58 protein-coding genes (2 of these 58 running past the window's edge) are annotated in these 53,490 nt (G+C 66.3%); 27 read left to right on the top strand and 31 right to left on the bottom strand.

Features of this window, described 5'->3' with window-relative positions; genetic code table 11:
* Both fliE and C8K14_RS13450 read right to left on the bottom strand, forming a co-directional pair.
* Nucleotides 1–218: the 5' portion of a flagellar hook-basal body complex protein FliE gene (gene fliE / locus C8K14_RS13455; protein ID WP_022675422.1), read on the bottom strand. The gene continues 145 nt to the left of window position 1, outside the view; the window shows 218 of its 363 coding nt (coding positions 1–218); it begins with the start codon at nt 216–218; the stop codon falls past the left edge of the window.
* Complete coding sequence (locus C8K14_RS13450; RefSeq protein ID WP_022675423.1) at nt 215–1,516, bottom strand: sigma-54-dependent Fis family transcriptional regulator; 1,302 nt, start codon at nt 1,514–1,516, stop codon at nt 215–217. Before C8K14_RS13450 ends, fliE begins: the two co-directional genes overlap by 4 nt.
* Before the next feature lie 220 nt (nt 1,517–1,736).
* Here C8K14_RS13450 and C8K14_RS13445 point away from each other — a divergent pair, with 220 nt between their 5' ends.
* On the top strand, nt 1,737–2,618 hold the full coding sequence (locus C8K14_RS13445; protein ID WP_062787656.1) for a flagellin: 882 nt from the start codon (nt 1,737–1,739) through the stop codon (nt 2,616–2,618).
* Between the two features lie 78 nt (nt 2,619–2,696).
* Here the strand turns inward: C8K14_RS13445 and C8K14_RS13440 are convergent, their stop codons facing one another.
* Entirely contained in the window at nt 2,697–3,359 is a 663-nt protein-coding gene (locus C8K14_RS13440) for a TetR/AcrR family transcriptional regulator (RefSeq protein WP_107717021.1), read from the bottom strand.
* 103 nt (nt 3,360–3,462) lie between these two features.
* Between C8K14_RS13440 and C8K14_RS13435 the strand changes: the two genes are divergently transcribed.
* The 4 genes from C8K14_RS13435 (at nt 3,463) to C8K14_RS13420 (ending at nt 8,658) form a co-directional block, all read left to right on the top strand.
* Nucleotides 3,463–4,974, top strand: coding sequence for an efflux transporter outer membrane subunit (locus C8K14_RS13435; protein WP_199223730.1), 1,512 nt, complete (start codon nt 3,463–3,465; stop codon nt 4,972–4,974).
* Nucleotides 4,975–5,037: 63 nt separating this feature from the next.
* Nucleotides 5,038–6,216, top strand: coding sequence for an HlyD family efflux transporter periplasmic adaptor subunit (locus C8K14_RS13430; protein ID WP_107717020.1), 1,179 nt, complete (start codon nt 5,038–5,040; stop codon nt 6,214–6,216).
* 1 nt (nt 6,217) lies between these two features.
* The gene (locus C8K14_RS13425) at nt 6,218–7,729 is read left to right on the top strand and encodes a DHA2 family efflux MFS transporter permease subunit (protein ID WP_043609628.1); all 1,512 of its coding nucleotides are present in this window, start codon (nt 6,218–6,220) and stop codon (nt 7,727–7,729) included.
* Between the two features lie 377 nt (nt 7,730–8,106).
* Nucleotides 8,107–8,658 carry a VOC family protein gene (locus tag C8K14_RS13420; RefSeq protein ID WP_107717019.1) on the top strand — a complete coding sequence of 184 codons (552 nt, stop codon included), beginning with the start codon at nt 8,107–8,109 and terminating at the stop codon, nt 8,656–8,658.
* Nucleotides 8,659–9,069: 411 nt separating this feature from the next.
* On the opposite strand, the gene C8K14_RS13415 is transcribed toward C8K14_RS13420, so the two are convergent.
* The 13 genes from C8K14_RS13415 to flgB all read right to left on the bottom strand — a co-directional run bounded on the left by C8K14_RS13415 (nt 9,070) and on the right by flgB (nt 19,133).
* Nucleotides 9,070–9,906, bottom strand: a complete 837-nt coding sequence (locus C8K14_RS13415) for a flagellar motor protein MotB (RefSeq protein ID WP_054132421.1) — start codon at nt 9,904–9,906, stop codon at nt 9,070–9,072.
* A 15-nt stretch (nt 9,907–9,921) separates the two neighbouring features.
* On the bottom strand, nt 9,922–10,785 hold the full coding sequence (gene motA / locus C8K14_RS13410) for a flagellar motor stator protein MotA (RefSeq protein ID WP_054132420.1): 864 nt from the start codon (nt 10,783–10,785) through the stop codon (nt 9,922–9,924).
* 88 nt (nt 10,786–10,873) lie between these two features.
* Nucleotides 10,874–11,800, bottom strand: coding sequence for a flagellar biosynthesis protein FlgL (locus C8K14_RS13405; RefSeq protein ID WP_107717018.1), 927 nt, complete (start codon nt 11,798–11,800; stop codon nt 10,874–10,876).
* A 7-nt stretch (nt 11,801–11,807) separates the two neighbouring features.
* On the bottom strand, nt 11,808–13,145 hold the full coding sequence (flgK, locus tag C8K14_RS13400) for a flagellar hook-associated protein FlgK (RefSeq protein WP_107717017.1): 1,338 nt from the start codon (nt 13,143–13,145) through the stop codon (nt 11,808–11,810).
* A 5-nt stretch (nt 13,146–13,150) separates the two neighbouring features.
* The gene (locus tag C8K14_RS13395) at nt 13,151–13,495 is read right to left on the bottom strand and encodes a rod-binding protein (RefSeq protein ID WP_107717016.1); all 345 of its coding nucleotides are present in this window, start codon (nt 13,493–13,495) and stop codon (nt 13,151–13,153) included.
* Nucleotides 13,495–14,580: a flagellar basal body P-ring protein FlgI gene (locus tag C8K14_RS13390; protein ID WP_043609634.1), complete on the bottom strand. Its 1,086-nt coding sequence runs from the start codon at nt 14,578–14,580 to the stop codon at nt 13,495–13,497. The genes C8K14_RS13395 and C8K14_RS13390 overlap by 1 nt, the downstream gene beginning before the upstream one ends.
* 127 nt (nt 14,581–14,707) lie before the next feature.
* Nucleotides 14,708–15,490, bottom strand: a complete 783-nt coding sequence (locus C8K14_RS13385) for a flagellar basal body L-ring protein FlgH (protein WP_233251077.1) — start codon at nt 15,488–15,490, stop codon at nt 14,708–14,710.
* A 22-nt stretch (nt 15,491–15,512) separates the two neighbouring features.
* Entirely contained in the window at nt 15,513–16,301 is a 789-nt protein-coding gene (flgG, locus tag C8K14_RS13380; RefSeq protein ID WP_022676878.1) for a flagellar basal-body rod protein FlgG, read from the bottom strand.
* Nucleotides 16,302–16,326: 25 nt separating this feature from the next.
* Nucleotides 16,327–17,082 (bottom strand): flagellar basal body rod protein FlgF, encoded by a 756-nt coding sequence (locus C8K14_RS13375; RefSeq protein WP_022676877.1) that lies wholly within the window; start codon nt 17,080–17,082, stop codon nt 16,327–16,329.
* A 22-nt stretch (nt 17,083–17,104) separates the two neighbouring features.
* A complete protein-coding gene (locus C8K14_RS13370) occupies nt 17,105–17,917 on the bottom strand; it encodes a flagellar hook-basal body protein (protein ID WP_022676876.1) in 813 nt (270 codons plus the stop codon).
* A gap of 31 nt (nt 17,918–17,948) precedes the next feature.
* The gene (locus C8K14_RS13365; protein ID WP_022676875.1) at nt 17,949–18,350 is read right to left on the bottom strand and encodes a flagellar hook assembly protein FlgD; all 402 of its coding nucleotides are present in this window, start codon (nt 18,348–18,350) and stop codon (nt 17,949–17,951) included.
* 1 nt (nt 18,351) lies between these two features.
* Entirely contained in the window at nt 18,352–18,774 is a 423-nt protein-coding gene (gene flgC / locus C8K14_RS13360; RefSeq protein WP_022676874.1) for a flagellar basal body rod protein FlgC, read from the bottom strand.
* Nucleotides 18,771–19,133: a flagellar basal body rod protein FlgB gene (gene flgB / locus C8K14_RS13355; protein WP_107717015.1), complete on the bottom strand. Its 363-nt coding sequence runs from the start codon at nt 19,131–19,133 to the stop codon at nt 18,771–18,773. Before flgB ends, flgC begins: the two co-directional genes overlap by 4 nt.
* A 223-nt stretch (nt 19,134–19,356) precedes the next feature.
* Between flgB and C8K14_RS13350 the strand changes: the two genes are divergently transcribed.
* From C8K14_RS13350 to C8K14_RS13315, 8 genes are all read left to right on the top strand, one after another.
* The gene (locus C8K14_RS13350; RefSeq protein WP_107717014.1) at nt 19,357–20,100 is read left to right on the top strand and encodes a MotA/TolQ/ExbB proton channel family protein; all 744 of its coding nucleotides are present in this window, start codon (nt 19,357–19,359) and stop codon (nt 20,098–20,100) included.
* Nucleotides 20,097–20,552, top strand: coding sequence for a hypothetical protein (locus C8K14_RS13345; RefSeq protein WP_107717013.1), 456 nt, complete (start codon nt 20,097–20,099; stop codon nt 20,550–20,552). The genes C8K14_RS13350 and C8K14_RS13345 overlap by 4 nt, the downstream gene beginning before the upstream one ends.
* A gap of 56 nt (nt 20,553–20,608) precedes the next feature.
* On the top strand, nt 20,609–21,178 hold the full coding sequence (locus C8K14_RS13340) for a flagella basal body P-ring formation protein FlgA (protein WP_107717012.1): 570 nt from the start codon (nt 20,609–20,611) through the stop codon (nt 21,176–21,178).
* A gap of 120 nt (nt 21,179–21,298) precedes the next feature.
* Complete coding sequence (flgM, locus tag C8K14_RS13335; RefSeq protein ID WP_082350217.1) at nt 21,299–21,619, top strand: flagellar biosynthesis anti-sigma factor FlgM; 321 nt, start codon at nt 21,299–21,301, stop codon at nt 21,617–21,619.
* Nucleotides 21,616–21,984 carry a hypothetical protein gene (locus C8K14_RS13330; RefSeq protein ID WP_022677654.1) on the top strand — a complete coding sequence of 123 codons (369 nt, stop codon included), beginning with the start codon at nt 21,616–21,618 and terminating at the stop codon, nt 21,982–21,984. Before flgM ends, C8K14_RS13330 begins: the two co-directional genes overlap by 4 nt.
* Nucleotides 21,985–22,192: 208 nt before the next feature.
* Entirely contained in the window at nt 22,193–23,137 is a 945-nt protein-coding gene (locus C8K14_RS13325) for a lytic transglycosylase domain-containing protein (protein WP_233251076.1), read from the top strand.
* Nucleotides 23,138–23,143: 6 nt separating this feature from the next.
* Nucleotides 23,144–25,252 (top strand): flagellar biosynthesis protein FlhA, encoded by a 2,109-nt coding sequence (locus C8K14_RS13320; RefSeq protein WP_107717011.1) that lies wholly within the window; start codon nt 23,144–23,146, stop codon nt 25,250–25,252.
* A gap of 54 nt (nt 25,253–25,306) precedes the next feature.
* The gene (locus C8K14_RS13315) at nt 25,307–26,038 is read left to right on the top strand and encodes a sigma-70 family RNA polymerase sigma factor (RefSeq protein WP_107717010.1); all 732 of its coding nucleotides are present in this window, start codon (nt 25,307–25,309) and stop codon (nt 26,036–26,038) included.
* A 378-nt stretch (nt 26,039–26,416) separates the two neighbouring features.
* Here the strand turns inward: C8K14_RS13315 and C8K14_RS13310 are convergent, their stop codons facing one another.
* Together C8K14_RS13310 and C8K14_RS13305 are read right to left on the bottom strand one after the other, a co-directional pair.
* Nucleotides 26,417–26,626, bottom strand: a complete 210-nt coding sequence (locus C8K14_RS13310) for a hypothetical protein (RefSeq protein ID WP_107717009.1) — start codon at nt 26,624–26,626, stop codon at nt 26,417–26,419.
* Between the two features lie 59 nt (nt 26,627–26,685).
* Nucleotides 26,686–27,465: a L,D-transpeptidase family protein gene (locus tag C8K14_RS13305; RefSeq protein WP_107717008.1), complete on the bottom strand. Its 780-nt coding sequence runs from the start codon at nt 27,463–27,465 to the stop codon at nt 26,686–26,688.
* Nucleotides 27,466–27,657: 192 nt separating this feature from the next.
* Between C8K14_RS13305 and C8K14_RS13300 the strand changes: the two genes are divergently transcribed.
* The gene (locus C8K14_RS13300) at nt 27,658–28,305 is read left to right on the top strand and encodes a TIGR02281 family clan AA aspartic protease (protein WP_133726815.1); all 648 of its coding nucleotides are present in this window, start codon (nt 27,658–27,660) and stop codon (nt 28,303–28,305) included.
* Here the strand turns inward: C8K14_RS13300 and C8K14_RS13295 are convergent.
* Nucleotides 28,277–29,542: a DUF418 domain-containing protein gene (locus C8K14_RS13295; RefSeq protein ID WP_107717006.1), complete on the bottom strand. Its 1,266-nt coding sequence runs from the start codon at nt 29,540–29,542 to the stop codon at nt 28,277–28,279. The two genes, C8K14_RS13300 and C8K14_RS13295, sit on opposite strands and share 29 nt — an antisense overlap.
* Nucleotides 29,543–29,587: 45 nt before the next feature.
* Nucleotides 29,588–30,772, bottom strand: coding sequence for an SPOR domain-containing protein (locus C8K14_RS13290; RefSeq protein ID WP_107717005.1), 1,185 nt, complete (start codon nt 30,770–30,772; stop codon nt 29,588–29,590).
* Nucleotides 30,773–31,024: 252 nt separating this feature from the next.
* On the opposite strand from C8K14_RS13290, the gene C8K14_RS13285 reads away from it, so the two are divergent.
* From C8K14_RS13285 to C8K14_RS13275, 3 genes are read left to right on the top strand one after another with little or no spacing between them, the layout of a single operon-like run.
* Entirely contained in the window at nt 31,025–31,768 is a 744-nt protein-coding gene (locus tag C8K14_RS13285; protein WP_062787618.1) for a ParA family protein, read from the top strand.
* Nucleotides 31,769–31,785: 17 nt separating this feature from the next.
* Nucleotides 31,786–32,307, top strand: coding sequence for a hypothetical protein (locus C8K14_RS13280; protein WP_107717004.1), 522 nt, complete (start codon nt 31,786–31,788; stop codon nt 32,305–32,307).
* Between the two features lie 20 nt (nt 32,308–32,327).
* Nucleotides 32,328–33,782, top strand: a complete 1,455-nt coding sequence (locus tag C8K14_RS13275) for an SPOR domain-containing protein (RefSeq protein WP_133726814.1) — start codon at nt 32,328–32,330, stop codon at nt 33,780–33,782.
* Between the two features lie 83 nt (nt 33,783–33,865).
* On the opposite strand, the gene C8K14_RS13270 is transcribed toward C8K14_RS13275, so the two are convergent.
* The gene (locus C8K14_RS13270; protein ID WP_107717003.1) at nt 33,866–35,353 is read right to left on the bottom strand and encodes a L,D-transpeptidase family protein; all 1,488 of its coding nucleotides are present in this window, start codon (nt 35,351–35,353) and stop codon (nt 33,866–33,868) included.
* Nucleotides 35,354–35,575: 222 nt separating this feature from the next.
* Between C8K14_RS13270 and C8K14_RS13265 the strand changes: the two genes are divergently transcribed.
* The 5 genes from C8K14_RS13265 (at nt 35,576) to acnA (ending at nt 41,469) form a co-directional block, all read left to right on the top strand.
* Nucleotides 35,576–36,472 carry a DMT family transporter gene (locus C8K14_RS13265; protein WP_028657750.1) on the top strand — a complete coding sequence of 299 codons (897 nt, stop codon included), beginning with the start codon at nt 35,576–35,578 and terminating at the stop codon, nt 36,470–36,472.
* Nucleotides 36,473–36,566: 94 nt separating this feature from the next.
* A complete protein-coding gene (locus tag C8K14_RS13260; protein WP_054132407.1) occupies nt 36,567–36,800 on the top strand; it encodes a type II toxin-antitoxin system Phd/YefM family antitoxin in 234 nt (77 codons plus the stop codon).
* Nucleotides 36,797–37,183, top strand: a complete 387-nt coding sequence (locus C8K14_RS13255) for a type II toxin-antitoxin system VapC family toxin (protein ID WP_107717002.1) — start codon at nt 36,797–36,799, stop codon at nt 37,181–37,183. Before C8K14_RS13260 ends, C8K14_RS13255 begins: the two co-directional genes overlap by 4 nt.
* Nucleotides 37,184–37,310: 127 nt before the next feature.
* Nucleotides 37,311–38,051, top strand: a complete 741-nt coding sequence (locus tag C8K14_RS22395) for a hypothetical protein (RefSeq protein WP_133726813.1) — start codon at nt 37,311–37,313, stop codon at nt 38,049–38,051.
* A 748-nt stretch (nt 38,052–38,799) separates the two neighbouring features.
* Nucleotides 38,800–41,469, top strand: a complete 2,670-nt coding sequence (gene acnA, locus C8K14_RS13250; RefSeq protein ID WP_107717001.1) for an aconitate hydratase AcnA — start codon at nt 38,800–38,802, stop codon at nt 41,467–41,469.
* Nucleotides 41,470–41,752: 283 nt separating this feature from the next.
* Here the strand turns inward: acnA and C8K14_RS13245 are convergent, their stop codons facing one another.
* The gene (locus C8K14_RS13245) at nt 41,753–42,709 is read right to left on the bottom strand and encodes a PEP-CTERM sorting domain-containing protein (protein ID WP_233251075.1); all 957 of its coding nucleotides are present in this window, start codon (nt 42,707–42,709) and stop codon (nt 41,753–41,755) included.
* A 248-nt stretch (nt 42,710–42,957) separates the two neighbouring features.
* Nucleotides 42,958–44,016, bottom strand: coding sequence for a Holliday junction branch migration DNA helicase RuvB (gene ruvB / locus C8K14_RS13240; RefSeq protein WP_107716999.1), 1,059 nt, complete (start codon nt 44,014–44,016; stop codon nt 42,958–42,960).
* Between the two features lie 74 nt (nt 44,017–44,090).
* Here ruvB and C8K14_RS13235 point away from each other — a divergent pair, with 74 nt between their 5' ends.
* Nucleotides 44,091–44,426: a GIY-YIG nuclease family protein gene (locus tag C8K14_RS13235; protein ID WP_107716998.1), complete on the top strand. Its 336-nt coding sequence runs from the start codon at nt 44,091–44,093 to the stop codon at nt 44,424–44,426.
* A 110-nt stretch (nt 44,427–44,536) separates the two neighbouring features.
* Here C8K14_RS13235 and ruvA read toward each other — a convergent pair whose 3' ends face one another.
* From ruvA to C8K14_RS13215, 4 genes are all read right to left on the bottom strand, one after another.
* Nucleotides 44,537–45,154: a Holliday junction branch migration protein RuvA gene (ruvA, locus tag C8K14_RS13230; protein ID WP_022675858.1), complete on the bottom strand. Its 618-nt coding sequence runs from the start codon at nt 45,152–45,154 to the stop codon at nt 44,537–44,539.
* A gap of 45 nt (nt 45,155–45,199) precedes the next feature.
* Nucleotides 45,200–45,700 carry a nucleoside deaminase gene (locus tag C8K14_RS13225; RefSeq protein WP_233251074.1) on the bottom strand — a complete coding sequence of 167 codons (501 nt, stop codon included), beginning with the start codon at nt 45,698–45,700 and terminating at the stop codon, nt 45,200–45,202.
* Between the two features lie 49 nt (nt 45,701–45,749).
* The gene (ruvC, locus tag C8K14_RS13220; protein WP_022675856.1) at nt 45,750–46,226 is read right to left on the bottom strand and encodes a crossover junction endodeoxyribonuclease RuvC; all 477 of its coding nucleotides are present in this window, start codon (nt 46,224–46,226) and stop codon (nt 45,750–45,752) included.
* A gap of 151 nt (nt 46,227–46,377) precedes the next feature.
* Nucleotides 46,378–47,121 carry a YebC/PmpR family DNA-binding transcriptional regulator gene (locus C8K14_RS13215; protein ID WP_022675855.1) on the bottom strand — a complete coding sequence of 248 codons (744 nt, stop codon included), beginning with the start codon at nt 47,119–47,121 and terminating at the stop codon, nt 46,378–46,380.
* A gap of 175 nt (nt 47,122–47,296) precedes the next feature.
* On the opposite strand from C8K14_RS13215, the gene C8K14_RS13210 reads away from it, so the two are divergent.
* Nucleotides 47,297–47,992 carry a type II CAAX prenyl endopeptidase Rce1 family protein gene (locus C8K14_RS13210; RefSeq protein ID WP_158271913.1) on the top strand — a complete coding sequence of 232 codons (696 nt, stop codon included), beginning with the start codon at nt 47,297–47,299 and terminating at the stop codon, nt 47,990–47,992.
* A 39-nt stretch (nt 47,993–48,031) separates the two neighbouring features.
* On the opposite strand, the gene C8K14_RS13205 is transcribed toward C8K14_RS13210, so the two are convergent.
* A complete protein-coding gene (locus tag C8K14_RS13205) occupies nt 48,032–48,268 on the bottom strand; it encodes a DUF2312 domain-containing protein (RefSeq protein ID WP_022675853.1) in 237 nt (78 codons plus the stop codon).
* Nucleotides 48,269–48,419: 151 nt separating this feature from the next.
* On the bottom strand, nt 48,420–48,758 hold the full coding sequence (locus C8K14_RS13200) for a DUF1244 domain-containing protein (RefSeq protein ID WP_107716996.1): 339 nt from the start codon (nt 48,756–48,758) through the stop codon (nt 48,420–48,422).
* Nucleotides 48,759–48,853: 95 nt separating this feature from the next.
* Here C8K14_RS13200 and pyk point away from each other — a divergent pair, with 95 nt between their 5' ends.
* Nucleotides 48,854–50,311 (top strand): pyruvate kinase, encoded by a 1,458-nt coding sequence (gene pyk, locus C8K14_RS13195; protein WP_022675851.1) that lies wholly within the window; start codon nt 48,854–48,856, stop codon nt 50,309–50,311.
* 25 nt (nt 50,312–50,336) lie between these two features.
* Here pyk and C8K14_RS13190 read toward each other — a convergent pair whose 3' ends face one another.
* Both C8K14_RS13190 and C8K14_RS13185 read right to left on the bottom strand, forming a co-directional pair.
* Nucleotides 50,337–51,659, bottom strand: coding sequence for a diguanylate cyclase (locus C8K14_RS13190; protein ID WP_108338589.1), 1,323 nt, complete (start codon nt 51,657–51,659; stop codon nt 50,337–50,339).
* Between the two features lie 144 nt (nt 51,660–51,803).
* A complete protein-coding gene (locus C8K14_RS13185; protein ID WP_107716995.1) occupies nt 51,804–52,469 on the bottom strand; it encodes a YggS family pyridoxal phosphate-dependent enzyme in 666 nt (221 codons plus the stop codon).
* A 40-nt stretch (nt 52,470–52,509) separates the two neighbouring features.
* Between C8K14_RS13185 and C8K14_RS13180 the strand changes: the two genes are divergently transcribed.
* Nucleotides 52,510–53,025, top strand: coding sequence for a thiamine phosphate synthase (locus tag C8K14_RS13180; protein ID WP_369974356.1), 516 nt, complete (start codon nt 52,510–52,512; stop codon nt 53,023–53,025).
* A 92-nt stretch (nt 53,026–53,117) separates the two neighbouring features.
* On the top strand, nt 53,118–53,490 hold the start of the coding sequence (locus C8K14_RS13175; RefSeq protein ID WP_107716994.1) for a DNA translocase FtsK 4TM domain-containing protein. The gene runs 2,090 nt beyond the window's last position; only the first 373 of its 2,463 coding nucleotides appear in the window; its start codon is at nt 53,118–53,120; its stop codon lies off the right edge, out of view.

Below are 53,490 nucleotides of genomic sequence, written 5' to 3'. Positions count from 1 at the left end.
CTGATGCCGTCGGCCTTGGTCTGGCTGGCATTGACCGTGTCGAGCGCCGACTTGAGCGCGTCGGTAAAGCCACCGGTCGGCGAATTGGTTTCGGCCGGTAACCCGCTTTCGGGCGTGCGGATCTGTTGCAGCAGGTGCGAGCGATCGATGATCTGCTGGCGCATGGCCATGATCTGCTGGATGCCGCCTCCGGCGCCTATGCCGTTGATCGCGCTCATCGCCGGCCTCCTGCCACGGCAATGCCGGCTTCACGGAAGCTGGCCAGGCGATAGCGCAGGGTGCGTTCGGAAATGCCCAGTTGGCGCGCCGCTTCCACGCGGCTGCCGCCGCAGGCTTCCAGCGTGGCCAGGATCGCGCGCGCTTCGGAAAGCTGGACAATGTTGGACAGCTTGCCCGCCTGGGGCGCGCGCACTTCGGCCAGGGCCGCGTCGCTGGCGGGGCTGCGCGCGGGGCGGTCAAACACGATATGCTCCGGCCCGATTTCGGCCTGGTCGCCCGCCAGCAGCAGGGCGCGGCGCACCACGTTTTCCAGCTCGCGCACGTTGCCTGGCCAGCCGTGGCAGCCCAGCATGGCCAGCGCCGCGTCCGACAGCCAGGGCAGCGGCCGATCGGCCGGCGCGTGGCGCATCATCAGGGCAAAGGCCAGCGGCGCGATATCATCGGGCCGCTCGGCCAGTGCGCGCAGCGTCAGCGGAAAAACGTTGAGCCGGTAATAGAGATCGGCGCGGAACCGCCCGTCTTCCACCTCGGTTGGCAGATCGCGGTTGGCGCAGGCGATGATGCGCACGTCCACCTTGACCGGCTGGGTCGCGCCCAGTGGCACCACTTCGCCTTCCTGCAGCGCGCGCAGCAGCTTGGCTTGCAGCGACAGCGGCATTTCGGCGATTTCATCCAGCAGCAGCGTGCCCCCATGGGCCGCGCGGAAAAAGCCTTCGCCCGCCGCGCTGGCGCCGGTGAACGCGCCCTTCTGGTGGCCGAACAGCAGCGCTTCCAGCATGGTTTCGGGCATCGCGGCGCAGTTGACGCCGATGAACGGCTTGTCGTGGCGCGGGCTGGCGGCGTGGATGAACCGGCTCAACACTTCCTTGCCGGTGCCGGTGGGGCCGTTGATCAGCACGGGGATGTCGCTGACGGCCAGACGCTCGGCCAGCGCCAGGATCGATAGGGTTTCGGGATCGGCGGCAATCGGCATGCCGGGCGCGGTGGCGCAGGCGATGATCGCGGCCAGCGCGCTTTCCGACAGCGGATCGGCATAGCGCACCACGTGGCGCTTGCCATTGGCCATGCGCGCCAGCGCCGGCTGCGCCCCGCGTTCCAGCACCACCGCCGGGCGGCGCGGATCGAGCGCGCCCACATCGGTCGAATCGGCCAGCACGGGCAGGGGGCCCATGCCCGGCGTATTGAGCACCGCTGCAGCGCGCATGATCAGCGCGCCATGGCGCGCCTGCGCCTGGCCGCTTATCGGCAATCTGTCGCCGCAATCGCTGTTCATCACTTTGACCCCCGTCTTAACCATATCCACGACGCTGTTTTTCGCGCGAAACCGTCAAATGGTGTGAAACTTTAAGATCAGCGACCGTGCTAAGTGGAAACACGTATATGGCGCCGCCGCAAAACCGCTGACCGGCAAGATTTTGCCCTTAAATTGCCGCCCATCCTGCCGGTCTTTGCCGTGCAGCCGGTCAATCCCTGGACTGGCAGCGATTGGGGTCTGTCCCGAAAATCGGAGAAACATCATGGCGGTAATCAACACCAACGTCAGCGCCATCAAGGCGGCCAACGCTTCCAACTCGGCAAGCAAGCTGGCTGCAACCGCGATGGAACGGCTGTCGACCGGCAAGCGAATCAACAGTGCCAAGGACGATGCGGCGGGCCTGGCCATTTCCACGACCATGACCGCGCAGATCACCGGCATGTCGCAGGGCGTGCGCAACGCCAACGACGGCATCTCGATGGCGCAGACGGCCGAAGGCGCGCTCAGCGAAGTGACCAACATGCTGCAGCGCGTGCGCGAACTGGCCGTGCAGTCGAAGTCGGACACCTACCAGCAGTCTGACCGCGACGCGATGCAGTCGGAAGTCTCGAACCTGAATGCCCAGATTTCCGACGTGCTCAACAATACCGAGTTCAACGGCAACAAGGTGTTCAAGGTCGCCAGCGGCACGGCGGCCACCGACGGCAGCGATGACGTGAAAAGCTCGATCCAGACCGGTGCCAACACCACCGACACGGTCGACCTCGTCAGCAAGGCGTTCTCGGGCGTCAACCTGTTCGGCGGCACCGACACGTCGTACAGCGCCACCTCGACCACCCAGGCGCTCGACGTGTCCGACACCGGCAAGGCATCGACCACGATGGACAACGTCGATGCCGCGCTCAAGGAAGTGAACGCCACGCGCGCCACGCTCGGTGCCGGCCAGAACCGCCTCAGCTCGGTGGTCAACAACCTGAACGACAACATCACCAACCTGTCGGATGCCCGTTCGCGTATTCAGGATACCGACTACTCGGCCGAAACCACCCAGATGGCCAAGGCGCAGATCCTGGCCCAGGCGTCGACCGCGATGATCTCGCAGGCCAACCAGAACCAGCAGAACGTGCTGACGCTGCTGCGCTGATCCCAGCTGCCAATACCCGGTTCTCCACGGTGCCGGCGATTCCCCTGGGGATCGCCGGCCATCGTCGTTGTTGGGGGATCAGGTCCTTGGCTGGCCGGTATTTGGCTGGTGCAACAGCCCGTGGGCAAAGATGCGCGCGGCGTGCGCGGCGTGGCAGCGAATCGTTTCTGCGTCGGGCGCCGGCATCACACCCACGGCCACGCGCATGTGCAGCTTGCCCCGCACCATGCCCAGGAACTGGTCTGCTGCCAGGCGCGGATCGGGCAGGGCCAGGCCGCGCTGGCCAGCCACGCGGTGCAACACGGCCGCCAGGGTAGTGCCGGCAATTTCCGGCCCGCAGCGGAAGAACATCTCTGCCGCTTCGTGGAATTGCACCCCGTCGGCATGGACCATGCGATAGACATCGATCGAGCGCTGGCTGCACAGCCCGGACAGGAAGCGCGTGCCGAAATCGGTAAGAATGCCCTCAAGGTCATCCGATTCGGTTTCCGCCAGTTCCTGAAGCGAGGCCATGACCGCGCCGCAGCCGCGCATCAGCACCGCTTCAAACAACTGCTCCTTAGATGGAAAATACTTGTAAAGCGTGGCCTTGGAACCGCCCAGCTCGGCCGCGATGGCTGACATCGAGGTGGCGCCATAGCCCGTCTGCGTGAACACCTGCGTGGCCACGGACAGGATGTGTTCCCGCCGCTCATCGGGCGAACAGCGTTTGAGTCTGCAATTGGACGGGTTAGTGACCATTCTGTACACATAGCTGTTGACAGGCGCAGTGCAAGGGCGCAGTTGAAGATTAGTGACCGATCCGTACACGGTCGTCCCGTTCCCGATTGCGCAAAGGCCCTGCATGACTGCCTCCCCCGCCGGTCTTTCCAACCGCGCGTCAGCCCTGTTTTCCGCCGCGTTTTCCGCCGCCGCGATTCGGCCGTTCTGGCGCGCGCCGCTGGTGAGTGGCCTGGCCATGGCGGGCCTGCTGGCCGGCTGCGCCCCCGTTCCCGATCTTGGCCAAAAGCCGGCGCTGCGCCAGGCAACCGCCAGCGATCTGGCGCTGCCCGCGTCCGCGCCAGCACAGGCCACGACGCCGGCCGATTGGCCTGCGGCCGATTGGTGGCAGGCGTTGCGCGATCCGCAGCTTTCCGCGCTGATCGCGGAAGGCGTGGCCAATTCTCCCACGCTGGCCCAGGCCGATGCCCGCCTGCGCGCCGCGCGCGGTCTCGCCCAGGCGAGCGGGGCGGCTTTGCTGCCCGGTATTTCCGCCAGCGCCAACGCGGCCGAAGCCAAGCAGAGCTACAACAACGGCATTCCCCCGGCCTTCGTGCCGCAGGGCTGGAACGATACCGGTGCGGCCTCGCTCAGCCTCAGCTACGAACTGGATTTCTTTGGCAAGAACCGCGCCGCCCTGCGCGCTGCCACGTCAGAGGCGCAGGCCGCCGAATATGAGGCGCAGGCCGCCCGCCTCGCCATCGCCACGGGCGTTGCCGATGCCTATGCCACCCTGGCCCGCGCCGCGGCCGCCCGCGATGTGCGGGCCCAGGCGCTGCAACTGCGCGAGGATACCGCCAAGCTGGTGCGCCAGCGCGTGGTCAACGGCCTCGATACCCGCGCCGAGCAGCGCCAGGCCGAAGCCGGCATTCCGGTTGCCCGCGCCGATCTGGTGGCGGCGGACGAGGCGATTGCCCTGGCCCGCCATGCCCTGGCCGTGCTGATCGGGGCGCCGCCGGCGCGCGGCGATGCGATCCCCCTGCCACAGCTTGCCACGCTGGCGCCGCAGGGCCTGCCCGCCAACCTGGCGCTCGATCTGGTTGGCCGCCGCGCCGATGTCGCCGCCGCCCGCGCGCGGGCAGAAGCGGCGGCGGCGCGGGTGCAGGTGGCGCATGCCGCGTTCTATCCCAACGTCAACCTGATGGGCTTCATCGGCGTGCAGGCGCTTGGCCTTAGCAATCTGACGGCGAGCGGTTCCGATGCCGGATCGATCGGCCCGGCGATCAGCCTGCCGCTGTTTTCGGGCGGGCGCATCGCCGGTGGCTATCGCCAGGCGCGCGCCAGCTATGACGAGGCCGTGGCGAGCTATGACGATACCCTGCTCAAGGCGCTGCGCGATGTGGCCGATGCCGCCGCCTCCCGGCAATCGATCGATGCCCAGCGTGCCCAGCTGCAACAGGCGGTGGCCGCCTCTGACGATGCCTATCGCATTGCCCGCCGCCGTTACGAAGCCGGCCTGTCCACCTATCTGTCGGTCCTGTCGGCGCAGGATGCCCTGCTCGCCAACCGGCGCCTGCTTGCCGATCTCCAGGCCCGCACGCTGTCTGCCCACGTGGCGCTGGTGCGCGCCCTGGGCGGCGGCTTCCGCGCCGGCTGACCGCCGACGCGCTGCCGTTTGCCTGATCCCTGTTCTTCTTCTTTCTGATGCCGAGACCCGCCCATGGCTGACATTGAACCCAATTTTCCCGATACGGACCAGGCCTCCAGCAAGGCCGATGCGCGCAAGGCCGCGCGCAAGCGTGGTTTCCTGATCTTTGCTGGTGTCGTGGCGCTGGTCGCGGCCGGTGTCGGCATCTACGAATGGATCGAAGGCGGGCGCTATGTCGAAACCGACAACGCCTATGTCGCGGCCGAAGTGGCACAGGTAACGCCGCTGGTCGCCGGGCCGGTGCGGCGCGTGGCGGTCAACAACACGCAAGTCGTCCGCAAGGGTGACGTGCTGGTGGAACTCGATCCCACCGACGCCAAAATCGCCCTGGCCGCGGCCGAGGCGGACTATGCCGATGCGCTGCGCAAGGTGCGCCAGACCATCGCCACCGGCACCGCGCTGTCGGCCCAGGTGGGCGAGAAGCAGGCCGATATCGCCCGCATGACCGCGCAAGTGCAGGTGGCCATGGCCGATGTCCAACGCGCCGAGATCGATCTCAAGCGGCGCCAGTCGCTGGTGGGCGACGGGGCGGTGTCGGGCGAGGAACTGACCACCGCGCGCAATGCCTATGCTTCTGCGCAAGGTCAGCTTGCCGCCGCCCGCGCCAACCTGGCCGCCGCCCAGGCCGCGCGTGGCACCGCCAATGGCCAGCAGGCGGCCAATGCCGCATTGATCACCGGCACCACGCCGGAAACCAATCCGCAGGTGCTGGCCGCCAAGGCCAGGCTTGACCAGGCGCGCATCAATCTCGATCGCACGGTGATCCGGGCCCCGGTCAGCGGCGTTGTCACCCAGCGCACGGTGCAGGTGGGGCAAAGCGTGGCCGTGGGCAGTCCGATGATGACCATCGTGCCGATCAGCCAGGCCTATGTCGACGCCAACTACAAGGAAAGCCAGCTGGCCCATGTGCGTCCCGGCCAGCCGGTGACGCTGACATCGGATCTCTATGGCGATGATGTGGTCTATCACGGGCGCGTCGTGGGCTTTTCCGGTGGCACCGGTTCGGCGCTGGCCGTGATCCCGGCGCAGAATGCCACGGGCAACTGGATCAAGGTGGTGCAGCGCCTGCCGGTGCGTGTCGCGCTCGATCCGCACGAGTTGGGCGCGCATCCGCTGCGCATCGGCCTGTCGATGGACGCCACGATCGATACGCGCCCTGAAAAGGACCGGTCGCAGACCGGGCAGAACTGACATGGCCGGCGGACCGCCGATGGGCTTTGGCGATGGGCCGGCACCGCTCAAGGGCGCCAAGCTGGCGCTGGGCGGCTTTGCGCTGGCGCTGTCGAACTTCGTCGTGCTGCTTGATATCACCATCGCCAACGTGTCGGTGCCGCATATCGCCGGCAGCCTGGCGGTGTCGCCCACGCAGGGCACCTGGGTGCTGACGTCCTATGCCGTGGCCGAGGCGATCTGCGTGCCGTTGACCGGCTGGCTCGCGCGCACGTTTGGTGCAGTGCGGGTGTTCATCATGGCGCTGCTGGGCTTTGGCCTGTTTTCGATGCTGTGCGGCATGGCCGGCAGCCTGAGCCTGCTGATCGCGTTCCGCGTGTGCCAGGGGCTGTGCGGCGGCCCGATCATGCCGATGACGCAGACCTTGCTGCTGCGCATATTCCCCAAGGACAAGGGCGGCGCCGCGCTGGGCCTGTGGGCGATGACCGTGGTGGTCGCGCCGATTGCCGGACCGATCTGCGGTGGGTTTATTTCCGACAACTGGTCGTGGCACTGGCTGTTCTTCATCAACATTCCGCTCGCCGCATTCTCGCTGATCGTCGCCTGGCGGCTGGTGCGGCCGTACGAAACTCCCACGCAGAAATCGCCGATCGATTTCGTCGGTCTTGCGCTGTTGGTGATTTGGGTTGGTTCGCTGCAGATCATGCTCGACAAAGGGCGCGAGGAAGACTGGTTTTCCAGTGGCTTCATCATCACGCTCACCGTGGTCGCGATCATTGGCTTCATCTCGTTCCTGATCTGGGAATTGACCGAAGATCACCCGATCATCGACCTCTCGGTATTCCGCAACCGCGGGTTTACCGTGGCCGTGGTGACGCAGTGCGTGGCCTATGCGGCGTTCTTCTCGTTCATCGTGCTGATCCCGCTCTTCCTGCAAACCAACCTCAACTACACCGCCACCTGGGCAGGTCTGGCGGTGGGCTGGGTCGGTGTCCTGGCCGTGGTCTTTTCGCCGATCGTGGCGCGGTTCGTGGGCAAGGTCGATACGCGCGGGCTGATCTCGTTCGGCATCCTGTGGCTGGCCGTAGTCGCCTGGCTGCGCACGCGCTGGGTAACCGACATGGGCTATTGGACCATCGCCTTTCCGCAGATGCTCCAGGGGCTGGGCATGCCGTTCTTCTTCGTCGGCTCCACCGCGCTGGCGATGGCTTCGGTGCGGCCCGACCAGACCGCATCGGGCGCGGGCATCCAGAACTTCATGCGCACGATGGCCGGCGCCTTTGCCACTTCGATGTCCACCACGCTGTGGGAACATTTCACCAAGTACAACCGCGCCGAACTGGTCGGGCTGATTCATCCGCCCACGCACACCGGCCTGCCGGCCGCGCAGGCGAGCATGATGTTGAGCCAACTGGTGCAGACCGAGGCGGTAACGCTCGCCACGCGCCAGGTCTTCATGGTGTGCACCATCGTCCTGTTCGTCTCGGCCGGGATGATCTGGCTGGCCCCCAAGCCGGGGCGGAAAAAGGGGTAGCGTTGCGCAAGCCGCTCGACTGGAAATTACCCGGCATTGTGAGCGCATGATGAAATTTCGCGCAGAGGCGAAGAGAGTGGCTGTTAGCCGCGCCTCTGCACGAGCTGGTTTGATGGGGATGTGCATACCCGGCAATGGCGGAAATCGCCCAATCCTGGTCGATCAGGTCTTGAACTCGCGATCCCGAAAGTTGCCGATTGTTGGCCCGGATCAGTCCCGATTTCTCATGCCTGAGACGCATATTTGGAAAAGAGGAATCGGGAACATATTTTGGGAAAGCGAATGCACCGAACGGCTTCCAACCCGAACGTGGGAGGGCACCGATCTCTCAAAAAAGGTTCCTTCTCGGTAGGAGGCCGACCCGTTAAGGCGTCATCATGAAGATCATATTCGTCATGCTGTTGGCATCAGTTGCCGCCGGGGCGCAGGCCCAGACAGCGCAGGCACGGCCCGGTGAGAGTGCAACAATGAACGACGCAACAAACGTGATCGCCGTGGACCACACGGGCTTCGCTGTATCGTCTTTGGACGAAGCCATTCGGTTTTGGACGGAAGCGCTCGGCTTCACACTTGAGCGACAAGCGGAGATGGGGGGCGACTTCGTGCATCAAGTCACAGGTGTCGATGATCCGAGTGTGAAAACGGCGATCGTCAGGGCGCCAAACGGTTACGTGGTCGAACTGTTGCAATATTCAAAGGGACGCCAGAACGGGGCGGTGCCCGATAGCGCGGGGGCGATCGGTGCGGCGCACCTAGCTCTGACCGTGAAGGATATCCATGCCGCCATAGCCCGCGTCGAGGCAGCAGGATGGAAGGCGAAGGGTAGCCCGCTGCCAATCGCAGGTGGTCCCCGCAAGGGAACTTTGGTGACCTATGTTTCAGGCCCGGATCATATCACGATAGAGCTTATGCAGCCACCAGCCCGCTGATGTAGCCTGCCGAAGTTTCCCGTTCCACCATCGTTTTTGGGAAGGCAGCTATCGCCCGCGCCCTTCGAAAGCTGCCTGTCCGTTTCCAGCGACTTTTAATCCATTTCTTCGTCATTCCCGCGCAGGCGGGAATCCAGTTTCGGCGTGGTCTCAATCGCCCGGAAGCCACTGGATTCCGGCCTGCGCAGGAGTGACGAAGTCGGAGGCGGCAAAGGCAACTCTTCACTACCATCAGCCATTCGACATCGGGCTATCCGGATCGGTCAGTCTGCGATCCCAACCGCTCTGCCTGAAAATCCCACACGAAGCCACGAAGACACGAAGAAGGGTCTTTCCTTCGTGTCTTCGTGGCTTCGTGTGACTCCATGACAAAGCACCACGCCCGGTCTCGCGCTTGGCACCGCAACCGGTTCAATCCAGCAGCAGGATCGACATGCGGCGGTTGCTCGGGTCGTTGGGGCTGTCGGGCACCAGGGGTTCGCGGTCGGCCACGCCTTCGATCCGTTGGAAGCGGGCCTCGCCCACGCCGTTGCGCATCAGGGCCTGGCGCGTGGCTTCGGCGCGGCCGGCCGAAAGCGACCAGTTGTTGGCCGGGTCGCCAGGCTTCCACTGCAGCGCGTCGGTATGGCCGCGCACGGTCAGGCCGCCGGGTTCGGGCGCGATGGCCTGGCCGATCGCCCGGATCAGTTCCAGCGCATCGGGCGTGAGGATCGTGGTGCCCAGGCGGAACATCGAGAAGTGCGCATCGTCGAGCATGTCGATGCGGATGCCCTCGGGCGTCATCGTCATGTGCACCTGCTTGGCCAGTTGGCGCAGCTTTTCATTGGCATCCAGCTTTTCCTTCAGCCGCTGCTGCATCACCTGGGTGCGCTTCATCTTCGATCCGCCATCCTTGGGGCCGCCGGTGGCATCGCGCGGGATGGTCATCGTGCGCGTGCCGGTCTGCCCGGCGCGGTGGGGATAGTTGTCGGCATCGGTCAGCGACGAGCCGCCGAGCAGCCCGTCAGACCCGGCGCTGCCCTTGCGCGTCTTGACCAGGGTGGGGGTAAAATAGTCGGCAATGCCCTTGCGCTGCTTTTCGGTGGTCGCGCCCAGCAGCCACATCAGCAGGAAGAACGCCATCATCGCGGTCACGAAATCGGCATAGGCCACTTTCCAGGCCCCGCCGTGATGGCCGCCGGCCACCACGGTGATCTTCTTGACGATGATCGGCTTGGGTGCGTCCTTGCCCTTGGGTGGCTTGGCCATGGCGATCCCTTTCGCTTAGCGGCCGCGCAGCGCGTCGAGCAGTTCCGACAGGCCGGGCCGGAACGCATGGCCCAGGCCCGAACGCGCGCTTTCCACCACCAGCGGCTGCGGCCAGCCGTGCAGCGAGGACACGATCACCTGCTTGACCGCCTGGTAGATCATCGCATCCTGATCGAGCACCTGCTTGAGCCGGCCAGCCAGCGGCGCGACGATGCCATAGGCCAGCAGCACCCCCATGAACGTGCCGACCAGGGCCGAACCGATCATCGCGCCCAGCACCGTGGGTGGCTTGTCGATCGAGCCCATGGTCTTGACCACGCCCAGCACGGCGGCCACGATCCCCAGCGCGGGCAGGGCGTCGGCCAGGCCTTGCAGGGCGTGCTGCGCCTCTTCCTGCTCGTGGAAATGGGTTTTCATCGCGTGGTCCATCACGTCTTCCACGGCATGCACTTCCAGCGTGCCGGAAGACACGACGATCAGGGTCAGCGTATCGCAGATCAGCGAGACCAGCGCGCTATGGGCCAGGATGCGCGGATATTCGGCAAACAGGGCCGAGCTTTTGGGATCGGCCACATGGCTTTCCAGCGCCACCGGGCCATCGCTGCGCAGGATCTTCATCAGCTTGGCACACAGCACGATGGCATCGACATGGTCCTGCTTGTTGTGCTTGGGGCCCTTGAACACTTTGCCTAGGCCCGCGCCGATGCCCTTCAGTTCGTGCATGGAATTGCCGGTGATCGTGGCGCCCAGCGCCGCGCCGCCGATGATCAGCATTTCGTGGGGTATGGCTTCGGCCACCGGGCCGATTGCGCCACCGGTGATGATGAAGCCGCCAAAAACCATGGCGAGCAGGACGACGATGCCGATACCAGCAAACATGAAGCGGTGACCCTGTCGATAAACCGTGAAAGCCGGCGCTATCGCCCGGCCGTTGCTGCAATGCAGAACGGCACGGGCGCGCGCACTTTCAGGACATCATGGTAAAGAGCGAAAGGCCCGAGATCTTGGTGAAGCTGGCCTGGCTGGCCTGCAGCACCGTGGCCAGTTCCTGCAACCGGGTATAGGCCGATGGGATGTCGGTGGCGCCCAGCGTGCTCTGGTCCTGGCTGCGCGCCTCGCCCATCGTGGTCTGCCGCTCGGTATTGAGATCGATCCACGACAGCCGCGCGCCCACCACGGTCTGCCCGGTGGATACGGCCGTCATGGCATCATCGAGCGTGGTAAGCGCACTGTTGGCGGCAGACTGCGCGCCGGTGCCGCCCGCGCTGATCGCGTCGGTCAGGCTCTTGAGCGCGGCAAAGACATCGCTGCTGGTGCCGCCCGACGAGAAATTGAGAAACTCCGGCCCGGTCAGGCTGCGCTTCACGCTCTGCCCGTCGCCCAGTTCCAGCGTGCCGGCGCTGCCGCTGCCGACATAGCTGACCACGCCGGTGGTGGCATCCACGCTATAGGCCGCGCCCGCCGCATCGCCGCCGAACAGCGCATTGCCCGCGCTGTCACGCGAATTGGCGAGCGAGACCAGGTTGTTGCGCAATTCGGCCAGTTCCTGGCCAATGCTGGTGCGCTGCTCGTTCGACAGCGTGCCGGTAGCGGCCTGGTTGGCCAGCTGGCGCGTGCGCTGCAGCGTGTTGATCATCTCGGTCATGGCCGAATCGGTCAGGTTGAGATCGGCCGTGGCGCGGTTGGCCGCGCCGGCATCGACCTTGGCGATGGCATCCTGGCGTTGCAGGTTGCGCAGGCGCGAGGCGGTGAGCGGATCGTCTGACGAGGCGGTCAGCCGGTTGCCGCTGGAAATCTGCGTCTGCACCTGCTCCATCTGGGTGCGCAAGCCGTTGAGATCGAGCGCGGAGCGATCGTAGAACGCGGACGTAGTGGTCGATACGCTGGATGACATGGGCGACCTACTTGATCGAGAGGATGGTGTCGAACAGGTTGCCGGCAACCTGCATCACCCGGCCCGAGGCTTGGAACGCCTGCTGGAACCGGGTCAGGTTGATGGCTTCGGTGTCGAGATCGACTCCGGCCTGGGCGGAAAGCGCGGTCTTGGCCGCATCGGAAATGGTCTTGAGCGCATCGCGCGTGGTGGTGCGCGCCTGCACCGTGGCAGAGGCCTGATAGATCAGGGTATCCATCGTGCCGGCCGGATCGGCGCTGGTCAGCGCATTGCGCAGCGCGGTTAGGTTGGTGGTGTCGCGGCTGCCGGCGGCGGCGCCTGCGGCCGCCGTGGCGATCGCGCTGCCCTGGGTGGTGGCAAGCGCCATGCTGCCCGCGCCCGTGCCGGAAAACAGTGCAGGGCCGGTCGATCCATCAAGCGCGGCGCCATTGCCCTGCACGGTGTTGACCGTGTCGATCACGCTCTTGGCCAGGGTGTCGAGCTGGCCATGCACATCGGCCAGGTTGGCCAGTACTTGTTGCTGCCCCGCCAGCGAGCCGCCCGACAGAGTGACCGCGCCGCCGTTGACGGTAAAGCCGATCGTGCCATCGGTAGCGGTGGTAACCGCCAGCGCTTGCGCCGTGGCACCGGTCACCAGCGGCGCGCCCGATGCGCCGCCCAGCGTCACATCAACCGCGCCATTGCTGGCAAAGCTGGTGGCGATATCGGCATAGCCCGCCAGCTTTTCGAGCAGCATGTCGCGCTGGTCGAGCAGGCCGGTGCGATCGCTGCTGGCATCGGCCATGCGCGCCAGCCGGCCGTTGACCTTGGCCAGTTCGGCCGACATCGTGTTGATCTGGTTCACGCCATCGCTGGCGCCGCCCTGCTGGCCCTTGGCCACGGCATCGAGCTGGTTTGACGCGATGTTGAAACTGTTGGACAGGGTCTGCGCCGCCGCGATCACCGAGGCGCGCAACGGCGTGTCGGTGGGGCTTTGCGCCAGTTGCGTGAGGGCGGTTTCAAAGCCGGTGATCGCCGAATAGACGCCCGGCGCCTCAAGCGCGGACTGGATATCGGTAAGGCCGCCCACTTCGGTATCGGCGCGCGCGGTATCGGCGCCGGTGCGCCGCACCTCGGCCTGGCGAAAGGCATCGGCATTGCGGATAACCCCGGTCACCCGCACGCCCGACAGCGACACGTCGCGGTTCCCGGCAACATAGCCGGGCGTCATCACCTCTTCGGTGGATACCGTGCGGCGCACATAACCATCGGTGCCGGCATTGGCGATGTTCTGGGCGGTCACGTCCAACTGGGTGCGGGCGGCGCGGGTGGCGCTGCGCGCGATCGAGAGCAGGTCGGTGGTCATGGCGCTCAGGCTCCCCCACCGGTTTTAGGCTTGGCGCCAGTGGCCTGGGCAGCCGCACTGGCCAACTGGCTTTCCAGCCGCGTGGCCAGGCCCAGCGTGCCGGCCTTGGCGGCGATCTCGGCAAAGCGTTCGTCGCGCATCTGGGTAAAGGTATCGTCCTGCTTCTTGCCGAACAGATCGTCGCCGCCCAAGTCGGTGCTGCGCGCGGTGCTCAACATCTGGCGCAGGAACATCGCCTCGAAACCCTGCGCGGCCTTGCGCAGCGCGGCGCGATCGGGGCCGCTGGCCGGGGACGTGGCGGCTGCGGCGGCGCCCGAAACGGCGCCGGTGCTTGTCGATGCAGAAGTCATCAGATCACCACCATTTCGGCCTTGAGGGCGCCGGCCTGCTTGAGCGCTTCCAGGATCGCCACCAGATCGGACGGCGAAACCCCCAATTTGTTAAGGGCATTGACCAGCGAAGAGAGCGAGGCACCGGGCTTGAACAGCGCCACGTGGTTGCCCTGTTCCTCCACGCTGATCTGGCTGCTCGGCACCACGGCGGTCTGGCCGTTGGAAAAGGGGCCGGGCTGCGATACGCGCGGTTTTTCATCAACCTTGATCACCAGCTTGCCGTGGCTGATCGCGGCGGGAGACAGGCGCACCGCGCTGTTGATCACCACCGTGCCGGTGCGGCTGTTGACGATCACCTTGGCGGCGGCCTCGGCCGGGCTCACCTCGATCGCCTCGATCGCGGCCATGGCGCTGGCGCGGGCATCGCTGCCATTGGGCAGGCGCAGCGCCACGGTCACGCCGTCTTCCACGCTGGCGGTGCCGGGAAAACGCGTGTTGATCGCATCGCGCACGCGGGCGGCGTTGAGGAAATCGGCGTCGAACAGGTTCCAGCGCAACACCTCGTTGCGATCAAACCCGGTATCGACCGCGCGCTCCACCGTGGCGCCTTCGGCAATGCGGCCCACCGTGGGCACGTTGACGGTCAGCTGCGATCCATCCTTGGCGGTAATGCCCAGGCCGCCGACGGCAAGGTTGCCCTGCGCCATGGCATAGATCTGCCCATCGGCACCATAGAGCGGCGCCAAGACCAGCGCCCCGCCGCGCAAGGACTTGGCCTTGCCGATCGTCGATACGGTCACGTCGATGCGCTGGCCGGGCTTGGAAAAGGCCGGCAGATCGGCCGTAATCATCACCGCCGCTGCATTCTTCAGGCCCGGCGCCACGCCGGCGGGCAATTGCACGCCCAGCCGGCCCGAAACCCCGCGCATCGCCTGGGTCAGGTATTCCAGGTTGTCGTCACCCGTGCCGGGCAGGCCCACCACGATGCCATAGCCGGTCAGCTGGTTCGAGCGCACGCCCTGGAACTCGCCCAGATCGCGCACCCGTTCGGCATGGGCGGCGGTGCCCAACACCGGCAGCGCGGCCAGCGCTGCGGCCACCATCACCAGCCACAGGCCGGGGCGCACTGCCAGCAGGCCGCGCCGCCACAGCGGGCGCAGGGCCAGCCCGGCCAGCGCCGCAGCGGCCAGATCGAACGCGATGGGAGAAGCGATAGACATCAAGGGTTCCCTAGAACGGGCTGACAAGGTTGAAGAACTTGGTCAGCCAGCCTTGGTGGGCAGCGCGGCTGACATCGCCGTTGCCGGCATAGGTGATCCGCGCATCGGCCACCTGGCCCGATTGGACGCGGTTGGTCGTGTCGATATCAGCCAGGCGCACGATGCCCGATAGCTGCACCCATTCCTGGCCCTGGCTCAGCGTCAGGCGCTTTTCGCCTTTGACCAGCGCGGTGCCATTGGGACGCACCTGGGCGATCGTCACCGAAACCTCGCCGCCCAGCGTGCTGGTCTGCGAGGCATTGCCCTGGCCGGAAAAGGCGCTGGCGCCCGAATTGTTGATGCCGTTCTGCGACAGGATCGACAGCGGCCCCTTGTTGGGCGGAGTGAACGTGAACGAGGATGACTTGGCGGTCTTGCTCGCCGCCGATTTCGACGTGGTCAGCTGTTCGGCCAGAACGATCACCAGGCTGTCCCCCACGGCATGGGCGCGCGCCCCTTCGACCAGCCCGGCATAGCCATTGGCCAGGTTGAGAATGCTGCCATCGGCGGGCTTGGCCGGGCTTTCGACCGGCAGCGCTGGATCAAACCCCGCCGCCGGGCGGTTGCGCGCCTTGGCCGGCTGGGCCGCCACCAGCATGCCGGCCGTGATCATCGCCGGCACCACCAGCATCGCCATCAGGCGCAGGCCCAGGCCCAGGCCCTGGCGCAGGCCCAGGCCCTGCCGCGGGGCAAGCCCACGGCCGCGCTCGGCATGCAGCGCCTTGTCGAACAGGGGATCGAACGGAGAGTCCATGGGCTTTAGCGTCTTTCCGGCCTTACAGCGTCTGGTTGGCGTTCTTGAGCATCTCGTCGATCGCCGAGATCATCTTGGAATTGATCTCGTAGGCGCGCTGGCACTCGATCATGTCGACCAGCTCTTCCACCACGTTGACGTTGGACGCTTCCAGGTAACCCTGCTGGATATGACCGCGCCCGGCGTCGCCGGCATTGCCCACTTGCGCTGCGCCGCTGGCGCCGGTTTCCACCAGAAAGTTGTCGCCCAGCGCCTTGAGGCCCTGCGGATTGGCAAAGCTGGCAATGGTGATCTGGCCCAGCGTGGTCGCCTCGGTCGCGCCGGGCAGCGTGGCGGTCACGGTGCCGTCCTGCGCCACGGTGATCGCGCTTGCGCCTTCGGGCACGGTGATCGCCGGTTGCAGCGGATAGCCTTGCGAGGTCACCAGCGTGCCGTCGGCCGAGCGGCTGAAATTGCCGGCGCGGGTATAGGCCAGCTGGCCGCCGGGCAGCGTCACCTGGAAAAAACCATCACCGTCGAGCGCCAGGTCAAGCGCATTGCCGGTGCTTTGCAGCTGGCCCTGGCTTTCCATCCGCGCGGTGCCCTGCAGCGCCACGCCGGTGCCCAGGTTGAGCCCGGTGGCATAGGCGGTCTCGTTGGAAGACTGCTGCCCGGCCACGCGCGTGTCCTGATAGGCCAGCGTGGAAAAGTTGGCGCGGTCGCGCTTGAAGCCGGTGGTGCTCACGTTCGCCAGGTTGTTGGCGATCACCCGCATCCGCGTGTCCTGGGCTTCCAGGCCGGTGCGGGCAACGTGAAGGGCGGAACTGGGCATGGCAGGATCTCTCCGAAAGGGATTGTCAGGTGTTGAGGCGCATCAGCGAGGCGGATTTCTCGTCCACCTCGCGCGCGGTGGAGGCCACCTTGGTGCGCATGTCGAACAGGCGCTGCGCCTCCACCATTTCGACCAGCACTTGCGTGGGATCGACGTTGGATTGCTCCAGCGCGCCGGGAGTCAGGCGGGCTTCTTCGTCCTGCGGCAGGGTGCCGATGGTATTGTTCGGCCCCGTCACGCGAAACAGCCCGTCCAGCCCCTTGCCCACCTGGCTGCCCTGGGTGGAAACCAGCTTGATCCGCGCCACCGCCTGGGGCGGGGTGGACGGGTTCTGCGGATCGCCGGCCAGCACGGTGCCATCGGGCGCGATGGTCACGATCGTGCCGGTCGGTACGGTGATCGGCCCGCCATCGCCGATCACCGGCCGCCCGTCGCCGTTCTGCAGCACGCCATCGGTGGTGATCGTCAGGTCGCCGCGCCGGGTATAGGCCTCGCTGCCATCCTGCGCCTGCACGGCCAGCATGGTGTCCCCGCTCAACGCCACGTCGAGCGGGTTGTTGGTCGCCATGGTGGCGCCCTGCTTCATGCTGGAACCCTGGACATAGCCTTGCGTCATCGCGCGGGCTTCCAGCGCGGGGCCTTTGAGCGTGACCGGCGTGGCGCTGAGCATTTCCTGGCGAAAGCCCACGGTCTGCGCATTGGCCATGTTGCTGGCGATCACGCGCTCGCGCACCATCGATCCGGTCATGCCGGAATAGGCGGTATAGATCAGCCGGTCCATGGCCGCTTGCCTCCCTTAAGCCTTAGCTGCGCAGGTTGAGAATGGCCTGGGTGGCCTGGGTGGCGGTATCGATCGCCTTGGCATTGGCCTGATAGGCGCGCTGGGCCACGATCAGGCCCACCAGCTCGTCCGACACCTCGACGTTGGAGCGTTCGAGATAGCCCGACATCAGCTTGCCGTACTGGCCATTGGTCGGCTCGCCATAGTTGGCCGTGCCCGACAGGTTGGTGGCGGTCCAATCGGCCGATCCCTGCTGGCGCAGGCCCTGCGGATTGAGGAAGGTGGCGAGGCCAATCTTGCCGATCACGGTGTTGGACCCGTCGGCATAGCTGGCCGCGACATTGCCGTTTTCCGAAACCGTCATCCCGGCAAATTCCGATCCGGCGGCGTTGGTGATCGGCACCAGCGTGTCCTGCAGGCTCGTGCTGGTGGCAGTGCCCGTGGCGTCGGTGGGATACATCTGCACGCGGTTGCCCTGCGCGTCGGTGACATAACCGCCGGCATCCATCTGGAAGGCGCCATTGCGGGTGTACATCGTCTGCCCGGTGGTGGGCGATTTGACGGTGAAGAACCCGTCGCCGCTTACCGCCACGTCGAGCGAGGAGCCGGTGGAATCGAGCGCGCCCTGCTTGAAGTTCTGGGTGATCGCCTCGACCTTGGCGCCGATCCCCTCGATCAGGCGCGGGTTGGTGAATGCCGTGCCGGCAACCACGTCGGCAAAGCTCACCGTGCTTTTCTTGAAGCCGTTGGTTTCCGAGTTGGCGATGTTGTTGCTGACGACGTTGAGATCGGTCTGCGCATTCTTGATGCCGTTGAGCGAGGTATAGAACGACATGGCGTGTTTTCCTGTCGGTTGGGGAAAGGGATCAGGCGGCGGTGGTGGCGGTGGTGGTGCCCGTCGCCGTGCCGCCCGCCGTCGTGCCAGTGGTGCCGGCGGCGGCCTGGGCCGCGCCGATCGCGGCCAACTGTTGCGAAATGGTCTTGAGCGTGGCGGCCACATCGGCGTTTGACGCGCTGGCCGTGTTCAGCTTGTCGAGCTTGTCGGAAATGGCGCTCAGCGTTGAGTTCATCTCGGTGGAGTTCGACAGCGACGAAAACTGCGCCAGCTGGGCCACCATCTGGGTGTTGTCCACCGGCGAGGTCGGGTCCTGGTTCTGCAGCTGCGCGGTCAGCATCTTGAGGAAATCGGTGGCGCCAAGGCTGGCCCAGCCGGTCTTGGCCGGGGCCGCTGCGGTGCCCGTGGCGCTGGTAGAGGTAACGGTGGTCATGTCACTTCATCCTCATCGTATCGAGCATCAGCTGCTTGGCGGTCTGCATCGCCTCCACCACGTTCTGGTATTGGCGGCTGGCTTCCATCATCTCGACCATCTCGGCATTTTCATCGACCGGGGCGGCCCAGACATCGCCATTGGCATCGGCCAGGGGATTGTCGGGATCGTGGGTGCGCACGGCGGTGGTATCGGTGCGATAGACCCCCTGGACCTTGACCGTGGCGAGGCCGGAGCGCGCATCGAGTTCCTCGGCAAAGACCGGGCGCAGCGGGCGATAGGCCTGCGCCTCGCTGCCGGCGACGTTGCCGGCATTGGCCAGGTTCGATGCCGCCGCGTTCATCCGCACCAACTGGGCCGACATCGCGCGGCCGGTCACGCCGAACAGGGTGAGGGGGGTGTTGCCGTTGCCCGCCATGGTCATTCACCCTTGAGCGCGCGGGTCACTTCGCCCACGCGCCCCCGGATGAACTCCAGCGTGGCGGAATAGCCCACCGCGTTTTCGGCAAAGGCGGTCTGCTCGGTGGCCATTTCCACCGTGTTGCCATCCAGGCTGGGCATCACCGGCACGCGATAGAGCGCTGCGCCGGCTTCGGCCTGGCTTTCGCTGGCACCGGCCAGGCGCGCCTTGAGCGCGGCCCCGAAATCGATGTCGCGCGCCTTGTAGCCGGGCGTGGCGGCATTGGCGATGTTGGACGACAGCAGCCCCAGGCGCGTGGCGCGCAGTTCCAGCGCGGCGCCATGGATGCCGAACAGGCTGTCGGATGGTGCACTCTGGCTCATCGGCGGTGCTCTCGCTTTCCTTGGGCAGACGAATGATGCCGGTGGTTCAGCAAGGGACGTGCCAAGTGCGCCAATGGCCCGGAATCTGGCACCACGGTTGCAGGCCACCCCGCCAGGCACGGCAAGGCTTTGCCGAAAGGCGGCAAGCCGGGCTGCCGCCCCCCTGAAACCAGCGCGCGCGCTGCCGTTCTTCGTGCCAGGATTTCGCGAAAGACCAAGGCCCATGGATTTAACCCACCTGCTGGATGCCCAATCGGCCGTGATCGTTGTTGGCGGCACGCTGGTCGGCACCGTGCTGCGCTGTGGTTGGCATGACAGCCTTGTGGCGGTGCGCGCGGTGGCGGGGCTGCTGCGCCCTGGCTTCAATGCCGCGGCGATGCGTTCCGAACTCGCGCACGAGGTGGCGCTGATCCGCCGCGATGGGGTGATCCGCGCCAACCCGCGCCGCCTGGCCGATCGCGAATTTGATTCCGCCACCACCGCGCTGGTGCGTACCCGCTCGCTCGACGGGCTGGTCGAACAGCATGAAACCTGGCGCCGCGCGCGCCTGCGCCGCGCCACCACAGCGGCACGCACCCTGGCGCAGGCGGCCGATCTGTCGCCGGTGTTCGGCCTGGCGGGCACGCTCGTGGCGCTCAGCCAGCTCAAGGTGGAAAGCCTGGCCCACGGCAATTTCATCGGCGCCATCGCCATGTCGGTCCTGACCACGCTCTATGGCCTGCTGCTGGCCCACATCGTCATGGGGCCGCTGGGCCGTGCGGTAGAGCGCGCCTCGCAGGCCGAAGAGGAAGCCCGCGCCGACGTGATGACCTGGCTGACCCAGCAGGTGGGGCCAGCCTGCCCCGATCGCCAGCGCGCCACGCCGCTGTCACCGCACGGCGTCACCCTGCCACGCAGGGCGGCAAACGCCGATGGCATGGCGGCAGATACGGGGCTGCGACCCCTCGATCCGCGCGAAACGGCATGATCACCCGGCCCGGGCAGACCGGATGGCAGACCATCCTGGCCGATCTCGCGCTGATCCTGTTCATGATCTGCGCCTCTGCCCTGTCCGTGGCCGAAGGCCCGGCCTCGCCCGCGGTCAGGGCGCAGGCGGCCCCGCTGCGCGCCCCGGCGCCGCCGCCTGCGGTTCAGCCCGTTGCCCCGTCGCTGCAGGCAGAGCCGGTGGGCGTGTGGCGCGATGGGCCTGGCGCTCCGCCGCTGGCGCAATGGCTGGCTGAACAGGCGGCCGATCCGCGCCTGCGCCTGTCGATCGTGGTGCGCTATGCCACGGGGCCTGGCGGGCGAGAGGCAGCCTTGGACCAGGCCGCCAGCCTGGCCCGTAGCGCTGGTCAACGTGCCGCCAGCGCGCGGCTGGTGGTGGAACCTGGCGCGCAGCCGGGCGCCAGCGTCACGCTGGGCTACGATGAAGAGCGTTGAATGGCATGGCTCTTGCTGAAAAGCGGGCAAGACGCCTCCCGCTTCAGGAAATTGCCATGTTCGCTGCCGCCAACCGGCCTGTTTTTGCCGCCCCCCTTGCCGCAGTCGTTGCCGGTACGCTTGCCGCCCTGCTGGCCACTGGCCCTGTGGCGCGGGCGCAGGTGGCGCAGGCGCCAACCACGCGCTTTGCCGATATGGCCGCAATCGATCAGGCCGTTGCGCAGTTCACCGGCCGCAGCATCGGCGTGCCGGGCGGCGCGGCGCAGCCGGTTGATCGGCGCTTGCGCCTGGTGGCTTGCACCGCGCCGCTGGCCCTGGGTTGGCGCGCCGGGGCGCATGACAGCATCCTGGTGCGCTGCCCCGACACCGGCGGCTGGCGCCTGTTCGTGCCGGTAGTGGCCACGGTTGCCGAAGCGCCGGCTGGCCCGGCCGCAGCGCCGGCGGTGCTGCGCGGCGATGGCGTGACGATCGCCATGGTGGGCGATGGCTTTTCGGTCGAGCAGGCTGGCGAGGCGCTCGATCCTGGCCCGGTGGGCGGCTGGATCCGCGTGCGCACCGGGGCCAAGGCCGATGCCCTGCGCGGGCGCATCGTGCGCCCCGGCGTGGTCGAAGTGCCGGTCGAGTGAACCGGCGCGCACCACTGCAATTTCCCTAAGGCAGATTGACCCGGCAAAAATCCGCCGCATGGTCTTAAACTCTGCGGCGCGATGCCGTTCTTCCCGGCATCACCCCCGAGGAGCTCGACCATGTCCAACATCGAAATCGGACCGTCGCGGCCGGTTGGTGCGGTCCAGGTCAAGATTGCCGCATCCGATGTGCCGCCCCAGGCGACCGATCCCACGGCGGCAGCCGTAGCCCAGGCCGCGCCTGCTGCCCAGGCCAGCGCGGCCACCGCCGCTGCCACTGTTGCCACCAGCGATGCCACCCGCGCCGGCGAGGTGCCGGTCAGCAGCGATCGCGTCGCCCAGATTCGCCGCGCCATCGCGGAGGGCCATTACCCGGTGATTCCCGCCCGGATCGCCGATGCCATGATTGCCGCCGGCATGCTGCTGAGGACCCCCCAATGACTGCTGACGCACCGATTTGCCACCCCACCGATCTCGCCCGCGCGCTGGGCCAGATGATTGCCGTGCTCAATGAAGAACGCCAGGCGCTGGCTGGCCTCGACATGGATGCGATCATGGGGTGCGCGGTCGACAAGGCGGATTTGTGCAGCCGCCTGGAAACGGTGGCGAGCGAGGCGATCGACGAGGAATGCCGGGGCATGGTCGATGCCGCGCGCCGCCTCAACGAAGCCAACCGCCGCGTGCGCAACCTGATCGCCGCCAATGTTGCCGCGCGGCTCGATGCCCTTACCGGAACCCCCGCGCTCTATCGCGCCCATGCCGGCCAGGTGCGCGCGCACCACGCCCGCACCGCGCGCGTGCGCTGATCCCCACCGGCAAATTTTGTCTGGCGCTGCGTGCCGCTGCCCTTGCCGGGCCGGCCCGCAGCGCTTTTTTGTGCGCGGCAAAGCGCTGAATCCGGCATCCTTTTTCAGGATTTCGAAAAACTGGCACAACCCTTGCTGAACCATCCTTGTCGCGGCGCGCCATCGTCTGGCTTTCGCCGCAAGCACAAGGATGTGGGCCTTGAGTTCAGTGCAAAACTCTGCCGGCAGCATTGCCGATCCGGCAACCGGCGCGATCATGGGCGGCAGCGCACCCCAGGGCGGTGCGGTGCACGCCGCCATTGCGCGCGCGGCCAATGCCACCGGCGTGGACTTTGGCTATCTGCTCGCGCAGGCGCGGCTCGAATCCGGGCTTGATCCCCATGCCCGCGCTCGCACGTCCAGCGCGACCGGGCTTTACCAGTTCACCGGGCAGACCTGGCTCGGCACCCTGGCGCGCCACGGCGCCGATCATGGGCTGGATTGGGCGGGCGATGCCGTGGGCAGTGCCGCCAGCGATCCCGCGCTGCGCAGCCGCCTCTTGGCCATGCGCCATGACCCCCAGCTTTCTGCCCTTCTGGCCGGAGACCTGGCCAACGACAACCGCGTGGCGCTCTCCACCACGCTGGGCCGCGATCCCGACAATGCCGAACTCTATCTCGCGCATTTCCTCGGTGCCGATGGCGCCGGGCGCTTTCTGGCCGGCCTGGCCGCCGATCCCGATGCTAGCGCGGCGGCGCTGCTGCCCAAGGCGGCAGCGGCCAACCGCGCGATCTTCTTTTCCGCCAGCGGCGCGCCGCGTTCGCTGTCGGGCGTGATGCACCTGCTGCGCAGCCGGCTCGAGGCTGCCGGTAGCGGCAGCGCGCTGCCGCCGCTCTCGGGCTCATGGGCGATGGCCGCCACGCCCTATGGCGATCCCTCCGCGCTCGATCTGCCGGGGGCGCCAGTCAGTCAGCCGGCGCCGACCGGCGGCCCCATGGCGCAGGAATTCCAGCAGGCAGCGGCCAATGCGGGCAACCCTGGCGGGCAGGCAGCCACGCCGCGTGCCTCGATGGCCGATACCCTGCGCGATACCTTCGCCCTGGCCGCGCCGGGCAACGCGGGTGGCGATCATGTGGCCCGTGCTTATGGCCGGCTCAAGGCGATGGGGCTCTAACCGATCATGTTCAAGCGTTTTGGCTCGCCCGGTGCCATGGCCCTTCCGGCCGGCATCCTCATGCTTATCGTGCTGATGATCGTGCCGCTGCCGTCGGTGCTGCTCGACGTGTTCTTCGTGGTCAACATCGCGCTGTCGGTGGCGATCCTGATGGCCGCGATGAATGCCGAAAAGCCCCTCGATTTCAGCTCGTTCCCCTCGGTCCTGCTGTTTGCCACGCTGCTGCGCCTGGCGCTCAACGTCGCGTCCACCCGCATCGTGCTGGTGCGGGGCCACGAGGGCGAGGCCGCCGCTGGCCACGTGATCGAGGCCTTCGGCGCGTTCCTGGTCGGCGGCAATTTCGCCGTTGGCCTGTTCGTGTTCATGATCCTGATGATCATCAACCTGGTGGTGGTGACCAAGGGCGCGGGCCGTGTGTCAGAAGTGTCGGCGCGCTTCACCCTCGATGCCTTGCCGGGCAAGCAGATGGCGATCGATGCCGATCTTGCCGCCGGGCTGATGAGCGCCGATGAAGCCAAGTCCCGCCGCCGCGAAGTGGCGACCGAGGCCGATTTCTATGGCGCGATGGACGGCGCCAGCAAGTTCGTCAAAGGCGATGCCATTGCCGCGCTGCTGATCCTGGGCGTCAATATCATCGCCGGCTTCTGCCTGGGGATGATCACCCACGGGTTGAGCGCTGGCGAGGCAGCGCAGCGCTATATCACTCTGGCGGTAGGCGATGCGCTGGTGGCGCAGGTGCCTTCGCTGCTGCTGTCGATCGCGGCGGCGGTGATCGTCACCCGCGTGGCCGATGCCCGCGATCTGGCCGGCCAGATCGGCCACCAGTTTGCCAATCCCGCCACCTGGCTGCCGGTGGCGATCATCCTTGGCGCGATCGGCGCCATTCCCGCGATGCCGCAATCGGTGTTCCTGCCCGCTGCGGCCGGCACCGGGTGGTTGTGGTGGGCCCTGCGCCAGCGCGCCCGCCGTCCCGAGCCCGTGCTCGAACCCGAAGCGCCGCCCAGCGATCCGGCCCGCATCACCCTGGAAGAGGTCAGCGACCATACGCTGGTCACTATCGAGCTGGGCTATGGCCTGGTCCACCTGGTGGACGAGCGGCGCGGTTCGCCGCTGGTCACCCGCATCACCGGCGTGCGCAAGCAGTTGAGCCAGGCGTTCGGCTTCGTCGTGCCGCAGTTCCGCGTGCGCGACAGCCTGGACCTTGGCCCCAACGATTATCGCATCATGCTGGGCGGGGTGCCGCTGGGCGGGGCCACGGTGCGCGCCGATCGCGTGCTGGCGATCGACGCCGGCGAGGCGCGCGGCGATCATGGCCTGATCGGAGAGGCAACGCGCGATCCCAGCTTTGGCTGCCCGGCGCTGTGGATCGATAACCACTTGCGCGATCAGGCCATCGCCGAAGGCTTCCTGACGGTGGACGCCAGCACGGTCATCGCCACGCACCTCAATCAGTTGCTGGGTGAACGGCCGCAATTGCTGCTCGGCCCCGATGAAGTGCGCGCCATTCTCGAGGCGGTGCGCGATCGCGCGCCTGGCCTTATCGAAACGCTGCATCCGCAGCCGCTCTCGCTCGCCGCGCTCACCCGCCTGTTCCACGCCCTGCTCGAAGACGGGGTGACCATCGCCCATCCGATGCCGATCCTGGCCGCGCTGAGCCAGGCCGTGCTGCAGACCACCGATCACGACAAGCTGGTCGATCTGCTGCGGGCCGAGCTGGGCGGGCTGATCGTCGCGCGGGTCTGTGGCCCCACCGAACGGTTGCCCGTGCTCACGCTGTCGGGCCAGCTTGAAGGGATGATCGTGGGCGGAATGCACGATCCGGTCACTGGCCAGCCGGTGATCGAGCCAGACCTGGCGCGCACTATCGGCGAACGGGTCAACGCCATTGTCACCCAGCGCGGCCCTGGCGCAATTGCGCCGGCGCTGATCGTGCAGCCGCGCGCGCGGCGGGCGCTGGCCGCGCTGATGCGGCAGCGCGCGCCGGGTTGCGTGGTGCTGTCGATCGCCGAACTGCCACCGACGCAGCCGATCGAGGTGGTTGCCGTGATCGGCGAGGAGACGCCGACCGGGCCGCCGCAGCTGCCGCCGCCGCTCCAACCCGCCCTGGCGGCGTGATTGCGGCGCCCGCTCCTGCCTCTTCCTGGTCTTCAAAAAAGAAAACGAGACGCCATGAAACACGATCACCGCAGCTTTGCCGCCTCGCGTGCCTATCGTGACGATACCGCCGATCGCATTCGCCGGTTCCTGCCGATGGTGCGCCGCCTGGCCTGGCATGTGCACGGGTCTGGCCATTCCGGGGTGGATGTCGATGATCTGGTCCAGGCGGGCCTGGTGGCGCTGACCGAATGCGCGCAAAAGCATTCCGGCCCCACCGAAGATGGCTTTGCCGCGTATGCCAAGCTGCGGGTGCGTGGGGCGATGGTCGATCTGGTGCGGCGCACCATGCCGCTTTCGCGCACCTCGTCCGATCGGCGGCGCACCTTGCGCGAAAAGACCAACCAGCTGACCATGGAACTGGGCCGCATGCCCAGCGAGCCCGAACTGGCCCGCGCCCTGGGGCTGACCGACACCGAACTGGCCGACCTGCGCGCGGCGAGCGAGCCGGTGCGGATCGAGGCGATCGACGACGCCTATTCCGACAGCGACAGCGCCTTTGCCGACGATCGCCCCGATGCCTTTGCCCAGCTGGCCGACAGTGAAAGCCGCCAACTGGTAGCCAAGGCCATCGCCGCGCTACCCGAGCGGCTGCAACTGGTGATCCAGCTCTATTTCGTGGAAGAACTGAACCTCGCGGAAATCGCCCAGGTGCTGGAAGTATCCGTCCCGCGCGTGCACCAGCTCAAGGCCCAGGCCCTCGACAAACTGCGCGGGGGCCTGGGCAGCGGGTTCGACGTGCTGTGATCGCCTCCCCGCCAGGGGGATCACCAGTGACGGTCATTCCACAAACGACCGTCCTATTCCTCGTCACCCCGGACTTGATCCGGGGTCCAGCTTCTTCTTCAAGCCTTACGCTGCCGCCAAATCGCGACCTGGTGCCAAGATGATTTCACACGAAGCCACGAAGACACGAAGAAAGACGTCTTCATCCCGCCTTCGTGTCTTTGTGTCTTCGTGTGGATTTAATGGAGACGGACCAGCGGGCGCGGTTAAGCCGATCGAGCGCAAATGGCGCAGCCTGCATGGATCGCAAGCTGCCCGTGCTCCCTCCCACTTCGTCATTCCCGCCTGCGCGGTTATCACGGTGGAATGGAATACAAGTGGTTGAACGAGAGCGCTTTATCAGTCGATAACTTCAAGGCGTATGCACGCACGAAAAGCACCGCCCTTGCAGTCCTGTCGGTGCCAAATCTCGACAACATTATAGTATGTGAAATATCCCGTCGACGCATCGATTGAGAGGTATTCTCCCTTGCGCGGCAGGAAATCGAACTCCGCCGTGAACAGCGGTGTCAAGGCGTCTTCGTGATCAAAGGCTTCCACTATTGGCATGCCGGAACATTATCCTGTCGGCTCCCCATCAGCAATGGCGCGCGACCTCGCCCATCCACCTAAGCCCCAGGATTGATCGACCCGCCCAGGCCCAGGCGCTTGCCGTCGGTGATGATCACCTTGTCGCCCAGGCTCGCCACCTTGAACAGGCGCTTGGCAAATTCGTCGGGCACGCCCACGCAACCGTTGGTGGCATAGCCCTTTTCCACCTTTGATCCGTGGATCGAGACGCCATCGTTGGTCAGGCGCAGCATCCAGGGCATCGGCGCGTCATAGAGGTTGGACACGTGCGTTGCGTCCTTCTGGGTGATCGGAAACACGCCGAGCGGGGTCGGCTTGTCGCCATAGCCCTTTAGGATCGCGGTGGCGCCGATCTCGTGGCCATCGCGGAACACCGAGAGCACGCGGGCGGTCAGGTCCACGGTGATCACCACCGGGCCGGCCTGGCCCTGGCTTTCATCCCAATAGAACTGGCCAAAGCGGATCGGCCCATCGATCTTGAGCACGGATTTGACCACGAACGGCGTGTCGGCTGCCGGGGTCTGCACGGCAGGCGCAGCCGCTGCCGGCGGCGTAGCGGCCTGCGCGGCCGGGGCAGGGGCCGCCTCGGCCAGCGCGGTCGGCAGGGCCTGGGGCGCATCGTCATCCCCGCCAGCGAGGCTGCGGGCCAGGTCCTGGCCCACATGAAACGCCAGGAGCATGGCCAGCCCCGTGGCACAGGTGCCCGCACCCAGCACCGCCAGGCAGCGCCACGCAGCCTGGCGGCCCTGCCTGGTCTTAAACCCGTCTTTTCCGTTCGGCCACAGCGCCTTGCGCCACCATGCCGGCTTGCCAGCCATGCCAGATTTTCCTTTCGCCCCGGATAATAGCGTTCGCGCCGACTGTCGCCAGCGCGCCGGGCTGCCTGTCCCGCCCAGGGACAAGCCTTGGTTCTATCGTAAATCACCGTGGTTTCCCAAGCGTTACGGCATGGCGACCGCGCGCATGCGTTTTCAGCTTGGGGCAAGGTTGGCTGTGGCAAAAGGCGGGTGATGATCGATCCCGGCCACATGCTTGGCGCCCTGCCGCCCTGGCTTACCAGCCCGCCGCCGCTGCTTGCGGCAGCGCTGGTGGCGATGGTGCTGGTCACCCTGGCGGGGCTGGGCGGCGGCGGGCTGGCGCGGCTCATGCGCTTTTTCGGCAATCTCGTGCTGCTCGGCGTGTTTGCCGTGGCATGCCTGCGCTTCGTCCATCTCGATCCCTCGTTCGCCCATTTCATGCCCAGCATCGGCCTGCCCGAAGCGCAGGTTTCGGGCGGCGAAGTGCGCGTGCCACTGGCGGCTGACGGACACTACTGGATCGAGGCCAACGTCAACGGCACCCGCACCCGCTTCATGGTCGATACCGGCGCAACGATTACCACGCTGTCGGCCGAAGGCGCGAGCGAGGCGGGGATTGCGGCCGATCCGCTGCGCCTGCCTGTGGTGATGCACACTGCCAACGGCGATGTGGAAGCACAGACCGCGCGGGTGGAAACCTTGAAGTTCGGCTCGATCGTTGCGCGCCACATGGATGTGATCGTCAGCGAGACGACCGGCGGCCTCAACGTGCTGGGCATGAATTTCCTCAACCGCCTCAAAGGCTGGCGGGTGGAAGAAGGCGTGCTGATCCTTACCCCGCGCCACCCGCAGACCGTATAACGCCCGCAAAGGTCAGGCGGCGCCACAGCCGCTCCAGCGGCCCCTGGCCAAAGCGGGCCAGCCAGGCTTGCGGCCAGGCCAGCATGATCGCCCAGCCCAGGATCACGAACAGCGGCAGGCTGCCACGTGGCACGGCATGGGCATTGCCCCAACCCAGCCCCGCGCCCCAGCCGCAGAACAGCGCGCTCATGATCAGGCTGGTACCGAGGTAATTGGTAAAGGCGCAGCGGCCCGCTGCCGCCAGCGCGCGGCCAGGCGCCCGGCGGGACAGCGCCGGCCAGGCCAAGAGCAGCCCGGCGGCATAGCCCAGCGTCATCGCCAGCCGGGGCAGGGCGGCCATGTCGGTGGTCACGGCAAAGGTCAGCTGTGCCGGCCAACCGCTGCGATCGGCCCACAGCGCCAGCGCCACGGTGGCGCCGCCGCCCAGCACCACGCCGCCAAGGGCCAGGCCCAGCATCGCCGCGCGCGGCCAGCGCCCGGTGAAAAAGCCGCTTTTGAACAAGGCCATGCCGATCAGCATCAGCGGAAAGGTCTCGCTGAACGTGTTGAGCGTGGCGGTCAGCGGGAAGGCTGGCGTTACCAGCGTGCGCAAGCCCACGCTCTCGATCCAGCCGGCATGGAGCACCCGCGTGTCGGCCGCCAGCGATTGCGCCACACGCGCAGCGATCTCGGCTGCGGCGGCGCGGTCTGCCGGGGTGCCGATCCCGAAGAGCACGCGCTGTTCCCCGGCAATCGCCGGCAGCGCGGCCAGCGCATCAAAGGCATGGGCCAAGACCAGCACCGGCACGCCGATTGCCAGCAGCGGCAGCGGATCGAGCCGCCGCAGCGCCAGCGCCAGCAAGCCGCACAGCGCATAGGCAAACAGGATATCGCCCCACCACAGCAGGGCATAGTGCAGATAGCCAAACACCAGCAGCCACAGCAGGCGGCGCACCTGCATGGTATCGGGCGACAACCCGCGCCGCTCCACGCTTTGCGCAAACAGCACCATGCTCGCCCCGAACAGCAGAGTGAACAGGCCGCGCATCTTGCCATCGAACAGCAGGTAGCTGATCATGAACCAGATCAGGCCCGGTCTATCCAGTTGGGGTAGCGCCGGGCTCAGGCTGGCCATTTGCGGCCCCCAGAACCCGGTGATGTTGATCGCCAGGATACCCAGCACGGCGCAGCCGCGCAGGAAGTCCAGCGCGGCGATGCGGGGTAGGGGCGCCAGGGGGGCTGGATCAGGCGTGGTCATACCGCGCCCATGCACCGCGCGCGGCCTGCCGGAAAGACCAAACCGTCAGGGCTTCAATGTGATGCAATCCACGCCGGCGCCTTTCAGCGTGGCACAGGCATGCGCGGCTTCGGCCTGGCTGGCAAAGCCCCCCGCCAGAACCCGCGTGATCTTGCCCTCGGCCAGGTCGATGCGCGGGTGCCCGGCCAGTTCGGCCCGGCCACGCACGCGCGCCCACAGGCCATCGGCATTGCTCTTTTGCGAAAAGGCACCCAGCTGGATGCGCCAGGCGCCGGTTGCCGTGGTAGTGGGCCGTGGCGCGCCAGCCGGCTTTGGTGCCGGCTTTGGCGCGGGCTTGGGCGCAGGCTTTGCTTCGGCAGCCGCCGCCGGCTTGGGCCGGGGCGCGGTGGCGGCGGCAACTGATGCGCGCGGCACCTCTACCGGATTTGCATAGCTGGCGCCGGCCATCACGCGGCCGGGCGCTGTCGCCATGGTGCCATCGCCAGTCTGCGCCGGCGGCAGGTCAACCGGGGTCAGCGCGGCGGGCGCGGCGCGGGTGGGCACCGGCGCAGCAGCGGCCATCGTGCCGGCGGGGGCGCCATCGGTGGCTTGAGCGCTCACGCCGAGTTCGGCGGCGGCCAATTCGCGGGAGCGCTGGTCGCTGGTGCGGGTTTCCAGGTCGCTCGCCAGCGATGCGCCCATCTGGCGCTGTTCCAGCGGGATCACCTGGTTCATCGTCTTGAGGCTTTCGATCGCCTGGGGCAGGCCCACGGCCGCCGCCCGCGTCATCAGGGCATAGGCGCGCACCCAGTCCTTGGGCTGGAAATCGCCGTTGAACGCCGCCACGCCCAGCACATACATCGCGCGTGGCTCGCCGCGATCGGCCGAGGCGGTGAGCCAGGGCAGCGCCTCGCTCTGCCGGCCGGTCTGGAACAGCAGAATGCCATAGTTGTCGGCGGCGCGGGCATGGCCCTGGCGGGCGGCCTTGTGGAACCAGTCTTCGGCCTTGGCCATGTCCTTGGGCATGCCGCGGCCCAGCTTGGCCGCCTGGCCCATGTTGAACTGCGCATCGGCGTCGCCCTTGGCGGCCGGCCCCTGCCACTGCCGCACCGCCCCGGCATAATCCCCGCGCGACCAGGCATTGACCCCGTCGCGCACATCGGCCCAGGCCAGCGTGGGAAACAGGGCGGCCACGGCAGCCAGCGTGGCCATGGCGCGAAGCGAAGCGGTCTTGGGGCGCGGCGTGATCATGTTGAACGCGAATCTCTTGCCAGGGCAGGTCGTCTGCGGGCTTTCCCTCAGGCCTCTTGCGCGGAAAATGGTAAACAAGTTTTCCCCCGGCGTCATCGCCTTGATGCGCCCGCGTGCGCTTACGTGGCATTTTGCCAACACCATGGCCGGGCGCTGCCCCAGGCCCCGGAAACACCGGGGGTGTTAACCAAAATTTCAGCGCAATCTGCGAATCCCTCAGGCCTGATCGCACGCCAGCCTCAGGGGGACACATTGCGCGTACTGGCCTTGGCTTCGCAAAAGGGGGGATCGGGCAAGACCACCTTGTCCGGCCACCTCGCCGTGCAGGCGCAACGCGCCGGTGCCGGGCCGGTCGTGCTGATCGATATCGATCCCCAGGGCAGCCTGGCCGATTGGTGGAACGAGCGGGAGGCTGATTTTCCCGCCTTTGCCCAGACCACCGTGGGTCGCCTGGCCCAGGATCTCCAGGTCTTGCGCCAGCAGGGTTTCAAGCTGGCCGTGATCGATACTCCGCCAGCGATCACCATGGCGATCCAGTCGGTGATCGCGCTGTCCGAACTCATCGTCGTGCCCACGCGTCCTTCGCCGCACGATCTGCGCGCCGTGGGCGCCACGGTCGACCTCTGCGAGCGCGCGGGCAAGCCGCTGATCTTTGCCGTCAACGGCGCCACGCCCAAGGCGCGCATCACCGCAGAGGCGATCGTCGCATTGTCGCAACACGGCACTGTCGCGCCGATCACCCTGCACCATCGCACCGATTTTGCCGCCTCGATGATCGACGGGCGCACCGTGATGGAAGTTGATCCCACCGGTCGCTCTGCCGCCGAAGTGGCGCAGCTGTGGAGCTATATCTCCGAGCGCCTGGAAAAGAATTTCCGCCGCACCGTGTTTGCCGTGCCGCAGCAGAGCCAGCCCGGCATGGCCCCGGTGCGCGCGCTGGGCGGCGCTGCGCCGCGTCCGGTCGGCACCTTCGGGCGCCGCGTGGCCGGCTCGTGAGCGAGGGAGACGCAACCATGGGCACGCCTGAAACCAAGCCATTTGCCTCGCTCACCGGATCGCTGCTGGCGCGCAAGGGCGCCGCACGTCCGGCGATGCGCAGCCATGTCTCGCTCGATTGGGCCGGCATCGAACCCGACGCGGCCATCGTGCCTGACGCCGAGCCCGCGCTGCCATTGGCCGAAGTCGTCGCCCTGGAAGAGGCCGGCGAGGATGACAGCCGCCCCGAAGTGCTGCGCCAGATCGCCCAGCTTTCGGCGGTGCTTGACCGCAAGGTCGCGGCCAACCGCCGCGCCGCGCTCGATGTGGAACAATTGCCCGGCAAAAAGGTCGCCTTCACGCTGCGGCTCGATCCGCGCCGCCATGCCCTGCTGCGCGCCTGCTGCACGGCCGAGCGGCGTAGTGCCCAGGCGCTGCTGATCGAGGCGCTTGATCGCCTGGTCGATGCCACGCCCGGCCTTGAAGACGTGCTGGCCCAGTTGCCTCAATCCGAACCCTTGCCCTCCACGCGCGCCGCCCCGTTGCGGCGGCCGCGCTGATGCTTTTGCGGGAAACGCCCATGATGTCCCATCGCATGATCCTCTCGCTGGCCACCACGGCCCTGGCCGCCGGCCTCGTCGCCGGTTGTGCCCAGGGCTCGGTCCATCCGGGGCAGTCCGCCGCCCGCGCGCAATCGGCGCTGACCGGGGGGGAAGCGGTCAAGGCCGTCGCCCTGGCAGAGCAGGCGGTCCTGGCCGATCCGCGCAACCCGGGCTATCGCATGCTGCTGGGCAGCGCCTATCTGCGCGCCGGCCGCTTCGTGGCGGCGCGCCAGGCCTATGACGATGCGATGGAACTGGGCCAGGATGACGGCAAAGTCGCGCTCAGCCTGGCGCTGACCGATATCGCGCTGGGCCATCCCGATGTCGCGGTCGATACGCTCGGCACCCATCGCCAGCAGATTCCAGTGGCCGATTATGGCCTTGCCCTGGCGCTGGCCGGCCATGCCGACCAGGCGGTGGAGGTGCTGACCGGCGCGGTGCGCGGCGGCGATGATACGCCCAAGACCCGCCAGAACCTGGCCTATGCCATGGCCATGGCCGGCCACTGGCGCGAGGCGCGCGACATGGCCGCGCAGGACGTGCCCGCCGATCAGCTCACCGCGCGCATGGCGCAGTGGGCCCAGCTCAACGATCCGGGCAACATGCGCCTGCGCGTCGCCGGCGTGCTCGGCGTGCCCGGCCAGATCGAAGACGAAGGCCAGCCCACCGCGCTCGCCCTCGCCAATTTCCCCGCCGCCGGTGCCGGACAGGCCGTGGCGCAAGCCGCCCAGGCCGCCACGGCACAGGCGGCGATCGGCACCACGCCGGCCAGCCCGCCCGCCGCGACACAGGCTCCGGTGCTCGCCAGCTTTGCCGCGCAGGAACTGCCCGCGGTCGACAATGGCGCGGCCCAGCCCCAGGTGGCCGATGCCAGCGCCGCGCCCACGGCGGAAAAGCTCGCCGCGATCGACATGCCGCCGTCGTCCGCGTCAGGCGCTCCCTCGGCCGTCGCCAGCGCCAACGTGCCGGCCTGGGCCATCGCCCCGCGCCCCGGCACCACCCACGCGGCCGCTCCGGTCATCACCGGCCGCCTGCGCCCCGCCGATCGCGCCGATCGTGCGCCTGCCCTGGTGGCCAAGGCGGCCCAGGCCCGCGTGGCCACGCTCGCCGCGCGCACGCCGGCCATGCCGGCTGGCACCCACCTGGTGCAGCTCGGCGCTTTTTCCACGCAGGAAGGTGCGCACCGCGCCTGGCGCCATTACCTGGCGATCAATCCCGCGCTCAAGGGCTATCGCCCGGTGATCACCGCCGCAGTCGTCAACGGCAAGCAGTTCTGGCGCACCCAGGCCGCCGGCTTTGCCAGCGCCAGCCCGGCGCGCTCGCTGTGCGGCTCGGTCAAGGCCAAGGGCGGCGTGTGCATCGTGCTGGCCAATCCCGTGGCCAACCAGCCCGGCATGGCCCCCACTATCCGCTTTGCCAGCAACCGCCGCTGATCACACCCCACACACGCAAAACGGCGGCGAATCAGCAATGATTCGCCGCCGTTTCGTTTTGTACCGTCTGGCCTGCTCAATGCTTAGAGCGGGTTGTCCAGCTTGATCACGGCTTCGTTGCTCTTGCGCTGCGTGGTGTGCAGCTGGCGCGGCTGGGCAAAGCTGGCGAGCACGGCCGGATCGCGGCCATAGATGTCCTTGAAGCTGCGCATCACGCCGTTCACATCGCGCGCCACGGTGAAATAGGTGATGTAGACCGGGAACGGCTTGGTCATCGGCACCTTGGTGTACTTGCCCGACAGGTTGTATTCCACCGCGGTTTCCTTGGGCAGGTCGGCGCCCAGGATCGCCATGGTCATGGCCAGTTCGGTGGCGCGTTCGGCGCGGATGCAGCCGTGCGAAAGTGCGCGGTTTTCCTGGGCGAACAGGTTCCGGTTGGGCGTGTCGTGAATATAGATGGCAAACTCGTTGGGCATGTCGAGCTTGACGCGGCCCAGCGAATTGCTCTCGCCCGGCTGCTGCACCACCTGGATCGTGCCGTCAGACAGCTGCTTGACGGCATAGTTCATGCGCTTGGCCTTGGCCGGGTGGGCCAGCAGATCGGCGCCCAGGCCTTCGCCCTTCACGATCGACTGCGGCACCGTCCAGGTGGGGTTGAACACCACGTTCTCCACCATTTCCGCCAGCTGCGGCGTCGCGGTCTTGCCCGGCTTGCCCACGATGGCGCGATAGGTGGTGATGATCTGGTTGTTCACCGTCAGCCGCAGCATCTGCTCGGGCACGTTGATCATCAGATATTGCAGGCCCAGGTCATGGGCCAGCCAGCGCCAGCGGTCCATGTTGGCGCGCACCAGGGCCAGCTTGGCCGGCTCCTTGGTGGTCTGCAACAGCTGCCGCAGCAGGGCATAGTCGGGGTGCGTGGGCAGCAGCGCGCGCAGCGTGCCTTTCACGTCGTGGGTTTCGGTGGCCTGGGCCAGCAGCGCCGAATTGGGGTGCAGGTCCTGGTCGGGGTCCACCGCAAACCACTGCTCGCGCGCGGTCATCGGCGTGCGCCCGTCGCGCAGGTCTTCGGCCAGCCACACGAACAGCTTGCTGGCCAGCTGGTTGAGATCGTCGCCTTCACCCTTGGTGATCGCGGCGGCCAGCGCAGCGGGCTGGTAATCGCGGGCAAACAGGCCTTCGCTGCCGATGCCACGAATGGCCGAAAGCAGGTCCTTGGCATCCTGCAGCGTCCACACCGCCACTGGTGGCGGTGCTTCCACCTCGGGCAGGGCAGGGGGCGGCGCGGGCAAGGCTACGGCCGCGCCGGGCGCGGGCGGGACAGCCGGGCTGACAGCGGGGGCCGCGGGCAGCTTGGCCGGCGGCACCTTGGCCGGTGGGGGCGCCGGCTGCTGCGCCTGCGCGGTCAGGTCCACCGGGCCCTTGCTGTCCTGCGTGCGGGCAAGGGCCGGCGTGGCCAGCAGGGGCGTAACAACCAGCGACGTGGCAACCAGGGGCGCCATGGCCAGCGTCGTCGCGCCGAAAAGACGCGCACGGTTGCGGCGCTGCGGCCAGGTCTTGCGGGGGGTCATCGGTTCGAAATTCCCTGTTGCCATTCGGTTGCACGCACGTGGTGCACGGTTCATCTACTGCCCCATGCCCCACCGCCAATCAAGCAGCGAGGCTTTCGCCAAGCTGAATCAGGCATGCACATGGCTGCTTTTCCTTCCAAACGATAAACACGGTTCATCGTTTCCGCCAAACGCATTGGCGCGATGATAGCCAATCGGCCGGCACTCGGCTATGCGCCGCCCATGCATACGCCGCGCCCGCTCCTGCCGATCATCGCCACGTTGATCGGCCTTGTTTTTTTCAGCGTGATGGACGGCGCCATGAAAGGCGCCTCGCTCATGCTGGGGGCTTTTGTTGCGGTGTTCTGGCGCAGCACGGCCAGCGCCGTGGTCGTGGCACCGTTCTGGCTGCGGGAAACGCTGCTGCACCGGAAAGGGCGTTTGCCGCCCCCGGCTATCTTGCGGCTTCATGTGCTGCGCGGTGTGGTCACGGCGGGCATGGGGGTGCTGTTCTTCGATGGCGTGGTGCGCATGCCGCTGGCGCAGGGCATGGCGCTGTCATTCCTGGCGCCGCTGATCGCACTCTATCTGGCCGCGCTGACCCTGGGCGAACGCGTCAGCCACCGCGCGGTGATGGGCTCGTTGCTGGCGCTGGTGGGCGTGGCTGTCATCGCCAGGGATCAACTGGGCGCGGCTCCCGGGCCGGGCGCCTGGCGCGGCCTGGTCGAAATTCTGGCCTCTGCCGTGCTCTATGCGACGACGTTGGTGCTCCAGCGCCGCCAGGCGCAAGTGGCCAGCCCGGTCGAAGTCGCCTTTTACCAAAGCCTGGTGACCGCCACGTCCCTTTCACCCATCGCCCTGGCATGGACGACATGGCCCACCCCGCTCGCCTGGGGCTTGGTGGTGGCCGGCGCGATCATGTCGGTGATCGCCATGCTATTGATGGCCTGGGCCTATGCCCGCGCCCAGGCACAGGTGCTGGTCCCATTGGAATACACCGCGTTCATCTGGGCCGCGATCACCGGCTATGTCGCCTTTGGCGAACCGGTGACGCGTGGCACGGTCGCCGGCGTTACGCTGATCGTGGCCGGCTGCATCCTGGCGGCGCGGCGCGGCGATCCGCATCCCGAGCCGATGTAGGGTGCCTGCTGCGCTGACACGGCGGCAGTGCGGAAAGAGTGGCCTTTGCTGGGCTAGGCGCACTTAGCTATATTTATGGCTAAGGAGATCGCCAATGGCGCAGTTCTCGGTTCACGACGCCAAGACCAACCTGTCCCGCCTGATCGCCGAAGCGCTTGCAGGTGGTGACTTGGTGATAGCCCGTGGCAATGTGCCGGTGGTGCGCCTCGTGCCGGTCGAGCCGCGCGGTCGTCGCGTCTTCGGCGCATTCAAGGGGCAGATCGCCCTGGATGCGCGGTTTGACGAGCCTTTGCCGGACGATGAACTCGGCGGGTGGAACCTCGCTTGAGGCTGCTGCTCGATGCCCATGCACTGATCTGGTGGCCGGCCGGTGACGAGGCACTGAGCCGCTGCGCCCAGGAAGCCATCGCCGACGAGGCCAATACCATTGCCGTCAGCGCGGCCTCCGCTATGGAAGCGGCCACCAAGTTCCGCATCGGCAAGCTGCCCGGTGCAGCCCTGCTGGCGCAGGATTTCGCGGCGATTGTCGCCGGCCAGGGCTTTGCCGAACTGGCGATCAGCGTCCGCCACGCCCGGCTTGCGGGGGAAATGAACATCCCCCACGAAGATCCGTTTGACCACCTGCTGATCGCCCAGGCCCAGGTCGAGGACATGACGCTGGTGTCGAACGAGGCGCTGTTCGATGGCTTCGCCGTGAAGCGGATCTGGTAGGGAGGGTTACTTTCCCGCTTAACCAAGATTTTTGATCCGTGGCGGCCATTAAGCATAAATATCTTTGAAATTAGCGATATTGTATTATGGAAAATATTTATGTAAATATTCCGGAGGAATTTTAAAAATGGAAGAGAAGGTAAAAAATCTCTATATTTATAGACCTTCGATAAATCCAGAGCTTTTTAGCGATAAGGAATTCGAGGAAATAGAATTTCTCACAAAAAATTTCGATAGTATGATAAATATTGTATCTACATTGTGGTGGATATTGTGTGAATATAGAGCGCACAGAAATTCACTGAATTTAAATTTAAGTAAAAAACTAAGTGATGTTTTTGAAATACATAAATATCGGCAATATTTTCATAATTATTTGGTAATGATGGCAAGGGAGGTGGTGATTCAATTGAACGAATACGGAGTTTTGATTTTTACGGCAAACAATGAAATAATTAATAGCTCGAAAAATATTTCAGATATAGCAAGTAAAAAATTGCGCCAAGCTCATCTTAATAATTTTAAGAATGAATTTCCTGGAATTCGTGAGTTGAGAAATTCCTTGTGTCATCCGCACGAATTTAATTCATCTCTGTCAAAGCAAACTCGTAATATTTCTAGTGAAGCTATGGTAAATCTGGGATTGAGTTTAGAACGTGGTATGGGCACATCCGTTGGATGTCTAATGTATCCTAAGGAGGATCATTTTGGATTTTACTCTACCGTGAGTGGTAACGTTGTTGGTCTAGAATTTTCGGAAAAAACAGTGAAAACTCTTTTTGATATCACAAAGGGATATTTTTCAATTTTCTACGGATTGGAACGTGATGGGATGGCTACGCACCGTAAAAACTTGACCTCAAATTAGCTCTGTCTAATTTAAAAACTGGCGGTCGAAAGCTGCAAGTAGTGTGTCGAGCGTCCGGCATTGGCCAGCCGTTCACGGAACGTCCTGATCGTGTTGGCATCTGGTGTGTCCCCGCCAAGATCAAAGTTTACGAGGCGCAGCCAACTCGAGTGGTTGCTAATCAGGCATTTCATGGGGGATCTGAAACGTTGTTTTGCGCGGCGGGCGTCATCCCTTGAGCGGCGTCACTGGATCCGCAGGGTGGCCGGCCGCCGTTACATTATCAAGAATAAGAGATGGCCGCCACCAATCTCGGACGGAGCGTTTTGAAGCCAATGACTAGCGCCAAAACCTCCAGCGGATAACCATCGAGAGAATTACTGCTTCATGTGATCCTACGACCCAACAAACGCCTGTAGTTGCCTCCACCGCTGCATCGCCCTGGGGTGGCGAAGCATCACAAGACGCGTTTGACCAGCTGTACGTGGAGGCGCCAAGATTTTCCGTGCTCACCTCCGCGCACTCCCCCAAATCGACGAACTGCACCCCACGCGAGACAATACTTCTGCTATTGCGTCGCAATAAGCCAAATCCCGCAAATTTAGCCATTTCCCGCCCTTGACGAGTCGGTCCTGACAGCGCATCGCGGCGCCGTTCACGAGAGGCCCGCTGGCTTTCGTTGCCCCCGGACATGGGCTTTGCCCCCGGAACAGGTAGCGGCCTTCGCGCCCGCGGTCCCTCGCAAACGGCAGGAGGATTTCGCTTAGCCATGACCCAGGTCGGACAGGACTCGCTCGGCACGCGCAGCACGCTTACCGTCGGCGGCAAGAACGTCGCCTACTACTCCCTCAAGAAGGCCGCCGAAAAGTTCGGCGATGTCTCGCGGTTGCCCTTCTCGATGAAGGTGCTGCTGGAAAACCTTCTCCGCTTCGAGGACGGTGGCTTCACCGTTTCGGCCGACGATGTGAAGGCCCTGGTCGATTGGCAGCAGAACCCGTCGAGCAGCGCGGAAATCCAGTACCGCCCGGCGCGCGTGCTGCTGCAGGATTTCACCGGCGTGCCCTGCGTGGTAGATCTGGCCGCGATGCGCGACGCCATCGCCAAGCTGGGCGGTGACACCAGCAAGATCAACCCGCTGGTGCCCGTGCACCTGGTGATCGATCACTCGGTTATGGTCGATGAATTCGGCCACCCCAAGGCGTTCGAACAGAACGTCGAGATCGAATACTATCGCAATGGCGAGCGCTACGACTTCCTCAAGTGGGGTTCCAAGTCGCTTTCCAACTTCCACGCCGTGCCCCCGGGCACCGGCATCTGCCACCAGGTCAACCTGGAGCACATCGCCCAGACGGTGTGGACCAGCGAAGACCAGGACGGCAACCTGGTCGCCTATCCCGACACCTGCGTCGGCACCGACAGCCACACCACCATGGTCAATGGCCTGGGCGTGCTGGGCTGGGGCGTGGGCGGCATCGAAGCCGAAGCGGCCATGCTCGGCCAACCGGTTTCCATGCTCATCCCCGAAGTGGTGGGCTTCAAGTTCACCGGCCAGCTGCAGGAAGGCGTGACCGCCACCGACCTCGTGCTGACCGCCACCAACATGCTGCGCAAGCATGGCGTGGTCGGCCGCTTCGTCGAATACTTCGGCCCGGGCCTGGCTGGCCTCACGCTGGCCGATCGCGCCACGCTGGCCAACATGGCGCCCGAATATGGCGCCACCTGCGGCTTCTTCGGCATCGATGAAAAGACGCTGGACTACATGCGCCTCACTGGCCGCGATGAAGACCAGATCGCGCTGGTTGAAGCCTATGCCAAGGAGCAGGGCTTCTGGATCGATCCTTCGGTCGAGCCGGTGTTCACCTCCACGCTCGAACTCGACCTGTCGACCGTCGTGCCTTCGCTCGCCGGCCCCAAGCGCCCGCAGGACAAGGTCGAGCTGCCGCAGGTGGACGACGTGTTCAACCAGGATCTGGGCGAAGTCTACAAGAAGACCCAGTCGCGCGTGGCCGTCGACGGCAAGGACCATGACATCGGCGACGGTGACGTGGTGATCGCCGCCATCACCAGCTGCACCAACACGTCGAACCCCGGCGTGCTGATCGCGGCCGGCCTGGTCGCCAAGAAGGCAGACGAGCTGGGCCTCAAGCCCAAGCCCTGGGTCAAGACCTCGCTGGCACCGGGCTCGCAGGTGGTGACCGACTACCTCGAAAAGGCCGGTCTCCAGTCGCACCTCGACAACATCGGCTTCAACCTGGTCGGTTACGGCTGCACCACCTGCATCGGCAACTCCGGCCCGCTGGCCGAGCCGATCAGCAAGGCGATCAACGAGAACGGCATCGTCGCCGCCTCGGTGATCTCGGGCAACCGCAACTTCGAAGGCCGCGTCAGCCCCGACGTGCGCGCCAACTTCCTGGCCTCGCCGCCGCTGGTTGTCGCCTATGCGCTCAAGGGCACGGTGGTCGAAGACTTCACCACCACCCCGATCGGCACGAGCAAGGACGGCGCCGCCGTCTATCTCAAGGACATCTGGCCGACCAACGCCGAGGTTCACTCGGTCATGTCGGGCGCGATGAACCGCGCAATGTTCCAGGCCCGCTATGCCGACGTCTACAAGGGCGACAAGCACTGGCAGGCGATCAACGTGACGGGTTCGGAAACCTACTCGTGGCGCGCCGGGTCGACCTATGTCGCCAACCCGCCGTACTTCGAAGGCATGACCATGACGCCGGCCCCGGTGTCCGACATCGTCGGCGCCAAGCCGCTGCTGATCCTGGGCGATTCGATCACCACCGACCACATCTCGCCGGCCGGCTCGATCAAGGCCGATAGCCCGGCGGGCAAGTGGCTGCAGGATCACCAGGTCGCCAAGGCTGACTTCAACTCCTATGGCGCGCGCCGTGGCCATCACGAAGTGATGATGCGCGGCACCTTTGCCAACATCCGCATCAAGAACGAAATGGTCCCCGGCACCGAAGGCGGCTTCTCGCGCTATGGCGACGAAGTGGGCGCGGTCTATGACGTGGCGCAGAAGTACAAGGCCGATGGCACGCCGATGGTGGTCATCGCCGGCAAGGAATACGGCACCGGCTCCTCGCGTGACTGGGCGGCCAAAGGCACCAACCTGCTCGGCGTGCGCGCCGTGATCGTCGAAAGCTTCGAGCGTATCCACCGCTCGAACCTCGTCGGCATGGGCGTGCTGCCGCTGCAGTTCCTCGATGGCCAGACCCGCCAGAGCCTCGGCCTGACCGGCGACGATGCCTTCACCATCGAAGGCGTCGCCGATCTCCAGCCGCGCCAGACCGTGACCGTCAAGGTCACGCGCCCCGATGGCAGCACGTTCACGTTCGATGCGCTGTGCCGCATCGATACCGCCAACGAGCTGGAATACTTCAAGAACGGCGGCATCCTGCACTACGTGCTGCGCAAGCTGGCGGCCTGATCGCCGCCGGCATCACGCCGGAATGCAAGAAGGGCGGCTCCCACCGGGGCCGCCCTTTTTCGTTGGTGCGGGGGTGAAAATGCCCCTCCACCACCGGCTATGCCGGCGGTCCCCCTCCCCGCCTGCGGCAGGGAGGATAACCAAGATCCTCCCCATCTTTGATGGGGAGGGGGACCACCGCGAAGCGGTGGTGGAGTGGCCATTAAGCCCACGAAAAAGGGGCGGCCTCCCCCCGAAGACCGCCCCTTCCGTGGAGCCCGACAGAACCGGGCTTGACCGTGTTTCAAGCCGGCTTGCGGCTCCGGCCCCAGCGCTGGCGTGCAACCAGCGCGGCGGCTGCGGCGCCGAACAGCAGAACCATCGATGGTTCGGGCACGTCGGTGCCGCCAGTGGTCGTCCCGCTGCTCGTCGATCCGCTGGACGAAGACGAGGTGGAGCTGGACGAACTGGTGGAGCTGGAGGAACTCGTCGAGCTGGAGGTCGACGAGGAGGTGGAGGACGACGTCGACGAGGAGGTGCTGCTGCTCGTCGAGGACGACGTGCTGACATTGCCCGACGAGGTCGAGGTCGAGGAACTGGTCGACACGTTGCCGGACGAGGTGCTGACGTTGCCGGAAGAGGTCGAGACATTGCCGGACGAGGTGCTCACGTTCCCGCTCGAGGTGGAAACGCTGCCCGAGGACGTCGATACGCTGCCCGACGAGGTCGAGACATTGCCACTGGAGGTGGAGACGTTGCCGCTCGACGTGGAGGTCGAGCCACCCGAGGTCGAGGTCGATCCGCCGGAGGTCGAGCTTGAGCCGCCCGAGGTAGAGGTGGAGCCAGTGCTGGTGGAGGATACCACCACGTTGCCACCGCCACCGCCGCTGCCGCCAAAGAGGCCGCCGAAGAACCCGCCGCCAAAGCCGCCCACCGGTCCGCCGCCGATCACCACCGGAACGCCGCCACCGCCGCCGCCCTGCGCCTGGGGCGGCAGGGGCGCCATGTAGGGCACCGGCGCCATGGCATATTGCTGCGGCGGATCGCACACCTTGGTGGTGGCCGTGGTGACGATCTTGCGCTGGCGGTGCACCACGTGCGGCGGCGCGCGGCGCACAACGCGGCGGGGCTTGGCCTGCTTGATCTTGATCGGCTTGGTGTGGTGAATCTCGCCGGTCGATGGCGCTTCGGACACGTGCACCGCGCCCCCGCCCAGAACTGCGCCGCCTGCCGCGCAGGCCGCCAGTTTTGCCAATGCCATCCTAACCGACATGATCGTTGCTCTCGCTAAATCCCGGGGCCGGCCTAGCAGAAACCACTTAACAGGTGGCTGCCGGCCTTTCCCGCAGATGAACAACGCAGATCATAGCGGCAGCGTCCATCGCGTTAACCTGAAATCGGCACAGCAGCGGGCCATATTTCGTCACTTTTCGCGCCGGTGTGTTAACTCTGTCCCAATCTGGAACTTTTGCTGGCCCGGGTGTTGCCGATTCCGACAGGCAAATCCGCCTATTCGCCGCTGTCGGGGGCAAACAGGCCGGGCAGGGTGCCGGGCAGGCCGCCCGGCATCTGCGCAGTCGGGGGGGTGATTCCCAGGTGCTGCCAGGCCCGATCGTTAAGGCAGCGGCCGCGTGCGGTGCGCGCCACCAGGCCCAGCTGGATCAGATAGGGCTCGATCACTTCCTCGATCGTGTCGCGCGGTTCGGAAAGGCCGGCGGCTAGCGTTTCCACCCCCACCGGGCCGCCCTTGTAGATATCGGCGATCATCATGAGATAGCGCCGGTCCTGCAGATCGAGCCCCAGCGCATCGACTTCAAGCCGGGTCAGCGCCTGGTCGGCCAGGGTACGGGTGATCGTGCCATCGCCCATCACCTGGGCAAAATCGCGCACCCGGCGCAGCAGGCGCCCGGCCACGCGCGGCGTGCCGCGCGCGCGCTTGGCAATCTCGCGCGCGCCCTCGCTATCGATGCCCACACCCATCAGCGTGGCGCCGCGCGTCACCACGCGTTCCAGTTCGGCCACGGTATAGAACTGCAGGCGCACCGGAATGCCGAAACGATCGCGCAGCGGGGTCTGCAACAGGCCCTGCCGCGTGGTCGCGCCGATCAGGGTGAACGGCGGCAGATCGATCCGCACCGAGCGTGCCGAAGGCCCTTCACCGATGATCAGATCCAGCGCGCGGTCTTCCATCGCGGGATAGAGCACTTCCTCGACCACGGGATTGAGGCGGTGGATTTCGTCGATGAACAGCACATCGCCCGATTCGAGGTTGGTCAGCAGCGCCGCCAGATCGCCCGACTTGGCAATCACCGGGCCAGAGGTGGCGCGGAAATTCACCCCCAGCTCGCGGGCGATGATCTGCGCCAGCGTGGTCTTGCCCAGGCCCGGCGGGCCAAAGAACAGCACATGGTCCATCGCCTCGCGCCGCTGCTTGGCGCTCTCGATGAAGATCTTGAGATTTTCGCGCGCGGACTCCTGGCCAACGAACTCGGCCAGCGTCTTGGGCCGCAATGCAGCGTCGAGGTCTTCGGCCTGGGCCTGGGCGGAAAGGAGCGGGTTTTCGGTCATGCGGGATCAGGGCTTTCGGCCAATTCGGCAGCAACGGTCATTGTCCACTGATCTGCCCGTGGCCACGATGGGATATGCGACGGGAACGGCAACCATGCGTGTACATTCTCGCGAGCGGGGTGCGTGGCACCTTGTACATCGGGGTCACGTCGGCCTTGATGCAGCGGTTGTGGCAGCACCGCGAAGGCATCACCGGCGGTTTCACCGCGCGCTATGGTGTCTACCGCCTGGTCCACTTCGAGATCTTCGCCGATATGGAGCAGGCGATCGTCCGCGAAAAGCAACTCAAGAACTGGCGCCGTGACTGGAAGCTCAATCTGGTCCATGCGGCCAATCCCGATTGGCGCGATCTTGCGATCGACCTCGGTTTTCCGCCGTCGGGGCAGGGCAAGCCTCACCCTGGACCCTGAAACAAGTTCAGGGTGACGACTGTTTCGCACACAACGTTTGACTTCAAAATCCCCGTCACCCCGGACTTGATCCGGGGTCCAGCATGCCGCCTTTCCCGCCATAACGGCCATCACCCCGTCGCCCGCTTGAGCGCCACGCGCACCAGGTCGTTGAGGCGGGCGTCTTCGCCCAGATCCTTGATCGCAAAGGCCACGGCGCTGGCTGCCACGGCGGGCTTGAAGCCCAGGTTCTGCAGGGCCGAAATCGCGTCGGCGCTAGCCGAGCCGGCCGGCAGCGCAACATCTGCCTCTGCCGCGACGCCCAGTCCGCCGGTCATGCCGGCCAGGCCCCCGGCCTTGTCCTTGAGTTCGTTGACGATGCGGCTGGCGAGCTTTGGCCCCACCCCGTTGGCGCGCGCCACCATGGCGGCATCGCCCCCGGCACAGGCGCGCTGCAACTCGTCCACCGACAGGGCGGAGAGAATGGCCAGGGCCACTTTCGATCCCACCCCCTGCACGGCAGTGAGCAGGCGGAACCACGCGCGTTCGCCCGCGCTGGCAAAGCCGATCAGGCGCTGGTCGGTTTCGCTCACCTGCATTTCGGTGTGCACCACCACCTTGTCGCCCCGCACGCCCAGGTGCGTGAGCGTCTTGGCGGAGCACTGCACCAGGTAACCGACGCCGTTCACGTCGATGATCGCCCAGTCCGGGCCGGTGTCGTCAAGCATGCCGGTCAATTTGGCGATCATGGTTTGTTCCCTATGACAGGGAACTTTCCCGCGCGCAACCGGGGTTCAGGTATTGGCCTGTTGATCCTCGGGCACGGCATCGTCGGCGCCGTAATAGAGCTTGGCACAATCGTGCGCGGCCACGCCACCTTCAAGCGAGAGGTCGTCCTTGAAGGCATCGCGGATATAATCGACCGTCGAAAGGTGGCGGTCCTCGAAATACATCTCGTGCACCTGGTCGCGCCCGGCGCCATAGACGATGCGGGTGATCCCAGCCCAGATTGCCGCCATCGTGCACATGCCGCAGGGCTGCAGCGTGGTATAAAGCGTGGCGCCGTCGATCTTCATGTCGCCCACCGTCTGGCCCGCCGCGCGCAGCGCTTCCACTTCGGCATGGGCGGTGGCATCGCACCGTTCCACCGCGCGGTTGACCGCGCCAGCCACCAGGCTGCCATCGCGCACGACCAGGGCGGCAATCGGCGTATTGGCCGGATCATCACCCTTTTCGCGGATGGCGAGGGCGATGGCGCGGGCCATCCAGGCTTCGTCGGTGGCGGCGATGTTCATGAAGAACGCTACGCCGGGCGGGCGCGGGCGTTCCCATGTCCTTTCGGGATCAGCGGTGGCTGCCCAGCATGTTGGCATGGGTGATCGCCACGGCCAGCGCGTCAGAGGCGTCCTCGCCCGCCAGCTTCACGCCGGGCAGCAGGATCTTGAGCATATGCTGGATCTGCTGCTTTTCCGCGCCACCGGTGCCGACCAGCGCCTTCTTGATCACCTTGGTGGGATATTCCGCCACATGCATGCCCGATCGTGCCAGGCTGAGCATGGCAACGCCGCGGGCCTGGCCCAGCTTGAGCGTGGATTGCGGGTTCACGTTGACGAAGACCTCTTCCACCGCGCCTTCGTCGGGGCGGTGGGTGAGGATCACGTCGGTCAGCGCCGCGTCCAGTTCCACCAGGCGCTGCGCCATGGTGGCCTTGGCATCGGTGCGAATCTGGCCATTGGCAACGTGGCTGAGCCGGCTGCCAGACTTGGCCACCACGCCCCAGCCGGTGCAGGTGAGGCCAGGATCGATGCCCAGGATGATCATGACTGCAAGATCCTCTCCCGCACGGCAGGGGAGGGGCGCTGCGCGCGCAGCGCGTGGTGGAGGGGGAGCCCCCTCCGACGGCCTGACGGCCGCCACCTCCCCCTCGGCGAGGGGGAGGATCGATCGCCAGCGCGCACCGCCATTGGCCTGATCAGCCCAGCTTTTCCATCACGTCGTCGGGGATTTCATAGTTGCCCCACACGGTCTGCACGTCGTCGTCGTCGTCCAGCACGTCGATCAGCTTGAGCAGGGTGGCGGCATCATCGGCCGAAACCGTGGTCTTGAGGCTGGGCTTCCACGCCAGCTTCACCGCTTCGGCTTCGCCCAGCGCCTTTTCCAGCTCGCGGCTGACGGGGTGGAGGTTGTCGATCGCGGTCCAGATCTGATGCGTATCGTCGTCCGATTCCACGTCGTCGGCGCCGGCTTCGATCGCGGCTTCCAGCACCTTTTCCTCGTCGCCCACGCTGGCGGGGTACTCGATCAGGCCTAGGCGTTCAAAGCCATGGCTGACCGCGCCCGAAGCGCCCAGGTTGCCGCCGTTCTTGGCAAAGGCGGTGCGCACGTTGGTGGCGGTGCGATTGCGGTTGTCGGTCAGCGCCTCGACGATGATCGCCACGCCACCCGGGCCATAGCCTTCGTAGCGCACTTCTTCATAGTTCTCGCCGTCGCCCTTGCTCGCCTTGTCGATGGCGCGCTGGATATTGTCCTTGGGCATCGACTGCGCCTTGGCGGCGTTGATCGCGGCGCGCAGGCGCGGGTTCATGTCCGGGTCGGGCATGCCCATCTTGGCCGCGACGGTGATTTCGCGGGAGAGCTTGGAGAACATGGCCGAGCGCTTCTTGTCCTGCGCGCCCTTGCGATGCATGATGTTCTTGAATTTGGAATGGCCTGCCATGGATCTGCTTCTTGCGGCTGATGGTGGGAACTTGGGGTTTGCCACGGCCCCTAGACCAACCGGCGCAAAACGGCAATGCGCGCCTAGCCAACAACGGGGGCCAACAACGGGGGGCTGACAGCCGGGGCAGATCGGCAAACGCGGCGTTAACCGCTCGTGCGGTATGGCCCTTGCCATGGTCCGCCTGTCCCTGCCCGCTGCGCAATCCCTGGCCCACTTCCTGCGTCATCCACGCTGGACGCGGCCGATGGGTCTGGGCAGCGCGGAAAGCTGGGCGCTGTGGCGCGGCGCAACCGGGCTTTATCTGGCCGGGCTGCTGGTGCTCGCGCTGGTTCTGCACCTGTGGCAGCGGGCCATGGGCCTGCCTTCACCCGACGCCTTTGGCAAAGTGCCGCCCGCCCTGCTGCTCCCCACCGTCACCCTCCTGGCCCCGGTGGCCGAGGAATGCGTGTTCCGGGGCTGGCTTTCGGGCCGGCCGCGCGCACTCGCGCTGATCGCGGGGCTGGTTGTGGCGGCTGCCGCGCTATGGACGGTGCGCGATGGCGCGGCCCACCCCGTGGCGCTGCTGCTGTTGCTGCTGGGCGTGCTGGGTGCGGCGCTGGGCTGGTTCGTGCTGCGCCGGCGGGAAACCCCGGCGTGGTTCGTCGCGGCGTTTCCGGTGCTGTTCATGCTGCACGCGGTGGTCTTCGCGCTGTTTCACCTCAGCAACTATCCGCGCATCACGCTGGCGCTGGTGCCGATGGTGCTGCCGCAGCTGTGGGCCGGGCTGGTGTTCGGCTTCATCCGTGTGCGGATCAGCCTGCCCGCCGCCATGCTTGCCCACGCGCTGGGCAATCTGGCGGCGGTAACCGTGGCATTCCTGGTGCAGTGAGCGGAGCGGCCAAGCGCCGCGTGGCTCAGTCCCTGGTGCTCAGTCGATGCCCAGGGCGTTCTTGTAGACGTCGAGAATCGCTTCCATTTCGCGGCGATCGTCGGGCTTCATCTTCCGCAGGCGGACGATCTGGCGCATGATCTTGGCGTCATAGCCGGCCGACTTGGCTTCGCTGTAGACATCCTTGATGTCGTCGCCGATGCCCTTCTTTTCTTCTTCCAGGCGTTCGATGCGCTCGATCAAGAGGCGCAGGCGGTCGTCGGCGGCGTCGGCCATGGGATAAGCTCCGAATCTCTGTGTGGGCGGCCGTTGCGGCCTTCAGCCGCGGGCAAATAGCCGCCCACGCCCACGCTGGCAAAGCCGATCCTGTGGAAAGATTGCGCCGCTGTCGCGCGCAAGCCGGGTTATGTCTGGGTTCTGGCCGGTGTCAGCGCGGGTTGCGCTTCATGCTCTCGTCCATCCGTGCCAGTTGTTCGGGCGTGGCCGGGCTCTGGTAGCGGGTCTTCCATTCCTCGGCGGGCAGGCCGTGGATCGCCTCGCGGGCGGCGGCCTTGTCCAGCGGGGCGCCGGCCTCGATAATCCAGTCGGCCAGGCAATTGCGGCAAAAGCCCGCCAAGCCCATCAGATCGATGTTCTGGGCATCGTGGCGGTGGCGCAAATGGCGCACCAGGTGGCGAAAGGCGGCGGCGGCCACTGCATCATCGAGTTGATCGAGCGGATCAGCGCCAGAATGGGTGGTTTGGCCGGTCGAAGCATTCGTATCCATGGTTATCATCCCTTGGGTTTTGCCCCGGCATAGGCCATAGGGCAGGCCGAATGAAAGCCTGCCGGGTTCGATAGTGAAGAGGAGTTTTTTGCACCATGGGCCAGCCTGACAAGCGCGAACGCAAGGTCAAGATCCTCGCAACGGTGGGGCCGGCCAGCCGTTCCCCGGAAATGCTGGAAAAGCTTTTCCTGGCCGGTGCCGATGCCTTTCGCGTCAACATGAGCCATGGCGAACACGCCATCCATGCCGAAACCATCGCCAATATCCGCGCGCTGGAAGAACGGGTAAAGCGCCCGATCACCGTGCTGTGCGATCTCCAGGGGCCCAAGCTGCGCGTCGGCACCTTCAAGGAAGGCCGCGCCGTCATCCGCCATTCGGGCCACTTCACGCTCGATCGCAATCCCGAGCCGGGCGATGAAAACCGCGTCTGCCTGCCCCATCCCGAACTGTTCGGCATCCTGCAAAAGGGCCAGCGCCTGCTGATCGACGATGGCAAGCTGCGCCTGCGCGTGATCCGCGCCAGCGAGAGCGAAATCCTTTGCTCGGCCGAAGTGGGCGGCGTGATTTCCGATCGCAAGGGCGTCAACGTGCCCGACGCGGTGGTGCCGGTGCCCGCGCTCACCGAAAAGGACCGTCGCGACCTGGCCTTCGCCGTGGAGCATGGCGCCGACTGGATCGCCCTGTCGTTCGTGCAGCGCCCCGAAGACGTGGCCGAGGCGCGCCGCCTGATGGGCGGCTATGGCTCGCTGATGGCCAAGATCGAAAAGCCGGCCGCGATTTCGCGCCTGGAAGAGATCATCGAACTGTCCGACGGCATCATGGTCGCCCGTGGTGACCTGGGCGTCGAGCTCAACCCCGAAGAAGTGCCGCCGCTGCAAAAGCGCATCGTCGAAAGCGCGCGCCGCCAGGGCAAGCCGGTGGTCGTGGCCACGCAGATGCTCGAATCGATGATCGAGGCGCCCACGCCCACCCGCGCCGAAGTGTCGGACGTGGCCAACGCCGTCTATGACGGCGCCGATGCTGTGATGCTCTCGGCCGAAACCGCCGCTGGCGCCTGGCCGGAAGAGGCGGTCAGCATCATGAACCGCATCGCCGTGCAGGTGGAAAGCGATCCCGGCTATGCCGCCCGCGTCCACTTCATCGAAACGCTGCCCGATCCCACCACGGCTGACGCGCTGGCCCAGGCCTGCGCCTCGATCGCTGAAACGCTGCCGATCTCGGGGATCATCGTGTTCACCGGTTCGGGCTCCACCGCCCGCCGCGTGGCGCGTGAACGGCCGGGCGTACCGATGCTGGTGCTCACGCCCAGCCAGAAGACCGCGCGCAAGGTCGGCCTGCTGTGGGGCGCCCACGCCGTTGCCACCAAGGACATCGGCAGCTTTGAGGAAATGATCGCCAAGGGCAAGCGCATGGCCCTGCGCCACGATTTCGGCACCGCCGGGTCCAAGCTGGTGGCGCTGGCCGGGGTGCCGTTCGGCACGCCGGGGGCCACCAACCTGCTGCATGTCGTCACCCTCACCGGCGACGAACTCAAGCAGCACCAGGCCGACTGAGCAGCCCTGACAAGACCTGGCGCGTTCAGGTCTTGTCCGTCACCCGGGCCACTGTCAGGCCCGAGGTGACGCGCTCGGCCGCGAACACGCAGTTCTTGCCCGATGCCTTGGCCAGATAGAGCGAGGCATCGGCATCGGGGATCAGTTCCTCGCCCCTGACGGACGTTTCCGGCATGGCCGCCACGCCCAGCGACGCGCTGACCGGGCAGCCCTGGATATCGGTCACGCCCAGCACGCGCAGGCGGATCTGCTCGGCCTTGGCCACGGCATCGGCCAGCGCGCAATCGGGCAGGATGGCGATGATCTCTTCCCCGCCATAGCGGCAGACCACGTCGGTGGGGCGCAGTGCGCCAACGATCTGCGCCGCCACATCGCGCAGCACCGCATCGCCCTTGGCATGGCCATAGCTGTCGTTGAGTTCCTTGAAGTTATCCAGATCGATCATGATCACTGCGGTGGGATTGCCCGATCGCTGCGACAGCGCAATCAGGCGCTCCAGCGTGTCTTCCATATAGCGCCGGTTATAGAGGCCAGTCAGCGAATCGCGCAGCGACTGGGTGCGCAGCCGATCGCGCAGCGCGATGTTGGACAAAGCCAGCGACATCGAATCCGCCAGCGCCGTGCCCAGGTGGCGCAAGTTGGCCAGTTCCTCGCCCCCCGCCAGCGCCACTGGCGCATCGCTGCGCGCCAGCACCAGAAGACCCTGCACCTGGCCACCGGCCATCATCGGGATTTCCAGCACGGCATTGTCGCCGCCATGGTGCGAGCAGCACAGCCCGCCTTCGACCGGCGCATTCACGTGCGCCTTGCCGCGCTTCAACGCCCAGCAGTGGCTCGGCGCCAACGAATCGGGTGCGACATAGCCATCCGGCAAATCCCACTGGCGCGCCAGGTCCAACCGATCGCGTGAATTGTTGAGCACATAGAGCGCCGCGCCGTGCCCGCCCAGCAGGCGTCGCGCGGTGACCATCAGCACGGCGCCGGCTTCCTCGTTGGTTTCGGCGGCCTGCAACATGTCGGTCATGGCAAAGAGTTCGGCGGTGCGCCGCCGCGCTGCCTCTGAATCCGCGCGCATGTGCTGTTCGTGGTTGTGATGGGTGATCAGGATCGTGCGAAAGCCCAGCAGCGATGTGGCCACGGCCACCTGCAAGCCCAGCGCCAGCACCAGCAGCATGTCGTTGCCGCCAGGCTGCCAGCGGTCGAGCATTTCGTGCACCGCCACCAGGGCGATCGACAGCAGCTGCAGCGCGATCGCGCCATTATACATCAGGCCCAGGCGCTGCCGCGTGGTGCCGCGCCATTCCGGCAGGCGCAGCCGACGCAGGAATGGCGCTTGCTCGTCCACCACGCTCAGAAAGCTCCCGTTCCGAAACCTGCACCGTCCCGGGGGATGCCGGGCACGGCCATTCTTACGGACACGGCAGGTGGAGCAGGCTGAACGCGCGCCTGCGCATGAATGCCTATGATGGGCGGCGCAGGCCGCTAACGATGATCAGCCGCGCGCGCCAAACAGGGCAGAGCCGACGCGCACATGCGTGGCGCCCAGCTGGATCGCGGTTTCAAAGTCGTCGCTCATGCCCATCGATCGGCCGGCCAGGCCATGGTCTGCGGCGAGCTTGTCGAGCAGGGCAAAGAACGGCGCGGCCTCGATCCCCGCCGGGGGTACGCACATCAGCCCGATCACCGGCAGCTCTGCCGCGCGCGCCTCGGTCAGCAAGGCAGGCAGATCGGCGATGGCGCAGCCGCCCTTCTGCTCTTCGGCGCCAATGTTGACCTGCACGAACAGCGGCACGCGGCGGCCGGTCTTGTCCATCGCGCGGGCCAGCGCGGTCAGCAGTGAGGGGCGATCGAGCGAATGGATGCAATCGAACAGCGCCACGGCCTCATCCGCCTTGTTCGATTGCAGCTGGCCGACCAGGTGCAGTTCCAGCCCGGCATGCTCCTCGCGCAGCGGCGCCCACTTGGCCTGGGCTTCCTGCACGCGGTTTTCGCCGAACACGGTTTGCCCGGCGGCGATCAGCGGGCGGATCGCCTCGGCCGGGTGGGTTTTCGATACGGCCACCAGCGTCACGTCGGCAGGGGCGCGGCGGGCAATGCGCGCGGCCTGGGCGATGCGGGCGCGAATGTCTTCAAGCGGGGTATGCTCTGGTCCGGTCATGGCGCGGTGCTATAGCGTCGTCATGGCAAAGCGCTACCCCGTGCCGCGATTGGTCCTGCTCAGCGATGCGCGCAACGATGCCGTGCTGGCCCGCGCCGTGGCGCGCCTGCCGCGCGGCAGTGCGCTGGTGTTCCGCCACTATCACCTGGCGCCCGAGGCGCGCCGCCAGCGCTGGGCCGCGCTGCGCCGCCTGGCGGCACCGCGCGGCGTGGCGCTGATCGCGGCGGGCGCGCGCTGCGGCCGGGGCGGGCAGGGGCGCTATGGCGCGCCAGATGGCTTGGGGCGCGAAGCCGGGTTGCGCCTGGCCACGGCCCATTCCCTGCGCGAAATCGCGGCGGCGGCGCGGGCCCGTGCCGATGCCGTGCTGCTGTCTCCCGTGCTGCCCACGCGCAGCCATCCCGGCGCGCCGGTGCTGGGCATGGTGCGCTTCCTGCTGCTGGCGCGCCACAGCCCGGTGCCGGTCCTGGCGCTGGGCGGGATGAACCGCGCCGCCGCGCGCCGCCTGCCACGCCGGGGCGCCGTGCGGGGCTGGGCCGCGATCGACGGACTGTCGTGAAAATCCGCGCAATTCCGTGGGTTTTCGCGGGCGATTCTTGACCCCGGCAGCGCTTGGGGCGATGATGGCGCCAGAAGGGAATATTCAGCATCATGGCTTCGCGGGCACTCACCCCCAACCGTTCGACCGCGCCTGGCGGCGGGAAACTCGGCCCTGGCCGGGGCAACCCCAACTGGCGCGCCGTGTTGCGGCGCAGCTTCCGCCGCAGTTTCGAACTGATCGGCGGCGCCACGCTGTTTGGCGCCATGGTGTTCCTCGCGCTGGCGCTGGTCAGCTATACCCAGACCGATCCTTCCGGCAGCACCGCCTCGGGCAGCCCGGTGGACAATTGGATGGGCCTGCCCGGCGCCTGGGCGGCGGAACGCGTGCTGGTGCTGTTCGGCCTGCCCGGCGGCCTGCTGGTGCCGCTGCTGTTCGTGTTTGCCCGCCGCCTGTGGGACGCCGCCGGTGACCTGATCGACGTGG

The organism is Novosphingobium sp. GV079 (assembly GCF_003058045.1).
Lineage (GTDB): Bacteria > Pseudomonadota > Alphaproteobacteria > Sphingomonadales > Sphingomonadaceae > Novosphingobium > Novosphingobium capsulatum.
This window is presented reverse-complemented; position numbering and strand designations above follow the sequence as displayed.

What these genes read in the sequence shown, in the direction of transcription:
- C8K14_RS13225 (WP_233251074.1), bottom strand. Translation starts at nt 45,700, where the DNA reads ATGAACATCGCCGCCACCGACGAAGCCTGGATGGCCCGCGCCATCGCC.
- C8K14_RS13200 (WP_107716996.1), bottom strand. Translation starts at nt 48,758, where the DNA reads ATGGATACGAATGCTTCGACCGGCCAAACCACCCATTCTGGCGCTGAT.
- C8K14_RS13385 (WP_233251077.1), bottom strand. Translation starts at nt 15,490, where the DNA reads ATGGACTCTCCGTTCGATCCCCTGTTCGACAAGGCGCTGCATGCCGAG.
- C8K14_RS13395 (WP_107717016.1), bottom strand. Translation starts at nt 13,495, where the DNA reads ATGACTTCTGCATCGACAAGCACCGGCGCCGTTTCGGGCGCCGCCGCA.
- C8K14_RS13435 (WP_199223730.1), top strand. Translation starts at nt 3,463, where the DNA reads ATGACTGCCTCCCCCGCCGGTCTTTCCAACCGCGCGTCAGCCCTGTTT.
- acnA (WP_107717001.1), top strand. Translation starts at nt 38,800, where the DNA reads ATGACCCAGGTCGGACAGGACTCGCTCGGCACGCGCAGCACGCTTACC.
- flgB (WP_107717015.1), bottom strand. Translation starts at nt 19,133, where the DNA reads ATGAGCCAGAGTGCACCATCCGACAGCCTGTTCGGCATCCATGGCGCC.
- C8K14_RS13405 (WP_107717018.1), bottom strand. Translation starts at nt 11,800, where the DNA reads ATGTCATCCAGCGTATCGACCACTACGTCCGCGTTCTACGATCGCTCC.
- C8K14_RS13235 (WP_107716998.1), top strand. Translation starts at nt 44,091, where the DNA reads ATGCGACGGGAACGGCAACCATGCGTGTACATTCTCGCGAGCGGGGTG.
- C8K14_RS13300 (WP_133726815.1), top strand. Translation starts at nt 27,658, where the DNA reads ATGATCGATCCCGGCCACATGCTTGGCGCCCTGCCGCCCTGGCTTACC.
- C8K14_RS13295 (WP_107717006.1), bottom strand. Translation starts at nt 29,542, where the DNA reads ATGACCACGCCTGATCCAGCCCCCCTGGCGCCCCTACCCCGCATCGCC.
- C8K14_RS22395 (WP_133726813.1), top strand. Translation starts at nt 37,311, where the DNA reads ATGGAAGAGAAGGTAAAAAATCTCTATATTTATAGACCTTCGATAAAT.
- C8K14_RS13430 (WP_107717020.1), top strand. Translation starts at nt 5,038, where the DNA reads ATGGCTGACATTGAACCCAATTTTCCCGATACGGACCAGGCCTCCAGC.
- C8K14_RS13425 (WP_043609628.1), top strand. Translation starts at nt 6,218, where the DNA reads ATGGCCGGCGGACCGCCGATGGGCTTTGGCGATGGGCCGGCACCGCTC.
- motA (WP_054132420.1), bottom strand. Translation starts at nt 10,785, where the DNA reads ATGTTTGCTGGTATCGGCATCGTCGTCCTGCTCGCCATGGTTTTTGGC.
- pyk (WP_022675851.1), top strand. Translation starts at nt 48,854, where the DNA reads ATGGGCCAGCCTGACAAGCGCGAACGCAAGGTCAAGATCCTCGCAACG.
- C8K14_RS13260 (WP_054132407.1), top strand. Translation starts at nt 36,567, where the DNA reads ATGGCGCAGTTCTCGGTTCACGACGCCAAGACCAACCTGTCCCGCCTG.
- C8K14_RS13445 (WP_062787656.1), top strand. Translation starts at nt 1,737, where the DNA reads ATGGCGGTAATCAACACCAACGTCAGCGCCATCAAGGCGGCCAACGCT.
- C8K14_RS13375 (WP_022676877.1), bottom strand. Translation starts at nt 17,082, where the DNA reads ATGGACCGGCTGATCTATACCGCCTATTCCGGCATGACCGGATCGATG.
- C8K14_RS13440 (WP_107717021.1), bottom strand. Translation starts at nt 3,359, where the DNA reads ATGGTCACTAACCCGTCCAATTGCAGACTCAAACGCTGTTCGCCCGAT.
- C8K14_RS13420 (WP_107717019.1), top strand. Translation starts at nt 8,107, where the DNA reads ATGAAGATCATATTCGTCATGCTGTTGGCATCAGTTGCCGCCGGGGCG.
- C8K14_RS13320 (WP_107717011.1), top strand. Translation starts at nt 23,144, where the DNA reads ATGTTCAAGCGTTTTGGCTCGCCCGGTGCCATGGCCCTTCCGGCCGGC.
- flgK (WP_107717017.1), bottom strand. Translation starts at nt 13,145, where the DNA reads ATGACCACCGACCTGCTCTCGATCGCGCGCAGCGCCACCCGCGCCGCC.
- C8K14_RS13215 (WP_022675855.1), bottom strand. Translation starts at nt 47,121, where the DNA reads ATGGCAGGCCATTCCAAATTCAAGAACATCATGCATCGCAAGGGCGCG.
- ruvC (WP_022675856.1), bottom strand. Translation starts at nt 46,226, where the DNA reads ATGATCATCCTGGGCATCGATCCTGGCCTCACCTGCACCGGCTGGGGC.
- C8K14_RS13450 (WP_022675423.1), bottom strand. Translation starts at nt 1,516, where the DNA reads ATGGTTAAGACGGGGGTCAAAGTGATGAACAGCGATTGCGGCGACAGA.
- C8K14_RS13305 (WP_107717008.1), bottom strand. Translation starts at nt 27,465, where the DNA reads ATGGCTGGCAAGCCGGCATGGTGGCGCAAGGCGCTGTGGCCGAACGGA.
- C8K14_RS13245 (WP_233251075.1), bottom strand. Translation starts at nt 42,709, where the DNA reads ATGGCATTGGCAAAACTGGCGGCCTGCGCGGCAGGCGGCGCAGTTCTG.
- ruvA (WP_022675858.1), bottom strand. Translation starts at nt 45,154, where the DNA reads ATGATCGCCAAATTGACCGGCATGCTTGACGACACCGGCCCGGACTGG.
- C8K14_RS13365 (WP_022676875.1), bottom strand. Translation starts at nt 18,350, where the DNA reads ATGACCACCGTTACCTCTACCAGCGCCACGGGCACCGCAGCGGCCCCG.
- C8K14_RS13415 (WP_054132421.1), bottom strand. Translation starts at nt 9,906, where the DNA reads ATGGCCAAGCCACCCAAGGGCAAGGACGCACCCAAGCCGATCATCGTC.
- C8K14_RS13280 (WP_107717004.1), top strand. Translation starts at nt 31,786, where the DNA reads ATGGGCACGCCTGAAACCAAGCCATTTGCCTCGCTCACCGGATCGCTG.
- flgG (WP_022676878.1), bottom strand. Translation starts at nt 16,301, where the DNA reads ATGCCCAGTTCCGCCCTTCACGTTGCCCGCACCGGCCTGGAAGCCCAG.
- flgC (WP_022676874.1), bottom strand. Translation starts at nt 18,774, where the DNA reads ATGACCATGGCGGGCAACGGCAACACCCCCCTCACCCTGTTCGGCGTG.
- C8K14_RS13315 (WP_107717010.1), top strand. Translation starts at nt 25,307, where the DNA reads ATGAAACACGATCACCGCAGCTTTGCCGCCTCGCGTGCCTATCGTGAC.
- C8K14_RS13340 (WP_107717012.1), top strand. Translation starts at nt 20,609, where the DNA reads ATGTTCGCTGCCGCCAACCGGCCTGTTTTTGCCGCCCCCCTTGCCGCA.
- C8K14_RS13275 (WP_133726814.1), top strand. Translation starts at nt 32,328, where the DNA reads ATGATGTCCCATCGCATGATCCTCTCGCTGGCCACCACGGCCCTGGCC.
- C8K14_RS13370 (WP_022676876.1), bottom strand. Translation starts at nt 17,917, where the DNA reads ATGTCGTTCTATACCTCGCTCAACGGCATCAAGAATGCGCAGACCGAT.
- C8K14_RS13345 (WP_107717013.1), top strand. Translation starts at nt 20,097, where the DNA reads ATGATCACCCGGCCCGGGCAGACCGGATGGCAGACCATCCTGGCCGAT.
- C8K14_RS13330 (WP_022677654.1), top strand. Translation starts at nt 21,616, where the DNA reads ATGACTGCTGACGCACCGATTTGCCACCCCACCGATCTCGCCCGCGCG.
- C8K14_RS13350 (WP_107717014.1), top strand. Translation starts at nt 19,357, where the DNA reads ATGGATTTAACCCACCTGCTGGATGCCCAATCGGCCGTGATCGTTGTT.
- flgM (WP_082350217.1), top strand. Translation starts at nt 21,299, where the DNA reads ATGTCCAACATCGAAATCGGACCGTCGCGGCCGGTTGGTGCGGTCCAG.
- C8K14_RS13205 (WP_022675853.1), bottom strand. Translation starts at nt 48,268, where the DNA reads ATGGCCGACGCCGCCGACGACCGCCTGCGCCTCTTGATCGAGCGCATC.
- C8K14_RS13310 (WP_107717009.1), bottom strand. Translation starts at nt 26,626, where the DNA reads ATGCCAATAGTGGAAGCCTTTGATCACGAAGACGCCTTGACACCGCTG.
- C8K14_RS13265 (WP_028657750.1), top strand. Translation starts at nt 35,576, where the DNA reads ATGCATACGCCGCGCCCGCTCCTGCCGATCATCGCCACGTTGATCGGC.
- C8K14_RS13185 (WP_107716995.1), bottom strand. Translation starts at nt 52,469, where the DNA reads ATGACCGGACCAGAGCATACCCCGCTTGAAGACATTCGCGCCCGCATC.
- ruvB (WP_107716999.1), bottom strand. Translation starts at nt 44,016, where the DNA reads ATGACCGAAAACCCGCTCCTTTCCGCCCAGGCCCAGGCCGAAGACCTC.
- C8K14_RS13290 (WP_107717005.1), bottom strand. Translation starts at nt 30,772, where the DNA reads ATGATCACGCCGCGCCCCAAGACCGCTTCGCTTCGCGCCATGGCCACG.
- C8K14_RS13390 (WP_043609634.1), bottom strand. Translation starts at nt 14,580, where the DNA reads ATGGTGGCCGCAGCGCTGGCCGCGCTGCCGGTGTTGGGCACCGCCGCC.
- C8K14_RS13270 (WP_107717003.1), bottom strand. Translation starts at nt 35,353, where the DNA reads ATGACCCCCCGCAAGACCTGGCCGCAGCGCCGCAACCGTGCGCGTCTT.
- C8K14_RS13210 (WP_158271913.1), top strand. Translation starts at nt 47,297, where the DNA reads ATGGTCCGCCTGTCCCTGCCCGCTGCGCAATCCCTGGCCCACTTCCTG.